We start from the raw sequence: 55272 nt of genomic DNA on the forward strand, positions 1-55272 counted from the left end.
TTGCTGCATGTTTTTGTCCTTGAATCGGGTACGATTTAAGGAGACATGCAATAGCGCCTGCGAGCCGACCGTGAAGAGGTATGTCAACAAAGCTGACATACTTTATGATATGTTGCGCAAATCGCAATTCGATCGAAAGGAAATAACCGCGTGGCGGGCCAATCCAACAAGAGCCAAGAGGTTAGCGAAGGCGCCGGAGAGGACGAAGACACGATCGACTTCGAGATCATCGAATTGCTCTTCTTCGCCTATCGCGACTTCACCAGCGATCCGGACGCCATTCTCGAAAAGAGCGGATTCGGCCGCGCGCACCATCGTGTCGTGCATTTCGTCGACCGCGAACCCGGCATGACCGTCGCCGACCTGCTCGACACGCTGAAAATCACCAAGCAGAGCCTCGCCCGTGTCCTCAAGCAACTGATCGATTCCGGCTACATCCGCCAGGTTACCGGGCCGGAAGACAGGCGGCAGCGCATGCTTTACACAACGAAGGAGGGCAAGGCGTTGGCGCGGGCGCTTGCCGAGCCACAGTCCCGCCGCATAGCCGATGCATTGGCAAAGGCTGGTCCGGGCGCGCGTGACACGGTGAAGCGGTTTCTTGCCAATATGAGGAACAGCACCGCGGAATGACGGCAGGAATGAATCACGCTTATGATGGGGACCGTGTCGATCCGGATTTATCGTGATCGCGTGGGGGACGGATTCGGGCTTTGCCCGCTATGAGGATTGTCGAGCGATGATAGCAAAAGCGAGAGTCTCCGATGATGCTGCGCATCTTCTGATCGTCGACGACGACCGGCGAATTCGCGACCTGCTCAACCGCTATCTGGTCGAACAGGGCTTTCGCGTGACGACTGCGGCGGATGCAGACGAGGCGCGGCGAAAGCTCACAGGACTCGATTTCGACCTGCTGATTGTCGACGTCATGATGCCGGGGGAAAGCGGCATCGCCTTGACGCAAAGCCTCCGGCAGATCAAGACGGTTCCGATCATCATGCTGACGGCCCTGGCCGAGACGAATTCGCGCATCGAGGGCCTAGAAGCGGGGGCAGACGACTACCTGCCGAAGCCTTTTGAACCGCGCGAGCTCGTGCTCAGGATCAACAACATCCTGCGCCGCAACCAGCCGACGCAGGCGCCGAAGGTCGACCAGGTCATCTTCGGTCCCTACACCTTCTCCGTCGTCCGCAAGGAGCTCCGCCGGGGAGCCGACCATATCCGGCTGACCGACCGCGAACAGGAGATCATGACGCTGTTTTCGCAGCGCGCCGGCGAGACCATTCCACGCCACGAGCTGATCGGCGACGATGCCGAGGTGGGCGAGCGGACGATCGACGTGCAGATCAACCGGCTGAGACGCAAGATCGAGGACGATCCCTCCAATCCGGTCTGGCTCCAGACGGTTCGCGGCATCGGGTACCGGCTGAGCGTCGACTGAGCAAGGAGTGCAGCGATCGCCGGCATCGATTAGAGCTTGACGGGAGACGGCCGGAAAACCGCTTCACAGCTTCCGTCATGGCGCTCTAAAGCGCGCCGCGTTCAATCGAATTCGTGCGTCGCGCTCTAGGTCTTTGTTTTTGTGCATGTCGTCATCCCAAAACCGCTGCACACTTTTGGGCGACATGCACTAACATACGGAACTCTTTCGACAGACGACGCAGGACCAATGGCAAGCTTTGACAGCCTCAGGCGCGAAGGAACGAGTGCCGCGGACGGTGCCTGGAGAAGGGTGATCCGCTGGCTGCGACGCCGCCTGCCTATGGGGCTTTACGCGCGCTCGCTGCTGATCGTCGTCATCCCGATGGTTCTGCTGCAGTCGGTCGTCGCCTTCGTCTTCATGGAGCGGCACTGGCAGCTCGTGACGCAACGCCTCTCGTCCGCGGTGACCAACGACATCGCTGCGATCGTCGACCTGATCACCACCTTCCCGCGGGAAGGCGACATCGACCAGATCGTCCGCATCGCCCGCGAGCAGCTGGACCTCAATATCAGCGTCGAGCCCGGCGGCGAACTGCCGCCGCCGCGTCCGAAACCGTTCTTCGAAATTCTCGACCAGATCCTCAGCGAGGAGATTTCGAACCAGATCCGTCGTCCGTTCTGGATCGACACCGTCGGCCAGTCGAAGATCGTCGAGATCCGCATCAAGCTCGAGGACGGCCGCATACTCAGGGTCTATGCCCGACGCAATCAGGCCTATGCCTCGAACACCCACATTTTCCTCGTCTGGATGGTCGGCGCCTCGCTGGTTCTGCTGACTATCGCGATCCTCTTCCTGCGCGGACAGATCAGGCCGATCCTGGCGCTGGCGAGTGCGGCCGAGAGCTTCGGCAAGGGCCAGAAGATCGATGATTTCGCACCGCGGGGCGCGGACGAGATCCGTCGCGCCGGTCTCGCCTTTATCCTGATGCGCGAGCGCATCGAGCGCCAGATCGAGCAGCGTACCGCGATGCTGACAGGCGTCAGCCATGATCTGAGAACGATCCTCACCCGCTTCAAGCTGCAGCTTGCGCTCTCCGGCAACAATCCGGACCTCGAAAACCTCAATCAGGATGTCGAGGATATGCAGAACATGCTGGAAGGCTATCTCGCCTTCGCTCGCGGCGAGGCGGAAGAGGATGTCGGCCGGCTGAAGCTCAGCGACCTGATGGCACGGCTTGCGGCAGAGGCCGAGCTCTACGGCAAGACCCTGACCACCTCTATCGAGGGCGAGGACGAGATTCACGTGCGGCCGAACGCCTTCACCCGGCTGATCTCCAACCTGGCATCAAATGCCTATCGCTATGCGAATACCGTACGGATCGAAGCCCGGCATAGCGCGAAATGGCTGATCATCACGGTCGATGACGACGGGCCGGGCATTCCGGAGCGGTCGCGCGAGGACGTATTCAAGCCGTTCTTCCGCCTCGATGAAGCGCGCAATCTCGACAGCTCCGGCACCGGCCTCGGTCTCGCGGTCGCCCGCGATATCGCCCGCAGCCACGGCGGCAATGTCACGCTCGGAGACAGCCCGCTCGGCGGCCTGCGCGCGACGGTGCGCGTTCCGACGTGATGAGCAAGCTGGGCCGAAGCGCGTCAGATCGATTCATGCGGCGCTTTCCCAAAGCCACTGCGCACTCTGGCCGATATGCGTCAACGCGAATAGGTCGAGATGAAGCCGCGCTGTTTATTGAAACGGTGCCAGGCATCGATCCTGCGCGGATGGCGGGCGCGCATCGCATCGAGCGGCACAAGCAGCCGGCCCTGCCGGCCAAGCGCCTCGTCGAGGATCTCGACGATGCGACGGTTCGGCCAAGGCTTGCGAGTGATGGTGAGAAGCGCCGCGAAAGCTTCCTCCTCACTGCCGGCGCCCAACTGATGCGCGATCAGGCAATATGCAAAGGCAGTCGACCGGCTGACGCCCGCGTGGCAGTGCACGAGGATTCGGCTCGAGCGATCGTCGGCGACGGGCCTCAGCGCCTCGAAAGTCTCCAAGACGAGGTCGGGGAAATGCGGCGTCGCGACGGCATTTTCCTGATCGCGTATGCGCACGACGCGGTGGTTCGCATCGATGATGACGGGCACGTCGTCATCCGACAGTTCCGGGTCGAGAAGGGAAAGGACGTGGCTCGCCCGCCACTCGCGCGCGGCCTCGGCGGCTCGGTAGCGGCACGAGACCTTGACACGTTCGGAAATCGGATCACCGCTTGAGGTCATGGCGTTTCACATCAGCTTCCTGCCGTTCGGAACCGGCTTTTCGGCGGCAGCCAGCACGATCGCGCCGGCCTCGTCTTCAAAGCCGAGCGTCAGCACCTCGGAGCGGACTGGGCCGATCTGGCGCGGCGGGAAATTGACGACGCCCAGCACCTGTCTGCCGACGAGATCCTCCGGCTTGTAATGCACAGTGATCTGGGCGGATGACTTTTTTATGCCGATCTCCGGGCCGAAATCGATCTTCAGCTTGTAGGCAGGCTTGCGCGCTTCCGGAAAGACCTCGGCCTCGATGATCGTGCCGACGCGAATATCGACGCGTGCGAAATCAGCGAAATCAATGACTTCCGACATGGCTATTCCTCGCTGAGAACCTCTGAGCGCGTCTGACTTAACGCATCGCGCCGGATTCCGGAAGACTGCCGGCTGTGACCTCCTCCTCCATGCCGGCACTGTTCCACCACGGACGCGCAAACTGTTCGACGAGGAAATCGACGAAGACGCGCACGCGCGGCGAAAGAAACCGCCGGTGCGGATAGACCACGCTGATCGGCTCGGCTTCGGCACGGTTGCACTCGGTGAGCACTGGCTTCAAGCGTCCGGCTCTGATGTCCGGCCCGACGAGCATGTCCGAAAGCCGCACGATCCCCATCCCGGCGAGCGCAAGCCGGCGCAGGGCTTCGGTGCTACTGGCCTCGATGGAGCTACGGATGCGCATCGCCCGATGACCACTGGCTTCGTCGAACTCCCACACGTTGAGGCCGCCGCGAGAGGTAATGCCGAGGCAAACATGCTTCAGGAGGTCGTCGGGCTTCTCAGGGGTGCCATGACGCTCAAGATAGTCCGGGGCTGCGCAAATGATCCGCCGATTAGGGGCAAGGCGGCGCGTGACGAGCGTGGAATCTCCTTGCGCGGCCACACGCACCGCCACGTCCGCATCGCCATTCACAAGATCGACGATCGCATCGGTGAAATCCAGTTCGAGCTCGATTGCTGGATAGCGCCCGATGAACACCGGCAGCATCGGCACGATCAGCCGATGGCCGAAAGCACTTGGAAGGCTGACACGCAATCGGCCGCGCGGCTCGGCGCCCGGCTGAATCGCCAGTTCGGCCTCCTCCATATCGCCGAGAATACGCCGGACCGACTCGGCATAAGAATTGCCTTCGGTTGTGAGGCTGATGCTGCGGGTCGAGCGTTGCAACAGCCGTACGCCGAGCCGGGCCTCGAGCCGGCCGATGATTTTGCTGACGGCCGACGGCGTCATTCTCAATCGTCGGGCAGCCGCCGAGAAGTCCCCCTCTTCGACGACAGCAAGAAACACCGTCATCGCCTCCTGTCGATCCATGCCATCTATTCCGTTTCGTCACAGATAAAAGGAAAGCAATACGGATTATCGCGATGAAAGATAAGCTCTACCGTCCGCTGGAATCGTCAGCCAAGGTGAGAGCAATGACCGAACAAGGCCCTGAAATTCCGGACAGCCAACAGCTTCATGCGCTGGCACGGCGCCAGCGCAACGCTGCCATCGGCCACTTCTGTCGTCTGGCGATGCGCAAGGCGCTCCAGCTCTTGTTCAGACGCGAACCGTCCCACCGGCGCGATCCGCCGGGCCAAAGACGGACCGCGGCGGCTGACCAGCGAGCAAGACCAGTTCATCGGCCACCTGCGGAATCCTATTCGGAGCCGGCCAATTCCTCGGCGCGCTTGCGCGCAGCCGCAATGGCCTTGTCGAAGAGTGGCTGCATGCCGTCGTCCGCCATCAATATCGCCAGCGCGGCAGCCGTGGTTCCGCCCGGTGAGGTGACGTTCTGGCGTAGGCGCGCGGCATCGTCGGGGGACTGATGGAGGAGTTCACCAGCCCCCGCGACGGTTTCCCGAGCAAGTCGCATGGCAAGGTCCGCCTCGAGGCCGAGCTTGCGCCCTGCCTCGGCCATGCACTCGACGAGATAAAAGACATAAGCCGGGCCGCTGCCGGAAACGGCGGTCACCGCATCGATATCCGCTTCGGTTTGAACCCACTCGACAGGGCCGCTGACCTTCAGGAGGTCATGCACGAGCCCGCGCTGCGCCTCAGTCACCCGAGCGTTGGCAAAGGCGCCCGTAACACCACGGCCGATCATTGCCGGGGTATTTGGCATGGCGCGCACGATTGACGCCGCGCCAAGATGGCGCTCGATGAAGCCGAGCGTCTTGCCTGCGGCAACGGAGACGATCACGGTCCCGGGACCGACGAGGCCCTTGAGCGGCGGCAGCGCCGCCTCCATGATCTGGGGCTTCACGGCAAGAAAGATGACCCCCGCCTCGATTCCTTCGGGAGCGGATGCCGCGTGGCGCACGCCCTTATCGGCAATCAGCTTCGCCATCACCGGCGATGGAGCCGGGTCGACGACGAGGACATCGCTACTCGGGACGCCGCTCTTCAGCCAGCCGCCGAGCATCGCTCCGCCCATATTGCCAGCGCCGACGAGAACGATCGGACCCGATAGGGACACGCTCATCTCATGCTTCCCCCATAGTCTCGAACAGCACCGCGTCCACGGCGCGCTGCGCATCCATGCCGGACCAGACGACGAACTGAAATGCCTGGAAATAGGATTCACAGGCATCGAGCGCATTCGACAACAAGACCTCGACCTGCTGGTTCGTGGGCTCGGCGCCGCCGGCAAGCAGCAGAGATTGACGGAAAATGATGACCTCTTCTTGGCGCCAGAGGTCGAAATGTCCCATCAGCACCTGGCCGTTGATGTGTGACAGGAGGCGGATCACCTCGTTGACGCGGCTGTCGGGCACTTTGATATCGAAGGCGCAAGCGAGATGCAGCGCCTCGAACTCCTCCATCCAGGAGAAGGAAACATGATAGTCCGCCCACTTGCCCTCGACGGTCATGGCAATCTCGTCTTCGCCGGATCGTTCGAAAGACCAATCGTTGTTGGCGGCGACGAACTCGATCATATCGACCGGGTTGGACTGGCGCTCGACTTCCATTTCCAAGAGGCTCATGCATCACCCTAAAGGCGCGGCATAGGCGCGCATAGTCACGCTCACAGGACGCAACGCTGCAAACCCAATACCGGATACGGACACTATGATTTCTGGACCCGCCACTATCCTGACTTACTTACCCTGCCCGGAGCTTGCGTGATCCGTTTCGAATCATCATTTAAAATCAGTCTATAACGGCAGAGTCAGCGTGCCAGCCCCTGCGCCAAAAAATTGCGAGCGAAGAAGGCAGGACGCCCTGCGATTTTGATTCAGGACGGGTGCTTAAACGACTCTGCCGTAAGGATTTTTTGGCAGTGTCCACAGGTGGAAAACTTTTGAAGTTTACTAGGCGTCAAAGCAAAAGAGGAAAGCGCGGCGGGATCTCGGCCGAAGGAGTCGCTTAGCCGCCGAGATCGCTATATCCGCATGCGCCGGAACCGCGCGTAGCGCGGCCCGGATTCAGATTGTCGCCGCCGCAGGGGACGACCTCTACACTGCTACTTGCCGGTGGTGCCGGCTATCGGCCCTGCCGTAGCAAGGCGCGCCTCCAGTGCCTCGATACGGGCAAGCAGAGCATCGTTTTCGTCCCGCGCCTTCGCGGCCATCTCCTTGACGGCCTCGAACTCCTCGCGCTTGACAACATCGAGAGAGTTCAGCCAGTTTTCGGCCTGGGCGCGAAATGCCGCCTCGACCTCGCGCCGCACGCCCTGGGCCGCGCCCGCGGCATCCGTCATCAGTCTTGCGAGATCGTCGAGAATGCGGTTGGCCCCTGTGCTCATCGTTCCGGTCTCCATTTCAGTCCCGCCACCCGCGGCGGGCCTCATGTTTTCAGGTAGGATTCTCGAACAAAGGATGCAAGGGAAATAAGAGCGCCATGCCATTGCGGGTTCGTCGAATCGCTCCTGATTCAAGGGACAAAAACGTTCAGCAATCAAAAGTGCTGCAGCGAACCCCTATGCGTCCGAAAAGACGCATAAGCTTGTAAGAGCCGGGGGCGGCTTGACCCGGTCGGATTCGATCGCCATGTTCCGCCGAAACAATCGGCCCGGCACGAGACAAGACCTTGGAAACGATCGCGACCCGCCTTTCCATTCTCCCCTTCCCCGACATCGACCCGGTGATCTTCACGATCGGGCCGCTTGCCGTCCATTGGTACGGCCTAGCCTATGTCGCGGGCATCCTCCTAGGCTGGTTCTATGCACGGCGCATCGTTCAGAACGCTTCGCTCTGGCACAAGGGCACGCCCGCCTTCACTCCGGAGCAGCTCGATGATTTCCTGCTCTGGGCAGCCGGCGGCATCGTGCTTGGCGGGCGCATCGGCTATATCCTCTTTTATGATCTTGGCTCGGTTATCGAGAATCCGATCCGCGCGGTCGAGATCTGGAATGGCGGCATGTCCTTCCATGGCGGCTTGCTCGGCACCACACTGGCGATCATCGTCTTCGCCCGCAAAAACGCGATACCCCTCTGGAGCCTGTTCGATGTCGTGGCCGCCGTCGTGCCTATCGGCCTCTTCTTCGGCCGCATCGCGAATTTCATCAACGGCGAACTCTGGGGGCGCCTGTCGTCGATGCCCTGGGCGATTGTCTTTCCGACCGGAGGGCCCTTTGCCCGCCACCCGAGTCAGCTCTACGAGGCGGCACTCGAGGGTCTGTTGCTCCTCTCCCTGCTCGCCTATTTCGTCTATCGCCGCAAAGCCTTGAAAACGCCTGGCCTTGTCACCGGCATCTTCGTCTGCGGCTATGCCGCAAGCCGCATTTTCGTCGAATTCTTCCGCGAACCGGATGCGCAGATCGGCTATCTTGCCGGCGGCTGGCTGACCATGGGCATGGTGCTTTCGCTGCCGATGGCCTTGGCAGGAATCTGGGCCATTGCGCGGGCGCGCCGGGCGGCAGCCGCCGCGGCATAATTGGACGGATGCATGACGAATCCTCTCGCCGACAAGATCAAAGCGTTGATCAGGACCAACGGTCCGATCAGCGTTACCGATTATTTTTCCCTTTGCCTCGCCGATCCCGAGCACGGCTATTATCGCGTTCGCGAACCCTTCGGGCGGGCGGGAGACTTCACGACCGCGCCGGAGATCAGCCAGCTCTTCGGTGAAATGATCGGCATATTCCTGGTCCACGCTTGGCAGCAACACGGCTCGCCGGCAAACGCCATCCTCGCCGAGATCGGCCCGGGTCGCGGCACGATGATGTCCGACATGCTGCGCGTCGTCCGCCGGCTTGCGCCCGCCCTCTACCAGTCCGCAAGCATCCACCTGGTCGAGACCAGCGACCGGCTGCGCGAGGTGCAGGCCGAAACGCTCGCAGCGCATGAAGGTAAGGTCCGGTGGCATCAGAGCTTCGACACGCTGCCCGCCGGCTTCCTGCTGCTGGCAGCGAACGAGCTCTTCGACGCCATTCCGATCCGGCAATTCGTGCGGACCGCGCAGGGCTTCCGCGAACGCATGGTCGGGCTCGACGCCGACGATCGATTGACCTTTGCCGCCGGCGTCGCGGGCATCGACCCCTCACTGCTGCCGTCGCCACCGCAATCGGCTGCCGAAGGCACGATCTTCGAGATCGCGCCGGCCCGCGACGCGGTGATGGCCGCGATGTGTGAACGCCTTCGCACCGGAGGCGGTACAGCGGTCATCATCGACTACGGCCACCTCTCGACCGGCTATGGCGACACGCTGCAGGCCGTCCGCAACCACCGGTACGATCCGCCGCTTGCCAACCCAGGGCGGGCGGACCTGACCAGCCACGTCGATTTCGAGCAGTTGGTGAGCCGTGCGAAAGCAGAAGGAGTGCATGTCAACGGGCTTGCCCACCAGGGCGACTTCCTTGTCGCGCTCGGCCTTCTGGAACGTGCAGCCGCTCTCGGCCGCGACAAGGACGCCGCAACGCAAGAACGCATTCGCGACGATGTCGAGCGACTTGCGGGCTCCGGCGCCGGCAAGATGGGCGAACTGTTCAAGGTGCTGGCGGTCAGCAGCCCCGAAGTGGCCTTGGCTCCCTTCCGGAAAAAGGCGCCGTAACGCGCGTCGAGCCTCGATTCTCCAAGGGGCCGGCAGGGCCGATCCTGAACCGGTTCCACAGCCTCCTACTTGTTCGGCAATTGACACGCCCGGCATGCCGGGCCAACATCGCCGGTAAATCAGCCGCATGTCGCCGGGCCGAAACGCGCCCTGAAATCCAACGAAGTCAAGACGTTAGCAAAGGTGAGAACGCCGGATGCAGGACGATGCCTCGCTTTCCCCTGTGCAGAGCCCGCTCTTCCGCGCCAAAGCGGGCTCAGGGATCAGGCATGGCTATTTCACGCGTCAGGGCGGCGTTTCGGAGGGCATCTATCGCGGCCTCAACGTCGGTCTTGGTTCCAACGACGATCGGGCGCGAGTCGGCGAGAACCGTGCCCGAGTCGCCCGCTGGTTCAAGGCCGTTCCACAACGCCTTGCCACGGTACACCAGATCCACTCGTCGGATGCGATCATCGTCGACGGCAATTATGACGGAGCGCGGCCGGATGCGGATGCGCTGGCGACGGCAACACCCGGCATAGTGCTCGGCGTTCTTTCCGCCGACTGCGGGCCCGTTCTCTTCGCCGACCCGGAATCGGGCGTGATCGGCGCGGCGCATGCCGGATGGAAGGGAACGCTCGGCGGCATCCTCGAAAGCACGATCGAGGCGATGATTTCGCTCGGCGCGCGCCGCGAACGTATCATCGCCTGCCTCGGTCCCTCGATCAGCCGGCAGCATTACGAGGTCGGCCCCGAATTCGTCGAACGCTTCCTTGCAGCCGAAGCGAGCTATGCATCCTTCTTCAGCCCATCCGGGCGGAACGGCCACGCGATGTTCGACCTTCCCGGCCTTACCATAAGACGGTTGAACGAGGCCGGAGTGACCGCGGAAAACCTCGACATCTGCACCTATGCGGACGAGGACCGGTTCTTCTCTTATCGCCGTACGACGCACAGGCAGGAGCCTGACTACGGGCGGCAGATATCCGCGATTTGCATAGGGGAGGATTGAGATGGCGCTCCACTTCGCCGAAGAGGAATACGCAGCCCGCCTGGCGCGGCTCACCGCCAAGATGCAGGAAGAGAGACTCGACGCGCTGCTTCTCTTCGCGCAGGAGAGCATGTATTGGCTGACCGGCTACGACACCTTCGGCTACTGTTTTTTCCAGACGCTGGTCGTCAAGAAGGACGGCGAGATGGTGCTGCTCACGCGCTCGGCCGACCTGCGCCAGGCGCGGCACACGTCCAACATCGAGCGCATCGAGATCTGGGTGGACCGCGTCAATGCCGATCCTGCCATGGACCTCAAGAACCTCCTGAGCGAGCTCGATCTGCTCGGTTGCCGCATCGGCGTCGAATATGACACGCATGGCATGACGGGTAAGACGGCGCGGCTTCTCGACAATCAGCTCTCCACCTTCGGCGAGCTGGTCGACGCCTCGCTGCTCGTAAGCCGTCTGCGCCTCGTCAAGAGCCCCGCGGAAATAGTCTATGTCGAAAAGGCCGCGAGCCTTGCCGACGCCGCGCTCGACGCCGCGCTGCCGCTGATCCGCCCGGGTGGCAGCGAGGCCGATATTCTCGCCGCCATGCAGGGCGCGATCTTCGCCGGCGGCGGCGATTATCCGGCCAACGAGTTCATCATCGGCTCCGGCGCCGATGCACTCCTTTGCCGCTACAAGGCGGGCCGGCGCACCCTCGATGCGAATGACCAGCTCACGCTCGAATGGGCCGGTGTCAGCGCCCACTACCATGCGGCGATGATGCGCACGATCGTGATCGGCGAGCCGAGCAACCGCCATCGCGAGCTCTACAGCGCCTGCCGGGAGGCGATCCAGGCGATCGAGATGGTGCTCAGACCCGGCAACACCTTCGGCACCGTCTTCGACGTCCATGCGAGGATCATGGACGAGCGCGGCCTTGCCCGCCATCGCTTGAACGCCTGTGGTTACTCGCTCGGCGCGCGCTTCTCGCCCTCCTGGATGGAGCACCAGATGTTTCACGTCGGCAATCCGCAGGAAATCGAGCCGGACATGTCGCTCTTCGTCCATATGATCATTATGGATTCGGATAGCGGAACGGCCATGACACTTGGGCAGACCTATCTGACGACGACCGATACGCCACGGCCCCTGTCGCGTTACGGGCTGGACTTCATTTCTGCGTAAGGAAATCGTCCTATGCTTTCCGCGAGAAAGTGAACAACGCGGGTGCGGCTGGTCCTAACGGCCGCATTTCGCGCTCACATGTTCGAGCGGAAACGGTGGGAACGATGCGAAAGCAGATCATGCCGATCGCAAGCCTTGGTCTTGCCGCAGCCTTGGCCGGCTGCAACACGACGGATGCCCTGATACCGCAGGTCGACGTGGGCGAAGGCACCTTCCGCTCCCCACCGGTGACGCAGTCTGATCTAGACGCCATGTCGGCACAGACCGCCGTGATGCCGGTTGAAAGCATACCGCCGAGCCGCACCGCGGCCTTCTCGGCGCAGCCGAATATTTCAGGCCCGCCGACGCAATACGCCACGGGCGATACCGATTACACCGATCCGGCCGGCACCCTCGAAGGTCAGGCCAGTCGCCTCGCCGAGGGCGAGGCACCGATCCAGGCGAGACAAGTTGAAGCCGCGCGCGTACAGAGCCCGCCGCCGCAGGAAGACCCGGCCCCGGAGGAGGACACGGCCCCGCGGCAGCCCTCGCCTGCAGAGACAACGGCGGCGCCGGCAAAAGAACCGGAGCAAGCCGCAGTCGCGCCTCCAGCCACCGCGAGCGGCTCCGGCGGCATCCGCTTCCTGCCGATCATCGGCGCGCCGGTCGAGGCCGTCACCCCGCTCTCGAAACAGCTCGGCGCCTCCGCGCGCGCCGAGGGCCTCGCAATTAAAAGCTCCGCCGACACGACGAGCGACCATATCCTTAAAGGCTATTTCTCGGCGCTGAACGACGGCGGCAAGACGACCGTCGTCTATGTCTGGGACATTCTCGACGGCAGCGGCAACCGCCTGCACCGCATCCAGGGGCAGGACACTGTTGCGGGAACCGCAGCCGAACCCTGGAGCGCCGTTCCGCCCGAAACGATGCAGACGATCGCCAACAAGACCATCGAGGCTTATCTCGAATGGCGGCGGGCCGGAGCGGGATAAGAAAAAGAACGCGGTGAGGAAAACTACGCACGGTTTTCCGCTCGCGTCCCCGCTCTAACGTACTAGAATCGATCACGTTCTATGATTTCGGGTCGATTCGGCGTCAAAATCATCGTGATCTGAGGCCGGTCGGCGCAAAGTTTTTCGGATAATCGCCGCTGCGTCGCAGCAATCCCCTTGCATTCACCTTCAAGGACGCTAAAAAGCGGCCGATCAGCTCTGACAGCGGCCATCCGCAACGATTGCCCGCGATCGGAATGGCTCACGGATTATGCGCGCAGGATCCCGCCCCACCGGACGTGACCGCGCCAGCTCAAGGCGGACCGTCAATGAAGGTTTTCGCAGGCAATTCGAACCGGCTGCTGGCCGAAGCGATCTGCAACTATCTCAACCTGCCGCTCGGCAAAGCCACAGTCAGGCGCTTCGCCGATCAGGAAATCTTCGTCGAGATCGGCGAGAACGTGCGCGGCGAGGACGTCTTCATCGTTCAGTCCACCTCTTTCCCCACCAACGATCATCTGATGGAACTGCTCATCATGATCGACGCGGTACGCCGCTCCTCCGCCCGCCGCATCACCGCCGTGCTCCCCTATTTCGGCTACGCCCGGCAGGACCGCAAACCCGGCCCCCGCACCCCGATCTCCGCCAAGCTGGTCGCCAATCTCATCACCGAAGCCGGCGCGGACCGCGTTCTGACCCTCGACCTGCACGCCGGCCAGATCCAGGGCTTTTTCGACATCCCGACCGACAATCTCTATGCGGTTCCGATCCTCGCGCGCGATGTCAAGGAGAACTACAACCTCAACAACGTCATGGTCGTCTCGCCGGACGTCGGCGGCGTCGTGCGTGCCCGGGCGCTTGCCAAGCGGCTCGACTGTCTGCTGGCGATCGTCGACAAACGTCGCGATCGCCCCGGTGAATCGGAGGTCATGAACGTCATCGGCGACGTGAAAGGCAAGGACTGCATCCTGATCGACGACATCGTCGATTCCGGCGGTACGCTCTGCAACGCCGCCGAAGCGCTGCTGAAGAACGGCGCCACCAGCGTTACGGCCTATATCACCCATGGTGTTCTCTCCGGCGGCGCGGTCGCCCGCGTCACCTCGTCGATGCTGAAGGAACTGGTCATCACCGACTCCATCCAGCCGACCACCGCCGTTCAATCCGCCCACAATATCCGGGTGATCTCGACTGCCGGGCTGATTGGCGAGGCGATCAGCCGCACCAGCCAGGAAGAATCGGTTTCGAGCCTGTTCGACTGAGGTCGTTCCGCCGAGAATGGGAATGTTGACGCCGGCGCTTGCAGCGCCGGCGGTCTGTTTTCGGCTTATCCGTTCTTCCCGAGGACCTGGGCCACCGGCTGGTCGGCGAGATTGTCGATGAACCAGTTCGGATAGACCGGCGCCGGCACGGTCTCGGCGTCGAGCGCCGAAATTTCACCCTCCGTCAAAGCAAGCTTTGCCGCACCGAGATTGTCTTCAAGCTGGTGTGACTTGGAGGCCCCCAACAATACGCTCGTCACCGCTTTCTTCGCCAGGAGCCAGGCGATCGCCACCTGCGCCACGCTTGCTCCATGGCTGTCGGCGATCGCGCGCATGCGCTCGACGAGGCGGAAGGCCTGTTCCTTGTCGAAGGGCAGAATGTCGAAACCGGAATAGCGGTTGTCCGGGTCATCGAGATTTTCCCGCGTGTACTTGCCGGAAAGGAACCCCGAGGCAAGCGGGCTCCAGACGGTGAGGCCCAGACCGTAGCGCTGCATCATCGGGATGACGTCTCGCTCCACGTCGCGGCCGAGCAGCGAATAATGCATCTGTCCATGGGTGAAGGGGGCTAGCCCGTTGGCCTTTTGGATCTCGACCGCCGCCGCCGCTTTCCAGGCCGACCAATTCGAGAACCCGATGTAGCGCACCTTGCCGGCGCGTACGACCGCATCCAACGCCCTCAACGTCTCCTCGAGCGGCGTCTGCGGGTCTTCCTTATGCGCGATGTAGACGTCGATCCAATCCGTGCCGAGGCGCTTCAGGCTTTGATCGACCGACCAGAGAATGTGGCGGCGGGAAAGCCCGGCCTGGGTCAACGGCGTGCCGCTGCGAAAGCCGACCTTCGTGGCGATCACCACCTCGTCGCGGCGGGTTCTCAGCGCCTCGCCGAGGATTCGTTCGGACTGACCGGACGCGTAGGCATCGGCAGTGTCGAAGAAATTGATGCCCGCATCGAGCGCGCGCCCGACAAGAGCTTCGGCAGCCTCGGCGTCCGTCTTGTAGACGGCGCCGAGACTACGGTCTCCGGCGGTGAACGTCATCGCGCCAAAGGCAAGGCGTGAAACGACGAGGCCAGTATTGCCGAGCGTCGTATACTGCATGTCATCCTCCATTGTTGTCTGATAGCTAGCGCGGGATGAGGAAAAGTGTGCGCGGCTTTCCGCCGCGTTGTCGTCCCTTCGACCGAGACAGCAGGCCGAGCCCCGGCCATCTTTCGAACACTGGCACGGATCGTTTTACCGGGAGTTCAAGTCATCTTTTTGCGTCCAGCATATAGGACGCCGCTTCGGCGGCAGACATTGCATGCTGCGAATACGTGAAGGTGCCACGCTCCTTGACTTCCCGCGCGGCGCTCATGAGCCCTGCAAGGGCCGCTCGCGCAAACGAGCCACCGACACTGATGCGTTTTACGCCGGCGTGCTCCAATTCTTTCACTGAAAAAGTCTGCCCGGCGAGACCCATGACGACGTTGACCGGCCGATTGACGGAAGAGCAAACCGTCTGGATCGCCTCGAGATTCGGCAGGCCCGGGGCGTAAAGAACATCCGCACCGGCCTTCTCGAATGCGACAAGACGCCGGATCGTGTCATCCAGATCGGGCCTGCCGTGCAGGAAGTTTTCCGCTCTCGCGGTCAAAACGAATGGGTGCTTACGGGCCTCCTCCGCGGCGGCAGCAACGCGTTCGACAGCCAAGCCGAAGTCGAAGATGGGATTGGCGGGGTCGCCCGTGGCGTCCTCAATCGAGCCGCCGACAAGCCCAACATCCGCCGCCAGGGAAACTGTAGCGGCGCAACACCCGGGATCCGCACCGAAGCCGTCCTCTAGGTCGGCCGAGACAGGCAGATCGGTCGCTTCGACGATATTGCGCGCATTCTCCAAAAGAGCCTCGCGCGAAAGAGCGGCTGCCGAATCTTTCCTGCCGATGGAAAAGGCAAATCCGGCACTCGTGGTAGCGAGGGCCTCGAAACCAAGCGCGGTGAGAATGCGCGCAGAGCCGGCATCCCAAGGGTTGGGAACGACGAAAGCGCCCGGCCGATCGTGCAAAGCGCGGAATGCCTGATATTTGCTCAGTTGATTCGCCATATCCGCCTCCCATCGTTGAAGACGACAAGCGATAGCATCAAACGAACAAAAAGGGGAACGCGGGTCTTGCCGCCGCTCAATTCCGGGTCGGCAAAGGGCAAGCCTCGCCACCGAAGAGGCGCGAGCGCGTGAAGAAGCGCTTTTCCCGGCCGTTGTCGAGCGAGAACATCCCTCCCCTGCCGGGCACGACATCGATGATGAGCTGCGTGTGTTTCCAGATCTCGTACTGGCTGGCGCTGATATAGACCGGCACTCCGTCGACTTCGCCGAGTTTCACGTCGTTGTCGCCGACGATGTAATCGTCGGCGGGATAGCACATGGGCGAAGAACCGTCGCAGCAGCCTCCGGACTGATGAAAAAGTATATCGGGATGGTCGCGCCGGATTTCGCAGATGAGTTCGATCGCCGCATCCGTCGCGAGCACTCGCGCCTCCTGCTCTTCATGCGTCATCGCAATCTCCTCCTTCGTACATAGCCCAGCGGGCCCCGATGAAACATCGGGGGCCCTGAGAGAATTGCCGACGAGAACGGGATCAGAAGAAGCCGAGCGCCTTCGGGCTGTAGCTTACCAGCATGTTCTTCGTCTGCTGATAATGATCGAGCATCATCTTGTGCGTCTCGCGGCCGATGCCGGACTGCTTATAGCCGCCGAAGGCGGCGTGCGCGGGATAGGCATGGTAGCAGTTCGTCCAGACACGACCGGCCTGGATGGAGCGTCCGAAGTGATAGCAGCGGTTGGCATCGCGGCTCCACACGCCGGCCCCGAGTCCATAGAGCGTGTCGTTGGCGATTTCCAGCGCCTCGGCTTCCGTCTGGAAGGTCGTGACCGACACGACCGGCCCAAAAATCTCCTCCTGGAAAATGCGCATCCGGTTATGCCCGTGGAGCACGGTCGGCTTGACGTAATAGCCGCCGGAAAGATCGCCTTCCAGCACATTGCGCCCACCGCCCGTCAGGACTTCGGCGCCTTCCTCCTTGCCGATCTCGATATAGGCAAGGATCTTCTCGAGCTGCTCGCTCGACGCCTGCGCGCCGATCATCGTGGCCGTGTCGAGCGGGTTGCCCTGACGGATTGCCTCAACCCGCTTCAGCGCCCGCTCCATGAACCGGTCGTAGATGCTTTCCTGGACAAGCGCGCGGCTCGGGCAGGTGCAGACCTCACCCTGGTTCAGCGCGAACATGGCGAAGCCTTCGAGCGCCTTGTCGAAAAAGTCGTCATCCTCGCTGGCGACGTCGGCGAAAAAGATGTTCGGCGATTTGCCGCCGAGTTCGAGCGTGACCGGAATGAGATTCTGGCTGGCATATTGCATGATCAGCCGTCCGGTCGTCGTCTCGCCGGTAAAGGCGATCTTTGCGATGCGCGGGCTGGTGGCGAGCGGCTTGCCCGCTTCGAGGCCGAAGCCGTTCACGATGTTGAGGACGCCCGGCGGCAGCAGGTCGGCGACGAGCTCCGCCCAGACGAGAATGGAGGCGGGCGTCTGCTCGGCCGGTTTCAAGACGACGCAGTTCCCGGCGGCAAGAGCCGGCGCAAGCTTCCAGGCGGCCATCAGGATCGGGAAGTTCCACGGAATGATCTGGCCGACGACGCCGAGCGGCTCGTGGAAATGATAGGCGACGGTGTCGTGATCGATCTCGCCGATCGTACCCTCCTGCGCACGGATGCAGGCGGCGAAGTAACGGAAGTGATCGATCGCCAGCGGAATGTCGGCGGCCATCGTCTCGCGGATCGGTTTGCCGTTGTCCCATGTCTCCGCCCGCGCCAGGAGCTCGAGATTATCCTCCATGCGGGCGGCGATCTTCATAAGGATGTTGGAGCGTTCCGTGGTCGAGGTCCGCCCCCATTTCTCCTTGGCCGCATGCGCCGCATCGAGCGCGATCTCGATATCGGCGGCGTCGGAACGGGCAATCTGGCAGAGCGTGCCGCCGGTGATCGGCGTCATGTTGTCGAAATAGCGGCCGGCAACGGGTTCACGCCATTCACCGCCGATGAAGTTTCCATATTTGTGCTTGAACGGGCTCTCGATGATTTTCTGATGCAGCATGGCTTCCTCCCTTGAAGAAAACAGCACTCCAATTGCTGTGGGAGATAGGGTGAAGCCGAATGCGGATCTCCGATAGACGCCCTCGGCAGCCCGCAGCAGCATCTGTCTCAGAATTGCGACAGGTCGGCTTCACGTGCCATGCTGCGGCGCAGCAACGGTCCAGATTGTGAGTGTTCTTCGGGCCTGTCCGCCCCTCGCCCGCCTAATGGTACTTCTCCTCGCAGAAGAGGCGAAGCGGGAGACACCCCGCTTGCTCTTCCCGCATGCCGGGCCGGAGCTAAGGCATTTCTCGCGCCGCACCGCTCAGTTCAATGAAAGCCGCTTCATCTTGCGGTACAGCGTGGCGCGGCTGATGCCGAGAAGGTCGGCGGCCATCGAGACATTGCCGTTGGTGCGCGACAGCACACGGCGGAGCGCCGCCCTCTCGGCATCCGGCAATTCCGCGCCCTCGCGCGGCGAATCTTCCTGAAGCAGGTCGGAGGCGGGCACGCCGGCGGCAATGCGCTTGTCGTCGAGCCCGAGGCATAGCCGGGCCGCCCGTGTCGCGCCGAGCACCAGGTCATCGCGGTCAACCGCAAGAAGCGCCGGTCCGGCGCGGTCGACCGGGACCAGCACGATGCGGGCACCGGCAAAGGCCCGGCGGAACAGGTTGGCCTCGATGCGGGCCGCCGCGTCGCGCACCGCCTGTGAAAGGATCGACACGATCGCCTCCGAGGCATCGTCACGGCACGTGGAGATATCGATCGCTGCCGCAAGGCGCCCGACTTCGTCGCGGATCGGCGCGGTCGCGCAACTCAAGCCGATATTGCGGCTGAGAAAATGCTGGTCGCGCTGGATCACGACCGCGCGCTCGTCGGCGATAGCGGTACCGATGCCGTTGGTTCCGACACTCGCCTCGCTCCAGATGGTGCCCGACCAGAGCCCGACGCCGCGGAAATCCGCATCGTCACCGCCGGCGCCGCGGCGTTCGAGGGCGACACCCTTCTCATCCGTCAGCAGAAGGCAGCAGCCGGCCTTGCCGACGATGGCGAACAGCCGGTCAAGCTCGCCGGCTGCCTCGGCGATCAACACCCCGGAGCGCTCGCGCGCCCCCAGCAATTCGCTCTCGCTCAGGCGCCAAGGCAATCGCGCTTCCTCAGGAGCGAGACCATGAAGGGTCATGCAGCGGCGCCACGAGGCGGCAACGGGCGAACTGGCAGCCAGCGAAGACTGATGCGCGATCTTATAGACGCGTTCGGTATGATCCCTGGCTGACGGCATTCGCTCCCTCCCTGAAGCGTCCCCTTCCGCGGCACAGGCGTCGACCTTCCGCTCGGCGCACTGCTTCGAACGACACTATACGCATTGCTCGTGCGACAGGTCCACCTAGACAAAGGTCACGCACAGGCCCGACGGTATCGACAGAGCGAGCGGATGTGCTACTCGATCGACACACCTCCCGCGACTCACCCGCGAGATCCGCTCCAAACATCGAAACTGTCCGCTATGCTTCGCGACTTTTCCGCTCAAAGCCTCTTCATGGGCGCCCTGATTGCCTTCGTCGGCTTTGCCAGCTCTTTCGCCGTCGTTCTTCACGGCCTCACCGGCGTCGGCGCGAGCGAGGCGCAGGCGGCGTCGGGCTTGATGGCACTATCGATCTCCATGGGCCTCTGCGCCATCGTCATCAGCGCCGTCACGCGGCTCCCCGTCAGCATTGCCTGGTCGACGCCGGGTGCGGCCTTGCTGGCGAGTTCGGGCAGCGTCGAAGGCGGCTTCAACGCCGCCGTCGGCGCGTTCCTCGTCTGCGGCGTGCTCATCATCGTCGCCGGCCTCTGGAAGCCGCTCGGCAGGACGGTCTCTTCCATTCCCCCGGCCCTTGCCAATGCGATGCTTGCCGGTGTGCTCCTGAGCCTCTGCTTCGCGCCGGTGAAGGCGATCGCTTTCAATCCGCTCTTCGGCCTGCCCATCGTTCTGGCCTGGGCCGTCATCGGCAGCATCAACAGGCTTTATGCAGTGCCGGCGGCGCTGCTTACCTTCGGCCTCGTCATCGCGCTCGGCGTCGAAATGCCGGAGGGCGCCCTTGCGGGCCTCTCCGCCGCGCTTGTTCCCAGGATCGAGTTCGTCCCGCCCGTCTTCGACGCCGCTGCGATGGTGAGCATCGCGCTGCCGCTTTTCATCGTGACCATGGCGTCGCAGAACATTCCCGGAATCGCGGTGCTCAAGGTCAACGACTACCATCCGGATCCGGGACCGCTCTTCGCCACGACCGGTCTCTTCTCGATGCTGAGCGCTCCTTTCGGCGGGCATGCCGTCAATCTTGCGGCGATCACCGCGGCCATGTGCGCCGGCTCCGACTCCCATCCTGACCGCACACGCCGCTATTGGTCTGCGATCAACGCCGGCATTGCCTACATCATCCTCGGCCTGCTTGCCGGCGTCGTGACGACCTTCGTCAGCCTCGCGCCGCCGGTGCTGATCCAGGCGGTTGCCGGTCTTGCGCTGATCGGCGCATTTTCGAGCTCGGCCATGGCCGCCTTCGCGGAGGCCGAGACGCGCGAGGCGGCCGCCATCACCTTCCTCGTCACGGCATCGGGCGTCAGTTTCGCCGGCGTCTCCGGCGCCTTCTGGGGGCTCGTCGCCGGCGGCCTCATGCTTGGGCTTGCCCGCGTCGCCAAACGGAAGGCATGATCGGCCGCGCCTTGCATTTACGCTCGTTCTCGGCTATGGACCCCGCGTCCGCGCAGACACCCTTGGAGGCACCGCGGATGAAGCCGCCTCGCGGCTTCAGGTTTTTCCGCCCTTTGGCGGACGAACTCTCCAAATAACTAGAAAGGTCTACCCATGAGCCAATCTTACGAGCTCAAGGCCGAGACGCGCGAACGGGTTGGTAAGGGGTCCTCCCGCGAACTTCGCCGCAACGGTCTTATCCCGGCTGTCATCTATGGTGACAGGCAGCCCCCGCTTTCCATCGCGCTGTCCACCAAGGAAGTGACGATGAAGATCCACGCCGGCGGTTTCATGACCACCGTTGCGACGATCGACGTCAACGGCGAGAAGATTCGCGTCCTTCCGAAGGACTATCAGCTCGATCCGGTCCGTGACTTCACGATGCATGTCGACTTCCTGCGCGTCTCGAAGGGCAGCCAGGTTTCCGTCCAGGTTCCGGTTCACTTCGAAAACGAAGAGAAGTCCCCGGGCCTCAAGCGGGGCGGCGCGCTGAACATCGTTCGCCATGAAGTCGAGCTTAACGTCTCCGCCGACAGCATTCCGGAATTCCTGACCGTCGACCTAACCGGTCTCAACATCGGCGACACGGTCCACATCTCGGATATCAAGCTTCCGGCAGGCGCGACCCCGGTCATCGCCGATCGCGACTTCACAGTCGCGACGATCACCGGCCGCGCGCAGGAAGCCGAAGAGACCGAAGAAACCGAGGGCGAAGCGGAGGCTTGATGCCCGCTTTCCCGCGGCTACAGTAGCGTGCCGCTTCTCAATGAAAATAACCCGTCCCACGTCCCGTGGGACGGGTTTTCTTTTGCTCGCGGCGTCCAAGAATTCTGGCCGGAGCACAATCACTGGTAGCACACGGGCCCTCGTGAAAACTCGCGATGCAACTTCAACAACATTTAAGGTTTTGATGATGTTCTGCACTGGGGAGAAACCGGTGGCAGTCCAAGAGCATGCGAAACGAACAAGACGATAACGCCCGCCGACGGAAGCGTCCGGTGATGCATTCGGTGGAGAATCGTTTCATTGCGATCATCTGCTGCGCGATGCTCGTATTCGTCGCGCCGCTGCTCGCTCTTTTCCTGACCATATCGAGCGAACGCGTCGCCCGCGAGCGACTGCACAACGTCGAGCTTTTGACTGAGGCGAGCGGCGAGGCTCTCGCCAAGCCGATCTGGGACTTCGACGAGGAGGCTATCGCAAGGATCGCCCGCTCGCTGATGAACGCGACAGACATCGAGGCCGTCGTCATCCGCGACCCGGCGGGCAGCATACTCGCCCGCTTGCCGGCGGAGCCCAGCGCCGGGACGGCCGCATACCACTCCCTGAAGACCGTCATCTCTCACGACGGCGTCGATGGTCCCAAGTCGGTCGGCACGCTCGAAGTCCTCGTTCCCGCGTTGGGTCCCCTCTCGCGCTTCAGCAAGGACGAGTGGGCGATCCTCGGCATTCTTCTGTTCGCCGTGGCGACCGTCTTTGCGGCGGCCCTGGTCGGCAACCGTCTAACCGTGATCCGTCCGCTGATGCGGCTGACGGCCGCGATCGAGGCAACGGGGCGGCTCGGATCACGACACCGGGTCGACTGGAGCTCGGATGACGAGATGGGTGCGCTTGCCGCCAACTTCAACGCGATGCAGGATCGGCTTGAACGCGAGGAGAAGGAGCTGAAGATCGCACACCGGCGGGCGACCGAGATCTACGATCTGACGCCGGCCATGCTCTTTTCGCTCGACGCCGAAAATCGACTGATCGCCGTCAGCGACTATTGGCTGCTGGCGACGGGCTACGCTCGGGACGAGGTCATCGGCCGAGGCTTCGCCGATTTCGTCGACCCGAGTTGGCACGAAGCCTACCGCTTGCGTGCAAAGGCAATCGCCTCGGGCAGCGACACGATCAGCGAAGTCACGCTCCCCTTCCGCAAGGCCAACGGCGAATTCATGACCGCGCTGATCCTCGAAACGGAAACCGGCCGCGATGGGCTCTCGCTTTCCGTAATGACCGACGTGACGGCCTTGAAGCAGGCGGAAAGCCGCAACCATGCCCAGGCGATCACCGACCATCTGACCGGTCTCCTCAACCGTCAGGGTTTCGAAAGCGCGCTTGATGAGGCGATCCGCAGCGCCGACGAATGTGGCATGCAACTCGCCTGCCTGTTCATCGATCTCGATCGGTTCAAATGGATCAACGACAATTTCGGCCATGCCGCCGGTGATGCCGTGCTGCGCCAGACGGTAGAACTGATCCGCGCGAAACTCGGGCCTGCGGACGTGATGGCGCGTCTCGGCGGCGACGAATTCGCCATCCTTATTGCGGCAACGGACGTTATCGCCCTTGCGAGCGAGATCGGCGAGCGCGTCGGCGAGGCCCTGCGCGAGCCGATGCCGGTGGAGAGCAACGAGTTGTCGGTCAGCGCGAGCATCGGCCTCGCCGTCTACCCGACGCATGCCGCCAGCGCCTCGGACCTCCTGCTCAAGGCCGACATGGCCATGTATGCGCGCAAGCGCGACGGCAAGAACGGCCTGCAGATTTTCGACACGGGCATGCTCGACACGGCGCGCGAGCGCCACGAGATCGAGCAGTGCATCGAGGCGGGCCTGAAGGAGGACTGGTTCGAGGCTTGGCTGCAGCCGATCGTTAGTCTGGCCGACGGCCGCATCATCGGCTTCGAGGCGCTCGTAAGGCTGGACCATCCGGAAAAGGGCCTCATGCCGCCCGGCAAGATCATCGGCATCGCAGAGGAGACGGGCACTATCAGTCGCATCGGCGACCGGGTGTTGGAGAAGGCCATTCGTCACCTTGCAGCGATCTCCGCGCTCGATGGGACGCAGGACACCTATCTGGCCGTGAACTTCTCGCCGCTGCAGTTCGAGCTCACGCTCGCCCACAGGCTCGCAGCACTCCTGCTCAAGCATCATATTTCCCCCCGCCGGATCGTCATCGAGATCACCGAGGCGGTGCTGATGCTCGACAATCCCGAAGTCCATGCGGTGCTGAAGCAGCTCAGCGAATTCGGCTGCCGTATCGCACTTGACGACTTCGGCACCGGTTATTCGTCGCTCAGCTACCTCAACCGTTTCCCCGTTGACATCGTCAAGATCGACCAGTCTTTCACGCGCTCGCTGAACTCCAATGCCGCCGACGTTCGGCGTAAGAGCAGGATGCTCATCAAGGGCATCCGCACCATCTCGCACCAGATGGGCTGCACCGTCGTCGCCGAAGGTATCGAAACGGAGGATCAATGGCAGCTTTTGCGCAAGCTTGGCGTGGATAATGGCCAAGGCTACCTCTTCAGCCGGCCCATGCCGGTCGATGGCATGCTGGCCATGCTGGAGAGCGAATCGGAAGCCAAGGCGAGCAATCAGGGATAGGGCCGGATGAAGAGCGGCCCGGAAGGAGAATGGCGTGAAGCATTGGATCCTGGCACTCTTCCTTGCTCTTTCCTCCGCCGCCGATGCCGAGACGATCCATTTCCTCACCGAGGAATATCCTCCCTATAATTTCTCCGGCGAAAACGGTCCGAGCGGAGCCTCGGTCGACCAGGTCGCGCTAATCATGAACACGCTCGACCTGCCCTACGAGATCAACATCCTGCCGTGGGCGCGCGCCTTCGCGCTGGCTGAGAACCAACCTCACCATTGCGTCTTCACCGCCGGCCACGACGCCGCGCGGGACGGCAAGTTCAAATGGGTCGAGCCGCTTCTCGTCGATCACATGATCATGGTGCGCCACAAGGAATCCGCTGTCGCGCCGCAATCGCTTCAGGAGGCGAAGCAGTTCGTGATCGGAACACAGCGCGAGGATTTCTCCGCCGGATACCTGAAGGAACGCGGCTTTCAGAGGATCGACTATGCCGCCAGTCTCGACTCCACATTGAAGAAGCTGATCGCCGGCCGCATCGATTTGATGATGACCTCAGAAAAGACCTTCGAGAGCATGCGGACCGACGGAAAGCCGATCGAGGCGGCGCTGGTGCTTGAAGGCAAGCAGTACGGAATTGCCTGCCACAAGGACATGGCAGGCGAGACCATCGCCCGTATGCAGACCGAACTCGACCGTCTCATTGCCGACGGAACGCAGGACCGGATCTTCGAGCGCTACGGCCTGCGCCCGAACCGGATCGAACAGGCGGCGAAATAGCCATTGACTTTGGCTGGGCGGCGATGATTTTGGGGTGAATAGCGGATGTGGTGGAATTGCCCCTCTCCTCGGGTTTAACCCGAGGACTAACCTCTCCCCCGCGCGCGGGAGAGAGGGGACTGGGAGAGCGCGGCGTGCCCCTTCTCCCCGCCTGGGGGGAGAAGGTCGCGGCAGCGGGATGAGGGGCAACGGGCCTCCCCGCCACATCTCGCCTCATGGAGCAAAGCGCATCAGGAGCTTGCCGATATGCTGATCATCGCGGGACTTGGCAATCCGGGTCCGAAATACGCCGGCAATCGCCACAATATCGGTTTCATGGCGATCGATGCCATCCAGCGGCGTCACGGCTTCTCCTCCTGGTCGAAGAAGTTCAAGTCGGAGATTGCCGAAGGCGAGATCGGCGGCGAGCGCGTCCTGCTGATGAAGCCGCAGACCTTCATGAATCTTTCCGGCGAAGCCGTGGGCGACGCCATGCGCTTCTACAAGCTTCACCCCCAGAACATCATCGTCATCTATGACGAGCTGGACCTGCCCGCCGGCAAGGCGCGGATCAAGACCGGCGGCGGACACGGCGGACACAACGGCATCAAGTCGATCGACGCCCATTGCGGCAAGGATTACCGCCGCCTGCGGCTCGGCATCGGCCATCCGGGCGTCAAGGACCTCGTGCATGCGCATGTGCTCGGCGATTTCGCCAAAGCCGATCAGGCGTGGCTTTCGCCCCTCCTGGACACGCTTGCCGACAATGCCGGCATGCTGGTCAAGGGTGAGGACTCGCAGCTCATGAACAAGATCGCGCTGGCGACCGGCGGCAAGCCGGAGGCGGAAAAGCCTGAGGCTCCGAAGAAACAGCCGGCGCAGTCCCATATCCACCAGGCGCGCGCAGCGGCCCAGCCGAAGAAACTCCCGGCAACCGGCCCCATGGCCGACATGCTGAAGAAGATGTTCGGCTCGAAAGGGGATTAGCGCTGGATGATAAACGTGCGCGGTCTTCCACCCGCCATATCGCGATAGGATGTAGGAACTCCCGCAGCTTCGTGGAACCGGGCAAGCCGATCGAGCCAGAGAGCCAGATCCTCCGGGATTTCCGCGTGGCCGCTCTCGAGCGCTTCAACCCAGGAGAGCTGGCATTGAAGCGCGGATGTGAGGTCGATTGTCGTCCACCGCAAAAGGGCGAGGCATTCAGCAAAACGTTCGGGTGTCATCGGTGCAGTTTTCAGCATTGATGAGGGACTGTGCACTGAACAGTGCATATGTCCTTTTTATCGCTCCGCGACTTTGCCAGGCGTTCCGCCGGTAACAGTCACATCGCTCGACGGGCCCGGTCTTGAGGCAGTGATCTTAGCCCAGCCCAAAGCGAGAATTGTCATTCCTCCGGCTCTGTCGTGAACAAGAGCGGGAAGCCCGCTTCCTTGCCGAGGTCGGTCGCCTCCTTGGCCTTGGTTTCGGCCACGTCCTTGGCGCAGATCACGACGACCGAGGTGCCGAGCTTGTGCGCCGTCATCATCACCCGGTAACCGGTTTCCTCGCTCATCCGGAAGACGGCCTTCAGCACCATCACGACGAATTCGCGCGGCGTGTAATCGTCATTGACGAGGATGACCTTATAGAGCTTCGGCCGTTCGAGCTTCGGCTTCGCCCTCGTTTTGCGCTTTGCGGCAACGTCATTGTCACTCATCGGAAATCCGCCGTTGATGACATGAACAGGCAACCAATATTGCGCTCCGATCAAAGGCATTCAAGGGAAACCCAGCGGCCAACGGGATGTGAACACATTGCGATATGCGGGAAGAGCTTGACCGCTCCTCTCCTTTATCCCATAGCCACGCCCAAGCGATTTCAGGAACGACAGGTTTAGCCATGGGCTTCAAATGCGGTATCGTCGGGCTGCCGAATGTCGGCAAGTCCACACTCTTCAATGCGCTGACCAAGACGGCAGCGGCACAGGCGGCGAATTATCCCTTCTGCACGATCGAGCCGAACACGGGTGAAGTCGCCGTTCCCGATCCGCGCATGCGCAGGCTCGCCGATATCGCGAAATCGAAGGAGATCATTCCAACGCGCATCTCCTTCGTCGATATCGCCGGGCTGGTGCGCGGCGCTTCCAAGGGCGAAGGCCTCGGCAACCAGTTCCTCGCCAATATCCGTGAGGTGGATGCCGTCGTGCACGTGCTGCGCTGCTTCGAGGACGACGATATCACCCATGTCGAGGGGCGCATCCACCCGGTCGAGGACGCCGAGACGATCGAGACCGAACTGATGCTCGCCGATCTCGAAAGCCTCGAGCGGCGGACGGAGCAGACGCGCAAGCGCGCGACCGGCAAGGACAAGGAGTCGATGGCGCAGCTCCCGGTGATGGAAGCCTCGCTGAAACTGTTGCAAGAAGGCAGGCCGGTGCGCACCCTGCTTCCGAAGCTCGACGGTGACGAGCTGCGCATCCTGCAAGGCCTCAACCTGCTCACGGCCCATCCGGTCCTCTATGTCTGTAACGTCGCCGAAGCCGACGCGGCAACCGGTAACGAGCACACCCGTGCCGTCGAGGAGATGGCCAAGGCTCAGGGCGCGGAAACCGTTGTGATCTCGGCCGCGATCGAATCGGAAGTCGCCCAATTGCCGGACGAGGAAGCGAAAGAATTTCTCTCGGCTCTCGGTCTGGAAGAGGCAGGCCTCGACCGCCTGATCCGCGCCGGCTATAAGCTGCTCGACCTCATCACCTATTTCACGGTGGGCCCGAAGGAGACGCGTGCCTGGACGATCCCGCGCGGTACAAAGGCACCGCAGGCGGCGGGCGTCATCCATTCGGATTTCGAGCGCGGTTTCATTCGCGCCAACACCATCGCCTATGACGACTTCATCGCCTATGGCGGAGAAAACGGTGCCAAGGAAGCCGGCAAGGCGCGCGACGAAGGCAAGGATTACGTCGTGCAGGACGGCGACGTCATCCACTTCCGCTTCAACACGTGACATCGGGCGGATGCGTCCCCATATAGGGGCCCGCATCTTTTCCGGCGACGATGGAGGGGCGGCATGCTCTATTTCGAGGATTTCACAGAAGGACGGCGTTTCGACTATCGCCCGGTCCTGATGCAAGCCCCCGACATGATTGCCTTCGCCAGCAAATTCGATCCACAGCCGATGCATCTCGATGAAGAGGCCGGCAAGCGCAGCATTCTCGGCGGCCTCTCCGCCTCCGGTTGGCACACCAGTGCCATCGGCATGCGGATGATGATCGACGCCTTCCTCGGCAATTCCTCCTCGCAAGGCTCGCCGGGCATTGACTTCATGGAGTGGAAGAGACCCGTCCTTGCTGGAGATTCGCTCGGCGGCTTCAGCCTGGTCCTGGAATCGCGCGAGTTGAAATCGAAGCCCATGATCGGCATCGTCAGGTTCCGCAACGAAATCAGCAACCAGGAGGGAGAGGCTGTCGCAATTTCGGAATGCTCGATCATGTTCCGGCGCCGAGAGAAGGAGCAGCGCCCATGATGACGTTGGCGGAACTTTACGAAGCCGGCCGAAAGGTCGTCATCGGCAGCCTGACCTTCGCCGCGGAGGACATCATCCGTTTTGCTCGCGATTTCGATCCGCAGCCGTTCCACCTCGACGAGGAAGGGGCGAAACAATCGCTGTTCGGCGGCCTTTGCGCTTCCGGCTGGCATACCAGCGCCGGCTGGATGCAGTGCTTTGTACGCTTCTGGGCGGACGAAGCCCGGCGCCTCGCGGCCGAGGGGCTGCATGCGCCGAAACTCGGTCCCTCCCCTGGTTTTCGCGAACTCAAATGGCTGAAGCCGGTCTATGCCGGCGACACGATAACTTACGCGGTAACCCTGCTCGAGGCCCGCATCGTCGCATCACGGCCCGGCTGGCGGATCAATACCATTCTGTGCGAGGGCGAGAACCAGCATGGCGAGGCGGTGATCCGTTTCGAAAGCAAGGTCATCGAATTCGCCTGAAACGGGCCGCCAAGCACCGAAGGCCGTAGCGCGGGATGAGGAAAAGTGTGCGCGGTTTTCCGCCCGCATCCCGCGCCAACTTATTAATGCCCCTCGAACTCGATGAGCGTGCGGACGTTGACGCCGAGCGCCTCGAGCTTCTTGCGGCCGCCGAGCTCCGGCAGATCGATAATGAAGCAGGCGGCGACGATCTCTGCGCCCATCTGCTGCAGGAGCTTCGTTGCCCCTTCGGCGGTGCCGCCGGTCGCGATCAGATCGTCGACAAGGATCACCTTTTCGCCCGGGACAATCGCGTCCCTGTGCATCTCCATCTCGTCGACCCCGTATTCGAGGCTGTAGGCGATCCTCACCGTGTCGTGCGGCAGCTTGCCTTTCTTGCGGATCGGCACGAAGCCGGCAGAGAGCTGATGCGCGATCGCACCGCCCAGAATGAAGCCGCGCGCCTCGATTCCGGCGATCTTCTCGACCTTGGTTCCGGCATAGGGATGCACGAGCTCGTCGATCGCCCGACGGAACGTTCTCGGATTGCCGAGCAGGGTCGTGATGTCGCGAAAGATGATGCCCGGCTTCGGGTAGTCCGGAATGCTTCGTATGGCGGCAATCAGTTCCGATTGAACAGCGATCATGTCTGGAAACGGCCTTTGCGAGTCTGGAGGTCGGCAAAGCCATAGCACCAACCAACTACGTGTTGACAGGGATTTCTTCGCGCAACGGCAGGCGGAACAATTTGGCCGACCCTCTGGTTGATGTTAGGCTTCCCTCGGCAGGTCGCATCGGCCTACCAGTTGCAAAGGCGATCAGAGCGGAAGATGTCGGTGGTTCTGCGCCCTCGTCCCGCTCCACTTCTTGGAATCGGTCACTTCATGCTTTCGGTCGCGAAAGGGCCGAGTGATCTGGAGGAAGGAGGAACACCATGCGCTTGTTCGAATGCGGTACGCTCGTTCCGGGTTGCCCCTGGCACACCCGCGCCGATAACGATGCCGAAGTCGTACGCCGGGCCGTTGAGCACATGCGCGACACCCATGGCGAGACGGTCATCCGCGAAAACATGGTCGACAACATCAAGGCGCGCATCGTCGACGAGACCCAGGCAGCTTGACGGCGCAGTGCCGGCACTCCCGCTCAGCCAGACCGCGCCAGGGATTCGAGCCGGGCGACCAGCGTCGCCCGGTCGACATTGAAATTTCGCTCGATCCAGAAGTTCTCAAGCTCCGCCAACAGCTCACCAATCTTCGGGCCCGCCGGAACGCCCGCCTTCAAGACGTCGACTCCACTCAGCGGAAAGACCGGGCGCTGCCATTTCTCCGCCCGCGCCAGCAGCCGCTGGAACGAGGCGGTCTCGGCGAGGAACGCCGGATCTGTCTCGGATTTGCGGCGGGCGGCGGCGAGCGAGAGCTTCAGCCTGGCGATGATCCCGTCCTTACCATGTCGGTAGAGTTCCCGGTCGAATGCTGCGTCCGGCAGAGTGGCAGCGATCGCCGGCGCTCTGGCAAACCGCTCGAAATAAGCACTTTCCGCCTTCGACAGCCGCAATCGCGACGCCATAGCTTCGAGCCGCTCGGCGTCCGGGGGAACGATCGCCGCCAGCCTCAAGAGCGGCTCGGGCCGCCAGGAGAAGCTCCGCTCCGCGGCGACGAGGCCGGGTATGGCGTCGATGCCCCATTTCTCGGTTTCCGGAAGGATCTCGCCGAGCACACCCGCCTGGCGCATCCACAGAAGCGCGCGGCCCGGATCCTCGGCGGAAAGCAGCTTTTTCGTCTCTCCCCAGACGCGTTCGGCGGAAAGCGTCGAAAGCTTCGCGCGCGCCTGCGCACAGGCTCTGAGGCCCTCCGCATCCGGACGGCCGCTGCCGTAATGCGCGAAGAAGCGGAAGAAGCGCAGGATGCGCAGATAATCTTCCGCGACGCGCTCGGCGGCGTTGCCGATAAAGCGCAAGGTCCGGCTCTCGATATCGGCCAGACCACCAACATAGTCGAAGACCTCGCCTTCGCTATTCGCGTAAAGCGCATTGATCGTGAAGTCGCGGCGTTCCGCGTCCTCTTTCCAACCGGACCCGAAGGCCACTTCGGCGCGCCGCCCATCCGTCGCCACATCGCGGCGCAAGGTCGTCACCTCGTAAGGTATGCCGTCGATCACCAGCGTCACGGTGCCGTGGTCGATGCCGGTCGGCACCACCTTGATGCCGGCCGCCTTCGCGCGCCCAGCGACCTCCTCCGGATGCCAGGTGGTCGCCAGATCGACGTCACCAGCGGGCAGGCCGAGCAGGCTGTTGCGGACCGCGCCGCCGACGATCCGCACCTCGCCGCCGTCGCCATTCAGCAATTCGAAGACGCGGCGCAGCGGGGGATCCTGGAACCAGGGCTCGGCAGCAATGGAGGTCATGCATAAAGCCTTTCGTAGAGCATGCGGACAATCCCCGCCGTGATGCCCCAAATGTTCCGCTCACCATAGGGCATCCGGTAATAATACCGCTCGGCGCCTTGCCAATGGCCGCTCCCACGTCCGTGATTCTCCGGATTCATCAGGAACGATAGCGGCACCTCGAACACGCTTTCGACTTCCACGGGGTTCGGGGTCAGTTCGAAGCCCGGCTGCACCACCGCGAGCACCGGCGTGATGCGGAAGCCGGACATTGCCATATAATGCGGCAGCCGGGCGATCGTCTCGACGAAGCGCGGATCGAGCCCGATCTCCTCCTCAGCCTCGCGCAGCGCCGCGATTTCGACGGACGGGTCCTCCGGATCGACGGCACCGCCCGGAAAGGCGACCTGGCCGGAATGCTTGCGCAGCGTCGAGGTGCGTTGCGTGAAGATCACGCTCGCATCCTCGCCGCTGTCGACGACCGGCACGAGCACCGCGGCATCCTTCAGATGCAGGGATTCGAGATAAGGCACGATGCCGGGATTGAGCAGGAAGTCGCCGTGGTCGCGCCAGGCGGTCTCGACCGGCCCGCCCGCCTGGGCACGCGCGCGGCGGCGGAACTCGTCGGCGGAGAAGAGATGACGGCTCATCTGGACAGCGCTTCCAGCTCCGCCGCCGGCATGATCGGGAAAACCGCCCCCGCCGATTTGACGCAGAACATCTCGACACCGTCGACGTCAATGCTCTCACCGAGCTCGACGATGTCGTACATCACCGGCCTGGAGGCAAGCGCCTCCAGGCCTCCGCGCACGTGGAGATAGGGCTTCAGCTCGCGATTGTCGCCATGGATGACGAAACGCAGGGGATGCTCCGGCCCGGCCTCAATGACATCGCCGACATTGGTGCGGAAGGTCAGCACATTCTCGTCGTCCTTCACCGTAACGCTCATTTCGACGGCGATGAACGGGGCATCGGCAACGCGGATGCCGACCTTTTCCACCGGCGTCACGAGATAGGTCTTGCCATCCCCGTCCCTGCGCAGGACTGTCGAGAACAGCCTCACCAGCGGCTGGCGACCGATCGGCGTGCCCATGTAGAACCAGGTTCCGTCAGCACGAATTTCCATGTCGATGTCGCCGCAGAACGGCGGATTCCAGCGCTCGACCGGTGGCAATCCCCTTGCTTCGCCATCCGTCTGACCAGCAGCGCGCGCAATGAGTGCAGCAAGCCCCGCCGCATCGCCCGTCCGCTGAATCTTCGTTTCTGCCATCGTTCTGTCCCGTTTGGCCCCAATCTTGCCTGAGAAGAATAGCGCGTCCATGAGACGAGCGAGATGTTCGCCCCTGGTTGCGAGCATCTTGACCGCACTTCGCGCTTAGCGGAGAAGCCGGAATGCTTCAGGGCGTTCTGAAGCTCACGAGATAGTGCGTTGGCGGCGGCTTGTCAGCCGTCTGCGAGGGTCTAAATTGAAAAAACGAACCGAAAGCAGGGTGATGCCGAATCGGTTCGACACGCACGAGCGGGAGACTGGCAATGAGTGTTATGAAGAGCGCGATCGAACTGGCCGATGAGAAGGCGATCGTCGCGGCAGCGGAAGCGGCCCTTGGCGAGATCGCGCTCATCCGCGCGGAGATCGGCAAGGTCATCTTCGGCCAGGAAAGCGTGGTGGAGCAGACCCTGCTCGCGGTTCTTTCCGGCGGCCACGCGCTGCTTGTCGGTGTGCCCGGTCTCGCCAAGACGAAGCTTGTAGCGACCCTCGGCACCGTTCTCGGCCTCGACAACAGTCGCATTCAATTCACGCCGGACCTGATGCCGTCCGACATTCTGGGCTCGGAGGTGATGGATCAGGACGCGGCGGGCCATCGCTCCTTCCGCTTCATCGCCGGCCCCATCTTCACGCAGCTCCTGATGGCCGACGAGATCAACCGTGCCTCGCCGCGCACTCAATCGGCGCTGTTGCAGGCGATGCAGGAATACCACATCACCGTCGCCGGTGCCCGTAAGGACCTGCCGCAGCCTTTCCATGTGCTCGCGACGCAGAACCCTCTCGAACAGGAGGGCACCTACCCTCTCCCGGAAGCTCAGCTCGACCGATTCCTGATGCAGGTCGATGTCGGTTACCCGGAGCTTTCCGCCGAACGGCAAATCCTCCTCGAAACGACCGGAGTGGTAGAGGCCGAGGCCCGTCCGGTGATCAATGCCGAGCGCCTGCAGCAGCTCCAGAGCCTGATCCGTCAGATGCCGGTCGGCGAGAAGGTTGTCGACGCCATTCTGGCGCTCGTGCGCTCGGCCCGTCCCGGCAACGGCAATGCCGCCACCGACAAGAACGTTGCGTGGGGTCCGGGCCCGCGCGCCGGTCAGGCCCTAATGCTCTCGGCCCGCGCACGGGCGCTCTACGATGGCCGGCTCGCGCCCTCCATCGACGATATCCTGGCGCTCGCCGAGCCCGTCCTGCAGCACCGGATGGCGCTGACCTTTGCGGCGCGTGCCGAGGGCATGACGGTGCGTGACGTCATCGCCGACCTGGTGAAACGGGCCAAGGCATAACGCATGGCCTCCATCGGGCACATCGTCGCGCGTACTCCCTCCGGCGAGGTTCTTTCACGTGCGCAGCAGCGCGCGATGCTCGTTCCTGACTGCCTTGTCGAGGCACGCCGGATCGCCAATACCGTCATCTCCGGCTGGCACGGCCGACGCAAGCGCGGCATCGGCGAGAACTTCTGGCAGTTCCGGCCCTACAGCGAAGGTGAGAGCCTGTCGCGCATCGACTGGCGCCGCTCAGCCAAGGACGACCATACCTATGTCCGCGATCGCGAATGGGAAGCCGCGCATACAATTTGGCTCTGGGCCGACCTTTCGCCTTCGATGATGTACAAATCGACGCTCGGCGCCGTCTCAAAGGAGAGCCGTGCCCTGGTTCTGATGCTGGCGCTCGCCGAGATTCTCGCCCGCTCCGGCGAACGGATCGGCTGTCCCGGCGTGATGGAGCCGGTCTCGGCGCGCAACGCCGCGGAGCGGCTCGCGACCGCTATCATGCTGAGCCCGCTTGCCGAGGGCCTGCCCGAGACCGGCATGATCCGCGGCGCCAGCGATCTGGTCCTGATCGGCGATTTCCTCGACCCCGCCGACAAGGTGATGGGACGGCTCGGTCCCCTCGCCCGCCGGGGGCTGCGCGGGCACGTCGTCGAGATCGCCGACCCCGCCGAGGAGGTCTTCCCCTACGCCGGCCGGACCGAATTCACCGATCCGGAAACGGGCGAGAAGCTGACCGCCGGCCGCGCCGAGATCCTACGCGAGGATTATCAGCGCGCCTATCGCGCCCGCCGTGACAGCCTCGGAGATAGCCTTCGCCATCTCGGTTGGACCTTCATTCCACATAGGACGGATCGCCCGGCGTCGGAGGCGCTGGTCGCAGTACACATGTATCTATCCGGAATGCCGGGCCGGGCGACGCATGGAGGGCAGCTATGATAGGCGGCCTCTCCTTCGTCTTCGCCAATCCGGCCATGCTCGCAGCCCTCGTCGCGCTGCCGGTGATCTGGTGGCTGCTGCGCATGACGCCGCCCAGACCCGCAGCCGAGGTTTTTCCGCCGCTGCGCATCCTCGCCTCGGTTATCAAGCGCGAGGAAACGCCGTCGAAGAGTCCCTGGTGGCTGACGCTTCTCAGGATGCTGATGGCGGCCGCCGTCATTTTTGCAATCGCCGATCCGGTCTTCAACCCGCGCAGCAACACACTCGCCACATCCGGCCCGCTGGCGTTGCTGATCGACAATAGCTGGGCGGCGGCACCAGACTGGGAGCGGCGCGTCGAGGCTGCCTCGGCTTTGATCGATGACGCCGAAGCGAAGGACCTTGCCGTGTCCATCGTCTTTACCGGCGAGCGCCAGCATGACGCGACGCCGGGATCGGCCGGCACTGCGCGCAATCGGCTCGCAGCGGTGGGCCCCGAACCGCTGCCGGCCGACCGGCGGTCCGCAATCGCTGCCATGCAAACGGCCTTCAGGGATACACCGCCCGGAACGATAGCCTTCATCACCGACGGCATCGAGGCCGAGGACGGCAAGACCATGGAGACGCTGGCAGGCATCGGCGCGGCCGACCTCAAGGTGATCGAAGCGGACGGGAGCCAGGCCGTGGCGCTCACCGACAGCAGCAACGAGTCGAACGGCATGGCGGTGATGGCGAGCCGACTGAAGACCGACGACAGCCGCTCTCTCCCGATCGTCGCTTTCGACGCGCGCGGCCGTGCGATTGCGAACGGAACGATCGATTTCGCGCCCGGTGCGGCGACCGCGAAGGGAACGATCGAGGCTCCCTTCGAACTGCGCAACGACTTCGCCCGCATCGGCATCGAAGGCGCCGCAACCGCCGGCGCGACGCATCTCCTCGACGACGGTTTCCGCCGCCGCCGTGTGGCGTTGTTGAGCGGCGAGGCGCGCGACCTTTCACAGCCGCTGCTGTCTCCCCTCTACTACATCAATCGGGCGCTCGCCCCCTATGCCGACCTCGTCGAGCCGCGCGAAACCGATCTCGCGGTCGCCATTCCGGAACTCTTGCAGCAGCGGCCCTCGGTCCTGATCATGGCCGATATCGGCCGCCTGCCGGAAGAGACCTATCCGCTGCTTGCGAAATGGATCGACAACGGCGGCACACTGATCCGTTTCGCCGGCCCGCGGCTTGCCGCCGCGCCCGCCGACGATCCGCTTGTGCCCGTGACGCTTCGGCAGGGTGAGCGGGCGCTTGGCGGCGCGCTCTCCTGGTCTGAGCCGCAGCCGCTCGCCGATTATCCGTTGAACAGCCCGTTTGCGGGCATGCCTCGCCCCACCGATATCCTCGTCAAGAGGCAGGTCCTGGCCGAACCGACCGCCGATCTCGTCGAGCGGACCTGGGCAAACCTCGCCGACGGCACGCCGCTGGTGACGACGGCGGCACGCGGCACAGGCCGCATCATTCTCTTCCATGTCAGCGCCGAGGCCACCTGGTCGAACCTGCCGATCTCCGGACATTTCGTCGAAATGCTCCGCCGCAGCGTCCAGCTTTCGCGCAGCGGCGGCATCGCCGCTGAAGACAGGGCGGCGCAGCCACAGACGCTGCCGCCGTATCGGCTGCTGAACGCCGACGGCCTGCTTGTCGCCGAAACCGCCAATGCCCGCCCGCTCGACATCGTGCCGGGTAAGGCGCCGTTGGCGACGCCGGAGAATCCGCCTGGCCTCTATGGTTCCGAGGACGGATTCACCGCGCTGAACCTGCTGCCGCGCGACGCTCAGCTCAAGCGCATCGACATGGCGGCCGCCGGCCCGTACACATCCGAGCGGCTCACAGCGGCGGAGAGCTGGTCGCTGAAACCGGCGCTGCTGACGCTCGCATTGCTGCTGCTGCTCGCCGATGCAGCGATTGTCCTGTTCATGGGCGGCGCCTTTTCGCGCTCCCGCATGGCGAAAGCAGCAACAGCATTGTTCCTCGTGATGGCCGCGGCCGCTCTTCTTCCCCCTCCGCAAGCCCTTGCGGACGACGCGCGGCCGGATGACGCGCGCATTCTGGAACGGCTCGACACCACCCATCTCGCCTATGTCGTCACCGGCGAGGAAGACGTGGACCGTCTCTCCGAGAGCGGACTTCGCGGTCTCACCGATTTCCTCACCTATCGCACGACGCTCGAGCCGGGCGCCCCGGTCGGCCTCGACATCGCCAAGGACGAGCTCAGCTTCTACCCGATCATCTATTGGCCTATCTCGGCCAGCGCACCGATGCCGAGCCCGCAGACCGTCAGCCGCATCGATGCCTATATGCGCGCCGGCGGCACGGTGTTGTTCGACACGCGCGATCAGTTCTCCTCGCTCGGCGCCTCCTCCGGCGGCACGAGTCCGAATGCCGAACGCCTGCAGGCGATCCTTGCCAATCTCGACATACCGCCGCTGGAGCCCGTTCCGGCCGACCATGTTCTGACAAAGGCCTTCTATCTGCTGACGAACTTTCCCGGCCGCTACACGGGCAGCCCGCTCTGGATCGAGGCCCAGCTCGACAATCGCGAGGAGCTGAGCGACCGTCCGGCGCGTTCGGGCGACGGCGTGACGCCGATCATGATCACCGGCAACGACTTTGCCGGCGCGTGGGCGGTGGATTCCAACGGTGTCGCGGTGCTGCCGACGGTTCCGCCAGACGAGATGCAGCGCGAATATGCCTTCCGCTCCGGCGTCAACATCATGATGTATATGTTGACCGGCAACTACAAAGCCGACCAGGTGCACGTGCCCGCCCTGCTCGAGCGGCTCGGACAGTGAGGCAGCGATGACCGTCGACTTTTCGCCACTTCTTGCCTGGCCCTATCTCGCGGCATTGTCGCTCATCGCAGCCGCGCTGGCGGCGCTCGGGCTCTGGCGCGGCGTTCGCGGTGCCTGGATCAGGACGGCCGCTCTCGTCGCGTTCTGCCTCGCCCTTGCAAATCCGGTTCTCTTCCAGGAGGAGCGCCAGCCGCTCTCGACCATCGTCGCTGTGGTTGTCGACCGCAGCCAGAGCCAGGAGAATGGCGACCGCCGCGAACAGACCGACCGGGCGCTCGCCGATCTCAAGGAACGTCTTGCCCGCTTTCCCCAGATCGAGACGCGCATCGTCGAGGCCGCCGACGGCGAGGAGAGCGAAGCTCCCTCGACGAAGCTCTTCGGCGCTCTCACAACGGCACTGGCCGATGTGCCGCCCGCCCGCGTCGGCGGCGCCGTCTTCATCACCGACGGTCAGATCCACGATGTGCCGGACGTGAACCAGAAGCTCGGCTTCGATGCGCCCATTCATGGACTGATCACCGGGCGGCCGGACGAGTTCGACCGGCGCATCGAAATCGTGAGCGCGCCCCGCTTCGGCATTGTCGGCGAACAGCAGAAACTGACGTTCCGGGTTGTGGACGAAGGAGCGGCGCCCGGTGGCAGCGCCGAGGTCACGATGCGTCTCAACGGCAACGAGATCGCCACCGAGCTCGCGGAACCGGGGACGGACGTACCGTTCAGTTTCACCGTCCCGCGCGGCGGCAACAACATCCTTGAATTCGCCGTCAATCCTGTCGCCGGCGAAGTGACGGAGGCGAACAACCGCGCCGTCCACGTGCTCGACGGCATTCGCGAGAACCTGCGCGTGCTGCTCGTTTCCGGCGAGCCGCATGCCGGCGAGCGAGCCTGGCGCAATCTCCTCAAATCCGACGCCGCGGTCGATCTCGTGCACTTCACCATCTTGCGGCCGCCGGAAAAGCAGGACGGCACGCCGATCAACGAGCTCTCGCTCATCGCCTTTCCGACGCGCGAGCTTTTCGTCGACAAGATCAGCGAGTTCGATCTCATCATCTTCGACCGCTACCAGCACCGCGGCGTGCTGCCGATCCTCTACTACGACAACATCGCGCAGTACGTTCAGAACGGCGGCGCCTTGCTGATTGCCGCGGGACCGGAGCACGCCGGCAATGATTCGATCGCTGCCACTCCGCTTTCGGCCGTGTTGCCCGCGACCCCCACCGGCGTTATGACCGAAACGGCCTTCTTCCCGCGGCTTTCCGAGGAGGGAAAGAAGCATCCGGTCACGCGCGGCCTCGAAGGCGCATCGAGCGAGCCGCCGGCCTGGGGCCGCTGGTTCCGCACCGTCGACGTCGACCGGCCTCTCGGCCAGACGGTAATGGAAGCGGCGGACGGAAAGCCGCTGCTCGTCCTCAACCGCGTCGGCAAGGGGCGTGTTGCGATGCTGCTCTCCGACCAGGGCTGGCTCTGGGCACGCGGCTTCGAAGGCGGCGGACCGCACATTTCGCTCTATCGCCGCACCGCCCACTGGCTGATGCAGGAGCCGGCGCTCGAAGAGGAGGCGCTCACCGCACGCGCCCTCGGCCGGACACTGGAGATCACCCGTCAAACGATCGAGGGAGACCCCGGCCAGGCGACGCTCACCTATCCGTCCGGAAGGACCCAGGAGGTCACCCTTACCGAACGCGAGCCGGGCCTCTATAAGGCAGAGGTCAAGAGCGATGAAATCGGCCTCTTCGAGGTGGCCAACGACGAGCTGACGACGCTCGTCCATGTCGGCAATGTCGACGCGCCGGAGTTCAAGGCGGCGATCTCGACGGAGGAAAGGCTGAAGCCCTGGGCGGAAAAGACGAAGGGGCTTGTCCGCCGGCTGGCGGACGCCGACGGACCGGTCGATCTCCCTTCGATCCTGCCGGTTCGCGGCGCGGTGCGCGTCGCTGATGATGAGCGCCTGTCGCTGCGCATGACCGACGAGACGGTGCTGAAGGGCGTCAATTCGCTGTCGCTCTTCGCGGGTCTCTTCGGCCTCGCCGCGCTGCTCTTCCTCATCTCCACGACCTGGTATCGCGAGGGCCGGTGAGCGGCAGCGAGATAACGATCTCCGATCTGCGCGTCGTGCCGCATCTTGCGGCGGAGGTGGCCGATCGCGTCTGGCGGGCGTGGTGGAAGCCGAATGGATATCCGCTGGAGCACATCACAGGGCTGGTCCAGAATAATTTCAACAGCGCCCCGCTGCCCTTCGCGCTCGTCGCTCACCACGGCTCGACCTTCGTCGGCACCGCTTCCGTTATCGTTTCCGACATGGAAGAGCGGCCGCAGTATACGCCCTGGGTCGCCGCCGTCTGGGTCGATCCGCCATTTCGACGGCTCGGCATCGGCGGCGCGATCGTCCGCCATGCCGCACTGGCCGCGTTCGCCACCGGCGCCGAGACTGCCTATCTCTGCGCGCTACCTGCAAGAAGGCGTTTTTATGAGGGGCTCGGCTGGTCGCTGCAGGAGCAGAACGTGGGAGATCACCTTCTGGACGTGTTCACGCTCAAAACTGTCTGATCCCACGGCTCGCTGTTCGTCACGGTTTCGAACCTCGTCGGTACAACCTCCACGGTCGTCATCCTCGGGCTTAACCGAGGATGACGAGGGGAGAAAAACCCTTGGTTCCAATCAGACCCGGTCATCCGTGGTCATGGACGCCGACTAGGCTGATGTGAGCGGTTTACCTTCAGGCTGCGGCGCCTGTCGCGGTTTGCGCGACGAATTCAGCAGCAGGCGCCACGCCGTCATCCCGCCAGGCGATCACGCCTTCGAGCCGCGTGTGAACGTCCGCCGCGATCGGCACGACCAGCACCCGGGCCGGATCGACCGGACCGGGGAATTCGAGCGCTCCGTAGCGCACCTTCTCGAAGCCGAGCGGCTGGTAGTAGGGCGGATCGCCGACGAGGATCACCGCCTCGGACCCCCTCCGCCGCGCGGCCTCGACTGCGATGCGCACCAGTTCGCGGCCGATGCCCTTGTTCTTGTGCGACGGCCGCACGGCAAGAGGACCGAGAAGGTGTCCCCGGACGGACCCGGCGATCACCGGCGTCATCCGCACGGAAGCGATCGTCTCGCCGTCGTCGGCGCAGATGAAGGAAAGCGACCGGTCATGCGGCCCCTGCTCGCGAATCCGCGCGGCAGCACGGGCGAAGCGGCCTGGGCCGAAGGCTTCTTCATTGATGATTTCGATGGCTGCGTCGTGGGACGCGTCTTCAGTCAGATAGACGAGATCGTGCTTTTTCATGGATATCGAGAACCGGCATGCGAACGAACACAAGGATGGCTTCACCCGAAAGGGTATTTCAGCATCAGCGTCGTCGCGGGCTTCCCGACAGGATCATGGTTAAGGTCGTTTCCGAACGTGAAAAAGCTAACGGATCGCCGATACCAGAAAATCGCCATCTGTCAAAGCCGAAAACGCACTGTTCGGAATTTCGCCCCTATCGGCGGCGCCTCGGCGCGCTATCTTCGGTTAAGGAAACGAGTGAAGGAGTTCGCCCATGGGCAGGCTGGTGGATGGCGTCTGGCAGGACGTCTGGTACGACACGCGTGCAACCAACGGCCATTTCAAGCGCAGCGAATCGCAGTTCCGTAACTGGGTCACCGCCGATGGATCGCCCGGCCCTTCCGGCAAGGGCGGCTTCAAGGCGGAAGCGGGCCGTTATCATCTCTACGTCTCGCTCGCCTGTCCCTGGGCCCATCGCACGCTGATCTTCCGCAAGCTCAAGAAACTCGAAGACATCATCTCGCTCTCGATCGTCGATCCGCTGATGCAGGCGAACGGCTGGGAATTCAAGGGCGATGAACGTGGGGGCGAGAACGGCGGTACCGCCGACCACCTCTTCGGCTCGCGCACCCTTTGGGAGATCTATGTGCGCGCCGATCCCATCTACTCCGGCCGGGTGACCGTGCCGGTTCTCTGGGACAAGCAGAAGAACACGATCGTCTCCAACGAGTCCGCCGAAATCATCCGGATGTTCAACTCGGCCTTCGACTATCTCACCGGCTCGACCGAGGATTTCTGTCCGAAAGAACTGCGGGCGGAAATCGATGCGTTGAACGCGCGCATCTACGACGCCGTCAATAACGGCGTCTACAAGGCCGGTTTCGCGACGAGCCAGGCGGCCTATGAGGAGAGCGTGACTGCCCTCTTCGCCATCCTGGATGAGCTCGAAGGCCGTCTCGCCTCACGGCGCTATCTGCTCGGCAACAACAGAACCGAGGCCGACTGGCGCCTGTTCACGACGCTCCTCCGCTTCGATCCGGTCTATGTCGGTCACTTCAAATGCAACATCCGTCGCCTCGCCGACTATCCGAATCTTCATGGCTATCTGCGCGATCTCTATCAGGTGCCGGGCGTCGCCGAGACGGTGAACATGCACCACATCAAGCAGCACTATTACCGGAGCCACACCATGATCAATCCGACCGGCATCGTGCCGGTGGGGCCGGTCGTCGACCTCGGCGCTCCGCACGGGCGAGATGATCTTTAGACTGGAAGTAGGAACTGCCTACCAGAATGTATCCGGTGTCGCCGCTCCCGCAAGTTCGGTGAGGCGGCGCCGGGTCGCCGGCGTCGTCTCCGCTGGGAGTTCGTCAAGCGAAAAGAAGTCCGCCGCGGCGATTTCGAAATCGGGGAGCTTCGGCTGCTCTTGGCGAACATTGTCGCAACGGAAAAAGATGACGTGATCGCGCCTGCTGGTGCGCCGGTTGTAGTAGACCTGGAAGAGCAGCGGCCCTGTCGTCAGCATGAGATTGCCCTCCTCCCTGAGCTCGCGAACGATCCCCTCCACCGCCGTTTCGTTACGGTCGAGGCCGCCGCCGGGGAAATGCCAGCCGGGAAGGTAGGAGTGCCTGACGAGGAAGACACGACCCTCGTCATCGAAACACGCGGCCCGAACCCCGAGCGTCATGCCGCGTGCGAAAGCAAAGTAGACATGGGCGAACCGCGTCAACAGGCGGAGCCGCCAGTTAAGCAACTCCTGCCGGCGGTTCTCGTCCATGTGCTTCTCTCCTGCTACCCTACGATCCCTTACATCGGAGCGCGGCGCTTTAGGCCATCCGGGATAATCCGTTCAAGTGATTCCCCTGACCTGGAATATGCGCTAGACGGAGTTGATGTTCAAACTTGCGCATATATCGGACGTCCATCTCGGGCCCCTGCCGGACCTCACTCTCCGTGAACTTGCCTCCAAGCGGATCACCGGCTTCGTCAACTGGCACAGGAACCGGGTGCGTCATCTCTTCCCCGGCACGCTCGACTGCCTGATGGAGGACATCGAAAAGCGCCAGCCGGATCACCTGACAATCACCGGGGACCTCGTCAATCTAGCCTCGTCCTTGGAGATCGAGGCGGTGACCGCTTGGCTCGCGGAGGCCGGCGACCCGCGCGACATCTCCGTCGTGCCGGGCAATCACGACGCCTATGTGCCAGGCGCCTATGAAAAGATAACGCGCGCCTGGTATCCCTACATGCGCAGCGACGATAGCCCATCCGGGTGGCTGAAGAACCATGCCTGTTTCCCCTATATGCGGGTGCGCGGGCCGGTGGCGCTTATCGGCTGCTCGACGGCCGTTGCCACCCCGCCTTTCGCCGCCAGCGGTTACTTCGGTCCGCGGCAGGCGCGAGCGACCGTCAATCTCCTGCGTGCCGCAGGCGAGGCCGGGCTCTTCCGCATCGTCATGATCCATCACCCGCCGATCCGCGGCGCAACCTCGATGCACAAGCGCATGATCGGCATCCGCCGTTTCGCCGCGACCATCTCTTCCGGCGGCGCCGAACTGGTCCTGCACGGTCACACCCATCTCAATACGGTCTATTGGCTCAAGGGGCATGCGGCACCCGTGCCGGTCGTTGGCATCGCGTCGGCATCGCAGGGGCCCGGCGGCAGCAAGCCCGTCGCCGCCTACAACCTCTTCTCGGTGACCGGCGGACCGGGGGACTGGCATCTGACCCGGGAACGCTACGCACTCGGTGCCGACGCCAAGGGCGTGACGCTGGCCGAAACGACGCGCTTCTAAAGCGGCTCGTGAAGTGACCACATAGGTCTTCGTCGACGGAAATTCAGGTCCGAGCGAATAATCAGCGAGACTGATGCGTCTTAATCGCGTTCGGGGGCAATCGACCTACGGTGGAACTGGGTTCGCCAACGCCCGCGCGATGTTCACAGGAGACAGGCAGATGAACCGAAAAGCGATTCTCTTCACCCTTGCAGCCTTCTTGGCCTCGGCAATGGGCCAGGCCGCGCTGGCCGTCGGCGAAGACAACAGCGAGCCGCCGAAGAAAACGAAGACGACCACCCAATGCAAGAACGGCCAGGTCTGGGACGCCAAAAGAAACAGATGCGTCGAAGCGAAGAGAAGCGATCTCGGCGACGATATCCTGTTCGATGCTGCCCGCGAATTCGCCTATGCCGGCCAATATGAGAACGCGATCAAGGTGCTCGGCGCGATGAAGGAGCAGCAGAGCGCCCGCGTCTTGAACTATCTCGGCTACGCCAACCGCAAGGCCGGCCGCATGGAACTCGGCATGCAATTTTATCGGCGTGCGCTGCAGGCAGACGAGAACTATATCCTCGCGCGCTCCTATATGGGGCAAGCCTTCGTCGAGCAGGGGCGGATCGAGGAAGCAAAGGTTCAGCTCATCGAAATCCGCGATCGCGGCGGCGAAAACACCTGGGCTTACCAGGCACTGTTGCAGTCCCTCGGAGGTGTTCGCGCCTATTGACGCGTTGGCGCATAGCGCCGTCGGGGATTTGAATGCGGGGCGGTGGGAAACCGGCGCCGGAACGGAAAAACCTCTTTCCGTTCCGGCTCTTCCCTTGCAGACTTCGGATCAAATGTTTCATATCATGCTGATGCGTCCGCATCGCGAATAGACGCATGATCCGGTACGTCTCACTGGAAGAACAATGCGCCCAGCGGCAGAAATGAAGGATTTCCGACGCGATTTGGTCAGCCTGCTGCCCAAGTTGCGCCGCTTCGCGATGACGCTGACGCGCAATGCCGCCGATGCCGACGACCTCGTCCAGGAGGCTTGCGAGCGCGCTATCGCGCGCAGCCACCTGTGGAATGGCGAGGGGCGGCTCGAAAGCTGGATTTACGCGATGACGCGCAATCTCTGGGTCGACGAGGTCCGCAAACGCAAGGTCCGCGGTGGTGGCGGGCTTATCGATATTCTGGAGCAGGACGAGCTGAATATCGAGGCGGCGGCCGAAAAGGCAGTCTACGCCAATCAGGTGCAGAAGATGATCCTCTCCATGCCGGAGGGGCTCGCCAGCGTGTTCCTGCTCGTCAATGTCGAGGGTCACAGCTATCGAGAGACGGCGGCAATCCTCGGCATTCCGATCGGCACGGTGATGAGCAGGTTGTCGACGGCGCGGCTCCGGCTTGCCGCCATGCTGTCCGAGAATACGGAAAGGAGGGCCTGACCGTTGCTGCAGACGAAGGGTCTAGCGCTTGAAGTGCGGTTGTCCGCCTATATCGACGGCGAACTGGGCGAGCCCGAAAAATCCGAACTCGACGCGCTCCTGGCGCGTGACGACGAGGCGAGAGCGCTGCTCGAGAAGCTGAAAGCGGGAAGTGCCTTTGGCAACAATGCCTTCGAGGACTTTCTTCATGACCCGGTTCCACTGGCGCTGGTGCGCCAGATCAAGCAGGGGTCCGGCATCAGCCCGAGGTCGGAGCGCGTCGCTACGGCCAATCTTCCGAGGCGAAGCGCCCACATGTGGCCCCGCATCGCGGCCGCCTCCACTGTCCTCGTTCTGCTTGGCGGCGCCGCAGGCTTCATTCTTGGCAGCACGACCCGCATCGCCGAACCGATGCGCCAGGCCAATGAACGCTCCTGGCTCGACGAGATTGCCGAGTACCATCGCGTCTATTCGCGCCAGAAGGAGCACCTCGTCGAGTTGCCGGCTTCCGAGGCGGACAAGATCAAATCCTGGCTCGTTGCAAGCGTCGGCGTGACCTTCAATATCCCCGACTTGAGCCACAAGGGCTTGACCTTCGAGGGCGCCAGACTTCTGGTCGTCGAGGGCAAGCCCGTCGCGCAGCTCGTCTATCGCGATCGCGATCGCGAGGGCGAGGTCTTCGCCATCTGCTTCCTCAAGCAAGGCGACGGGCAGCAATCCGGCGAATTCGGCGAGACCATCCGCGGAGATTTGGGCTTCGTCTCCTGGCAGCGGAACGGCGCGTCCTTCGTGATGGTCGGGCCGTCTTCGAACGTCGCGCTGCAGGACTTCGCTGAAACGGCGGCGGCCCTTATTTGAATTGAAAGAGGCGCGGACTTTGCCCCTCATCCGGCCTGCGGGCTACCCGCTCCCCATTCTGATGGGGAGAAGGGACTCGCCGCACCCTCTCAGTCCCCTTTCCCCGCCTGCGGGGAGAGGGTTAGTCCTCGGGTTAAACCCGAGGAGAGGGGCAGCCTTGACTCACCGCGGCCATCAGGGCCTCATTTCCCCATCACCTCCAACACGCGGTTGGCGGCCGAGACGATCGCCTCCAATGACGCGGCGACGATGTTGGTGTTGATGCCGACACCGAACAGCGTGCCGCCCGGATACTCGACCTCCACATAGGCGATCGCTGCGGCGTTCGAGCCGTGCTGCAGCGAGTGTTCGGAATAATCCGCCACCGAGAGCTCGATGCCGAGATAGATTGAGAGCGCGTTGATGAAGCCGTCGATCGGGCCGGTACCCTTGCCTTCGATGCGCTTGGTCTCGCCCCTGTCGGTGATCTCGGCGGCGACGACGCGCAGGCCCTTGTGCTCGCCCACCGGGTAGGTGTGGTGATCGACGAACTTGATGCGCGCGCCGGGCTGCTCGACATAGCGCTCGATGAAGCGCTGATGGATGCGTTTCGACGGCAGTTCCTTGCCTTCCTCGTCGGTGATGCGCTGGATGTCCTCGCGGAACTCGATCTGCAGGTTGCGCGGCAGGTTGATGCCGTAGTCCTCCTGCAGGATATAAGCGATGCCGCCCTTTCCCGACTGGGAGTTGATGCGGATGATCGCCTCGTAGCTGCGGCCCACGTCGCGCGGATCGATCGGCAGATAGGGCACCTCCCAGATCGGCTTATTGGCCTGCTTTATCGCCTTCATGCCCTTGTTGATCGCATCCTGATGCGATCCGGAGAAAGCGGTGTAGACCAGCTCGCCGACGTAGGGATGCCGTTCCGGAATGACCATCTGGTTCGAATACTCGTAGACCTCCTTGATCCGCTCGATGTCCGAGCAGTCGAGCTTCGGATCGACGCCCTGGGTGAACATGTTCAGCGCCAGCGTCACGACGTCGACATTGCCCGTACGCTCGCCATTGCCGAAGAGCGTGCCTTCGACGCGATCGGCTCCGGCCATGAGGCCGAGCTCGGTAGCGGCGATACCGGTGCCGCGGTCGTTGTGCGGATGCAGCGAGACCAGGAGGTTTTCGCGATTGTCGAGATTGCGGCACATCCACTCGATCTGGTCGGCATAGACGTTCGGCGTCGCCATCTCCACCGTCGAGGGCAAGTTGATGATCAGCTTGTTGTCCGGCGTCGGCCTGACGATCTCGATAACCGCATTGCAGATCTCCAAGGCCACTTCGAGCTCGGTGCCGGTGAAGCTTTCCGGCGAATATTCGAAGCGATAGCCACCGCCGGCCTTCGCCGCCATATCGGTGATCATCTTGGCTGCATCGGTCGCGATCTGCTTGATGCCGGCCACATCCTTGCCGAACACGACACGGCGCTGCAGCTCGCTGGTCGAATTGTAGAAATGCACGATCGGCCTATGCGCACCCTCAAGCGCCTCGAAGGTGCGCGTGATCAGTTCCGGCCGGCACTGCACCAGTACCTGCAGCGATACGTCGGCGGGCACGTTGCCCTCCTCGACGCACCAGCGGGCGAAGTCGAAGTCCGTCTGGGAGGCAGACGGGAAACCGATCTCGATTTCCTTGAAGCCCATGTCCACGAGCAAATGGAACATGCGCGCCTTGCGGTCGTGTCCCATCGGATCGACAAGCGCCTGGTTGCCGTCGCGCAGATCCACCGAGCACCAGATGGGCGCCTTGGTGATCGTCTTGGACGGCCAGGTACGGTCCGGCAGGGTGATCTGCGGATAGGGCTGATATTTCACAGCCGCCTCGGGCATGCCGACCTTGATGGGATGCGATTTCACAATCATGTGCAGCTTCTCTTCGTCACTGGAGCGTAGCTTGCCGCATGCAATAGCCGATCATGAGGGATATTGCGATGGCCGATGCCGCCGGGAGCCACGCCATTTGTTTAAGCGTTTTTTGGGATTTCGAGGAGCATGTGCCGGCAAGGCTTTTCGGCCGCCGGGCGCTCCTCAGCGAACCCGGCAACCGCGAATAAGGCCGAGAAGAAGAAGCGAGGCGAAGGCGCGCGAAGGGGCACGATTGTCATCGTGTCCGGAGAAGATCGCAGCGATCTTGGGTGCGTTCGCCTGAGTCATGGGGAAAGCCTATACACGGCTTCACATGCCGGGGCAAGGTAGGTGACCCGCGGATATTTGCGCCGCCTCAAGTCAAAGGGCACCGGCGCGACCGGTGCCCTTGAGGCTCGATGTCAGATGTCCGCGATGGACGTGATGATCCGCGAGACAAGGCCGTAGGCCTTGGCCTCTTCTGCTCCGAGCCAGTAGTCGCGATCCGTGTCCTTGGCGATCTTCTCGACGGGCTGGCCGGTCGCTTCGGAGAAAATGCGGTTCAGACGCTCATTCATTTTGATGATCTCGCGCGCCTGGATCTCGATGTCGGATGCCATGCCGCGCGTGCCGCCCGACGGTTGGTGCAGCAGGAAACGGGTATTCGGCAGGCAGACGCGCCGCTCCTTCGGCGGTGCGACATAGATGAGCGCGCCCGCGGACGCAACCCAACCGGTGCCGATCGTCCAGACCTTCGGCTTCACGAACTTGATCATGTCGTGGATGCTGTCGCCGGATTCGACATGGCCTCCGGGCGAGTTGACGAAGATGCGGATATCGTCGTCGCTGGCCGCGGAAAGTGCCACGAGCTGCGAGCAGACCTTCTGCGCCAGTTCCTGGTTGATCGTTCCGTAGATGAAGATCGAACGCGACTTGAAAAGATTCGCCTCCGTTTCCTTGCCGAGCGGCAATTCGGCCTTTTTTTCTTCCTGTTCGTCGTCGTTCCGCATTCTCGGACTCCTCATCAAATGCCTTCGAAGTCAGATAATGCGACTCGGCAGCGAAAACAATGCAAACGGAAGGCGAAGAAAGGTTCGAACGGCCGGCGCTTTCGCCATGGTAAATGCGAAAGACCGCCAAATGCCGTATGGACAGACCAGCAAAGCTCAATAAGATCAACGGGTCATCGAAGCGAAAGCGCAAGCTGCAAACGCCTGCGAACCGCTTTTGACCGCGAGAAATAGTTCACGAACCGGCATGATCCCGAACCGTGATCCAGAAGGCAGCCCGCCTCCCGGGCCTTCCGACCAGTGGGGACCAGAATGAAGAAACAGATCCTTATCACCGCAACGGCACTCGGCGCGTCCGCCGCACCCGCCTTCGCCCATATCAGTCCCGCCGAACACGGCTCCCTGATGGCTGGCCTTTCCCATCCGCTTTTCGGCGCCGACCACGTGCTGGCGATGATTGCCGTTGGGCTCTGGGCCGCCCAGATCGGCGGGCGGTCGCTGTGGACCGTGCCGGCTGCCTTTATCGCAATTATGGCGCTCGGCTTCGCCCTTGCCGTCGCGGGCGCTCCCCTGCCCTTCGTCGAGCCGGCGATCCTCGCCTCGGTGGTCGTGCTCGGGCTTGTCGTCGCGATGGCCGCCCGGCTCGACGGGACGGCGGCCACGGCCGTGGTCGCGGTCTTCGCGCTCTTTCATGGCCATGCCCATGGCGGGGAGCTGGGAACGGCTGGCGCCTGGTCCTTTGCCGCAGGCTTCATGACCGCGACCGCTCTTCTGCACATTGCGGGTGTCAGCCTTGGCGTCGGCCTCGCCCGATTTTCGGGCCGAGACATCTTCGCTCGCATTCTCGGTGCTGCGACCGCGGTGGCCGGCGCGGCGTTGATCTTCGGCTGATCACGCGGAAGCTAATCGAAGGGGCGGTGGCAAGCCCCTGCCCCTTCACAAAGGAAATCCCGATGATACTGGTCCGTTCCGCCCTTCCGGATGAGGCGGACGCTCTCGCTCAAATCGGTCTTGCGGCATGGCGCAAGGGCATAAAGCCGCTTGTACCGGTGCATGTTGCGGTGAAGATCGGACAAAGCAATCCGTTCCTGCCGTTCGTGCAAGAACTGAGTTCTCGCGTTCTGGTCGCTGAAATCGACGGAGAACCCGCCGGCCTCGGCGCCTGCGAGCATGCTGACGACACCATCAGCGACGTCTGGGTGGCTCCCGCCTTCGAAGGACGGGGCGCCGCGTCGGCCCTCATAAGGGCGCTCGAATCTCAAATCGCCGATCGGGGATACACGGAAGCTCGAATTCACGTGGCGGCAGCGAATGAACGGGCGCTTCGGCTCTATCAGCATCTCGGCTACCGAATGCTCTGGAGGAAGGTCGCCTTTGATCCCATACTCGAAACCGACCTCGAAAAGATCGGCCTGTCCAAAGCACTTTTAGCCTGATGGTGAGACACCGCCTTGCTCATCATCCCCAGGTCAGCGGATCCAGCCGCAGATAGAAGGCGAGCCGGCCTTCGTCCGGATTGGAGATGCCGTGAATGTCGAAAAGGCAGTCCCGAGCCGCCTGCGCGTCGCCCGGTGCGGTCCAGCTTTCCCGGGCATTTCCCAGAAGAAGCGAAAAATCGACATAGCGATCCGCGGTTCCGAGGCGGCCAAGATCGATGATCCCCGTGCAGCGATGTGTTTCCGGATCGATCATGAAGTTTGGCAGACACGCATCGCCATGGCAGATCGCGAGGTCGCCGGGCTCCTCCGCCAGGCGCTTCGGCAACTCGGTCCTGAGCGCCGCAAGCAGCTCGCTCGCCCGAACGTTCAGATCTCGGGGGCGAGGAAGTCCAGGTTGACTGCATCGCGGGCGACAACGTCGGCGGCACGGTCGAACATCGAAGCGAGGCGCCGCTCGAAGGGGCACGCTTCCGCTGGCAATTCGTGCAGCGCCTTCAACTGCCGCGCGATCGACGGCCATGCTTTCTTGAGGTCGGGGGCGGCGAGCTCGCTTGCCGGCACGCCCGGAATGGCCCTGAGCACGAGACATGCCGCATGCTCTGCCGCGATCCAGTCGTAAACGACTGGCGAGACTATGCGGAACGCCGCAAGCCACGCAATACGATCACGCTCCCCCTCGAGCAGTGCCGCGGCCTTGCCGCTCGCAATTTTGGCATAGGCGGCACCGTCGCTACGGCGATAAACGCGATCGCCGGATTCGCCATGGCGAATCGGCGTCCACTCCCTACCCACGGGTGGCGTCGGGAGCAGCCTTTCGGCGGCAAGATCTCGCTCGCTCATGAAAGCGGCCTAGGCAAGCGCCATCACCCGCGGCCGCGATAGGTCGGCACACCTTGGTCCGGCAACCAGACGCCTTCGGGCGGATTGCCCGTCTGCCAGAAGACGTCGATAGGGATGCCGCCGCGCGGATACCAATAGGCACCGATCCGCAGCCACTTCGGCGAAAGCAGCGACACCAGCCGCTTGGCGATTTCGATCGTGCAATCCTCGTGGAAAGCGCCGTGGTTGCGGAAGGAATGCAGAAACAGCTTGAGCGACTTCGATTCGACCAACCAACCATCCGGCACATAGTCGATGACGATGTGGGCGAAGTCCGGCTGTCCGGTCATCGGGCAGAGAGAAGTGAATTCCGGGGCGGTGAAGCGGACGACGAAACCCGTGCCGGCGTGGCTGCTCGGAACCCTTTCGAGCACCGCCTCCTCCGGGCTTTGCGGCAGATCGACCTTTGCCCCGAGCTGTGAAAGTCCTGATACGTCTGTCTTCGTCATTTCCGTGATGCTCCACTGCTGACCTTGACGCGCACACCGTGCGCCTTTTCGCCTTCCGGCTCGACATGGATGGCGATCCTCGCGCCCGGATGAACGGCGCGGATGGCGTCCTCTATGCGGTCGCATATATCATGCGCATCGCCCACCGGCATCGCCTCCGGCACGACCATGTGAAAGTCCACGAAAGTCGCAGGCCCCGCCTGCCGCGTCTTGAGGTCATGAACGCCCAGCGATCCGCCGGCATTAGCGGCGATCGCCTGCTTGATCGCCTCTTCCTCCTCCGCCGGGACGGCCTTGTCCATCAGCCCGTCGATCGAACGCGAGATCACTTTCCAGCCCTGCAACAGGATATTGCCGGCGACGACAATCGCGAGCAGAGGGTCAAGCACTGCGTAGCCGGTGGCGATGGCAAGAAGAAGGCCGACGAGCACGCCAGCGGAGGTTACGACGTCAGAGAGAATATGATGCCCATCGGCGCTCAGGGCCGGAGAGCGATGCACCCTTCCCGACCGGATCAGCACATAGGCCCAGATCGCGTTGACAATGCCGGCGCCGAAATTGATCGCAAGACCGAGGGCCGGTGCGTTCAAGAGCCGCGGCGCCATCATCTCGGGTATCGCCTCACTTAGGATCAGCAGTGCGGCCACAACAATCAGCACGCCTTCGATGACGGCGGAAAAATACTCCGCCTTGTGATGCCCGAACGGGTGACCGGCATCGGCAGGCTTCGCCGCGTAGCCGATCATCGCATAAGCGATTACCGCGGCAATCACATTGACGATCGACTCCAGCCCATCCGACAACAGCGCCACGGAACCGGTCACCCACCAGGCGAGCATCTTCAGCGCCATCACACCGAGCGATAGCGGTATGCCCCAGAAGGCGAGCCTCAGGACTGTTCGATTGTCGGACGCGGTCATCTTCATTCCTCGTGCAGATGCAAACGAGTTGCAAATGCATGCCCATTCAAACGCAAAACCGCCCGCGCGGGTTTTCGCGCAGGCGGATTTTCGTGAACCATATGGGCAATAACGACCGTCTTGTCAAAGGGGCTTGTCGCCGATCTGCATTCTCGTTCCCGCAAGCAGCCGTGAAGCCAGGTGTCAGGCCGCCTTGACTTTCGCTCGCTTGGCAAGATGCGCCACCACGTTCTCGATCATCCGCATGCCGGCGTCGCCGCCAAGCGTCATGATCGATTCCGGATGGAACTGCACGGCCGCCACCGGCTCCTTCATGTGCTCGATGCCCATGATCGTGCCGTCCTCGCTTTCGGCCGTGATCATGAACTCGCGCGGCAGGCTGGAAGGATCGGCAAAGATCGAGTGGTAACGCCCGACCGTCACTTCCCTGCCGAGGCCCGAGAAGACGATGCCGGGCTCTAGCACGCGGATGCGCGAGGGCTTCCCGTGCATCGGGATCGCGAGCTGACGAAGATCGCCGCCATATGCTTCCGCGAGCGCCTGCAGGCCGAGGCAGACGCCGAAGATCGGCAGGTCGCGCGTCCGCGCCTTCTTGATCGTCGCCTTGCAGTCGAAGTCCTTCGGGGTACCGGGGCCGGGCGAAAGCACGACGAGGTCCGGCTTGACCCGGTCGAAGATGTCCTCGGCGACGGGCGTGCGCACCGTGGTGACCGTCGCTCCCGTCTGGCGGAAATAGTTCGCAAGCGTGTGGACGAAGCTGTCCTCGTGGTCGACAAGCAGGATGTTGACACCGGCGCCGACGGCGGCGACGTCGCGCGCCGGCTTGGCGCTGTTGGCGGATTTCGCGTCGCGGATGGCTGCGATCATGGCGGAGGCCTTCAGTTCGGTTTCGGCTTCTTCTTCTTCCGGACTGGAATCATAGAGAAGCGTCGCGCCCGCCCTCACCTCGGCGATCCCGTCCTTGATGCGGATCGTGCGCAGCGTCAGCCCGGTGTTCATGTCGCCGTTGAAGCCGACCATGCCGATCGCGCCACCGTACCAGGCACGCGGGCTCTTCTCGTGGTTCTCGATGAAGCGCATCGCCCAGAGCTTCGGCGCGCCGGTCACCGTGACTGCCCAAGCGTGACTCAGGAATCCGTCGAAGGCGTCCATGTCGTCGCGCAGCCGCCCTTCGATATGGTCGACTGTGTGGATCAGCCGCGAATACATCTCGATCTGGCGCCGGCCGATCACCTTCACCGAACCCGGCACGCAGACGCGGCTCTTGTCGTTGCGGTCGACGTCCGAACACATGGTGAGCTCGGACTCGTCCTTCTTCGAGTTCAGAAGCTTTAGGATCTGTTCGCTGTCGGCGATCGGATCGTCGCCGCGCTTGATCGTGCCGGAGATCGGGCAGGTCTCGATGCGGCGGCCGGAAACGCGCACGAACATTTCGGGCGAGGCGCCGACGAGATATTCCTGGTTGCCGAGATTAATGAAAAAGGAATAGGGCGACGGGTTGATGGCCTTCAGCCGGTTCGATATCTCCGAAGGCCGGCTCTCGCAGCGCTCATAGAACTTCTGGCCCGGCACGACTTCGAAGAGATCGCCGCGGCGGAAGCTCTCCTTGGCCTTGACGACGAGTTCGGCATATTCGCCTGGACGGTGGTCGCCATGCGGCGGGATACTGTCGCCCATCCGGAACGGCCCGGGAGCTATATCCGCCGCCTTGCCCTCGGTCGAAAGCCCTTCCTTGCCGAAATCGTAACGGTCGATCCAGGCCTTGGCCGCATAGTGATCGACGACCAGGATTTCGTCCGGCAGGAAGAGGACCATATCGCGCTGATCGTCGGGGCGCTTCAGCTTCAGTTCGATCGCGTCGAACTGAAAGGCGAGATCGTAGCCGAAGGCGCCGTAGAGACCGAGGCTCGAATCCTCCTCCGAGTGGAAGAGGTTCGTCACTGCGCGCAGAACCGTGAAGACCGTCGGCATCTTCGACCGCTCTTCCTCGGTGAAAACACGATCGGGCTCGTTGACAGTGAGGTCGAGCCGGCGGGCAGTGATGGTGCCGAGGGTAATGTCGGCAACGGTCTTCAGATGCTCGGCAATCAGCGCCAGCAGCACCTCGCCGCGGCCGTTATAAGCTTCGATCCAGAGCGAGCGACCGAAGGAGGAGATGGCAAGCGGCGGGTCGACGACGGCTGTGTCCCAGCGGGTGTAGCGGCCGGGATATTCGTAATTGGAGGAGAAGACCGCGCCACGCCGCTCGTCGAGCTTGTCGACATAACCGGCGATCGCGTCGGCGTAGGAGGCGTCGCGCCGCCTGCGGGTAACGACGATGCCGCCCTTCGTGGTGTAACTCTCCGAGCCGTCTTCCAGAATTACCGTTGCCATTCATCTCGCTCCGTAAAAGCCCAGTCTTTCCGCGCGGCCAGAATACGAAAAAAGCCGCCTCGAAATCTCCGGGCGGCTTCATGTCTCAATCACGCATGACTGGTCAAGGCCGCCTCAGCGAGCCCACCACCAGATCGAAATGTTCTGCGTGTTTGCCATGGGCGAAAGTGTTAGCGTGCCTTGCGGGTCTTAGCAAGCGGGAAAAGACGGTGGAAGCGGCGGCTGGCGAGAGCCGCCCTTTCGCTTGATGGGATGTACCGAACCGCTCAGAAGCGCTGCGTCAGCGAGATCTTGAAGGTCCGGCCCGGCTCGGAATAATAGTCCCGCGGCTGGGTGAACGCGTTCTGCGTGTTCACCGCATCCCAATAGGTCTTGTCGAAGACGTTGTAGACGCCGGC

At 63.0% G+C, this 55272-nt stretch carries 57 protein-coding genes and 1 pseudogene (1 of these 58 running past the window's edge); 31 read left to right on the top strand and 27 right to left on the bottom strand.

Annotated features, from left to right (window positions below; translation table 11 throughout):
* Positions 1-150 precede the first annotated feature (150 nt).
* From AYK65_RS11380 to AYK65_RS11390, 3 genes are all read left to right on the top strand, one after another.
* Positions 151-630: a MarR family winged helix-turn-helix transcriptional regulator gene (locus tag AYK65_RS11380; RefSeq protein ID WP_026617921.1), complete on the top strand. Its 480-nt coding sequence runs from the start codon at positions 151-153 to the stop codon at positions 628-630.
* Between the two features lie 106 nt (positions 631-736).
* Positions 737-1438 carry a response regulator gene (locus tag AYK65_RS11385; RefSeq protein WP_026617922.1) on the top strand — a complete coding sequence of 234 codons (702 nt, stop codon included), beginning with the start codon at positions 737-739 and terminating at the stop codon, positions 1436-1438.
* 228 nt (positions 1439-1666) lie between these two features.
* Positions 1667-3049 carry an ATP-binding protein gene (locus AYK65_RS11390; protein WP_046118631.1) on the top strand — a complete coding sequence of 461 codons (1383 nt, stop codon included), beginning with the start codon at positions 1667-1669 and terminating at the stop codon, positions 3047-3049.
* 80 nt (positions 3050-3129) lie between these two features.
* Here the strand turns inward: AYK65_RS11390 and AYK65_RS11395 are convergent, their stop codons facing one another.
* The 6 genes from AYK65_RS11395 to AYK65_RS11420 form a co-directional block, all read right to left on the bottom strand.
* Complete coding sequence (locus AYK65_RS11395) at positions 3130-3693, bottom strand: protein-tyrosine phosphatase family protein (RefSeq protein WP_081158381.1); 564 nt, start codon at positions 3691-3693, stop codon at positions 3130-3132.
* A 6-nt stretch (positions 3694-3699) separates the two neighbouring features.
* The gene (locus tag AYK65_RS11400) at positions 3700-4041 is read right to left on the bottom strand and encodes a tRNA-binding protein (protein WP_026617925.1); all 342 of its coding nucleotides are present in this window, start codon (positions 4039-4041) and stop codon (positions 3700-3702) included.
* 37 nt (positions 4042-4078) lie between these two features.
* Positions 4079-5035, bottom strand: a complete 957-nt coding sequence (locus AYK65_RS11405) for a LysR family transcriptional regulator (protein WP_081158383.1) — start codon at positions 5033-5035, stop codon at positions 4079-4081.
* A 328-nt stretch (positions 5036-5363) separates the two neighbouring features.
* Positions 5364-6188, bottom strand: a complete 825-nt coding sequence (gene proC, locus AYK65_RS11410) for a pyrroline-5-carboxylate reductase (protein WP_081158385.1) — start codon at positions 6186-6188, stop codon at positions 5364-5366.
* A gap of 1 nt (position 6189) precedes the next feature.
* Positions 6190-6690 (bottom strand): type III secretion system chaperone family protein, encoded by a 501-nt coding sequence (locus AYK65_RS11415; RefSeq protein WP_026617929.1) that lies wholly within the window; start codon positions 6688-6690, stop codon positions 6190-6192.
* Between the two features lie 479 nt (positions 6691-7169).
* A complete protein-coding gene (locus AYK65_RS11420) occupies positions 7170-7451 on the bottom strand; it encodes an accessory factor UbiK family protein (protein WP_026617930.1) in 282 nt (93 codons plus the stop codon).
* Between the two features lie 284 nt (positions 7452-7735).
* On the opposite strand from AYK65_RS11420, the gene lgt reads away from it, so the two are divergent.
* The 6 genes from lgt to AYK65_RS11450 all read left to right on the top strand — a co-directional run bounded on the left by lgt (position 7736) and on the right by AYK65_RS11450 (position 14074).
* Positions 7736-8581 (top strand): prolipoprotein diacylglyceryl transferase, encoded by an 846-nt coding sequence (gene lgt, locus AYK65_RS11425; RefSeq protein ID WP_081158387.1) that lies wholly within the window; start codon positions 7736-7738, stop codon positions 8579-8581.
* A 12-nt stretch (positions 8582-8593) separates the two neighbouring features.
* The gene (locus AYK65_RS11430; protein ID WP_081158390.1) at positions 8594-9697 is read left to right on the top strand and encodes a class I SAM-dependent methyltransferase; all 1104 of its coding nucleotides are present in this window, start codon (positions 8594-8596) and stop codon (positions 9695-9697) included.
* Between the two features lie 196 nt (positions 9698-9893).
* Positions 9894-10688 carry a peptidoglycan editing factor PgeF gene (gene pgeF, locus AYK65_RS11435; protein ID WP_026617933.1) on the top strand — a complete coding sequence of 265 codons (795 nt, stop codon included), beginning with the start codon at positions 9894-9896 and terminating at the stop codon, positions 10686-10688.
* A 1-nt stretch (position 10689) separates the two neighbouring features.
* The gene (locus AYK65_RS11440; protein WP_081158392.1) at positions 10690-11841 is read left to right on the top strand and encodes a M24 family metallopeptidase; all 1152 of its coding nucleotides are present in this window, start codon (positions 10690-10692) and stop codon (positions 11839-11841) included.
* Positions 11842-11945: 104 nt separating this feature from the next.
* Positions 11946-12812 (top strand): flagellar biosynthesis protein FlhF, encoded by an 867-nt coding sequence (locus AYK65_RS11445; RefSeq protein WP_081158394.1) that lies wholly within the window; start codon positions 11946-11948, stop codon positions 12810-12812.
* Between the two features lie 329 nt (positions 12813-13141).
* Complete coding sequence (locus AYK65_RS11450) at positions 13142-14074, top strand: ribose-phosphate pyrophosphokinase (RefSeq protein ID WP_026617936.1); 933 nt, start codon at positions 13142-13144, stop codon at positions 14072-14074.
* A gap of 65 nt (positions 14075-14139) precedes the next feature.
* Here the strand turns inward: AYK65_RS11450 and AYK65_RS11455 are convergent, their stop codons facing one another.
* From AYK65_RS11455 to AYK65_RS11475, 5 genes are all read right to left on the bottom strand, one after another.
* Positions 14140-15174, bottom strand: coding sequence for an aldo/keto reductase (locus tag AYK65_RS11455; RefSeq protein ID WP_081158396.1), 1035 nt, complete (start codon positions 15172-15174; stop codon positions 14140-14142).
* Positions 15175-15325: 151 nt separating this feature from the next.
* The gene (locus tag AYK65_RS11460; RefSeq protein ID WP_081158398.1) at positions 15326-16156 is read right to left on the bottom strand and encodes an isocitrate lyase/PEP mutase family protein; all 831 of its coding nucleotides are present in this window, start codon (positions 16154-16156) and stop codon (positions 15326-15328) included.
* A 76-nt stretch (positions 16157-16232) separates the two neighbouring features.
* Positions 16233-16607: a DUF779 domain-containing protein gene (locus AYK65_RS11465; RefSeq protein WP_081158400.1), complete on the bottom strand. Its 375-nt coding sequence runs from the start codon at positions 16605-16607 to the stop codon at positions 16233-16235.
* 82 nt (positions 16608-16689) lie between these two features.
* Positions 16690-18198 (bottom strand): aldehyde dehydrogenase, encoded by a 1509-nt coding sequence (gene adh, locus AYK65_RS11470; protein WP_081158402.1) that lies wholly within the window; start codon positions 18196-18198, stop codon positions 16690-16692.
* Positions 18199-18501: 303 nt separating this feature from the next.
* Positions 18502-19458 (bottom strand): helix-turn-helix domain-containing protein, encoded by a 957-nt coding sequence (locus AYK65_RS11475; protein ID WP_026617941.1) that lies wholly within the window; start codon positions 19456-19458, stop codon positions 18502-18504.
* 225 nt (positions 19459-19683) lie between these two features.
* Between AYK65_RS11475 and AYK65_RS11480 the strand changes: the two genes are divergently transcribed.
* The 5 genes from AYK65_RS11480 (at position 19684) to pth (ending at position 26007) form a co-directional block, all read left to right on the top strand.
* Positions 19684-20865 (top strand): benzoate/H(+) symporter BenE family transporter, encoded by a 1182-nt coding sequence (locus tag AYK65_RS11480; RefSeq protein ID WP_026617942.1) that lies wholly within the window; start codon positions 19684-19686, stop codon positions 20863-20865.
* A gap of 153 nt (positions 20866-21018) precedes the next feature.
* Positions 21019-21630, top strand: coding sequence for a 50S ribosomal protein L25/general stress protein Ctc (locus tag AYK65_RS11485; protein WP_026617943.1), 612 nt, complete (start codon positions 21019-21021; stop codon positions 21628-21630).
* Between the two features lie 272 nt (positions 21631-21902).
* The gene (locus AYK65_RS11490) at positions 21903-24272 is read left to right on the top strand and encodes an EAL domain-containing protein (RefSeq protein WP_046118649.1); all 2370 of its coding nucleotides are present in this window, start codon (positions 21903-21905) and stop codon (positions 24270-24272) included.
* Positions 24273-24306: 34 nt separating this feature from the next.
* Positions 24307-25041, top strand: coding sequence for a substrate-binding periplasmic protein (locus tag AYK65_RS11495; RefSeq protein ID WP_026617945.1), 735 nt, complete (start codon positions 24307-24309; stop codon positions 25039-25041).
* Between the two features lie 246 nt (positions 25042-25287).
* The gene (gene pth, locus AYK65_RS11500; RefSeq protein WP_026617946.1) at positions 25288-26007 is read left to right on the top strand and encodes an aminoacyl-tRNA hydrolase; all 720 of its coding nucleotides are present in this window, start codon (positions 25288-25290) and stop codon (positions 26005-26007) included.
* Here pth and AYK65_RS11505 read toward each other — a convergent pair.
* Positions 26004-26246, bottom strand: coding sequence for a hypothetical protein (locus AYK65_RS11505; RefSeq protein WP_026617947.1), 243 nt, complete (start codon positions 26244-26246; stop codon positions 26004-26006). The two genes, pth and AYK65_RS11505, sit on opposite strands and share 4 nt — an antisense overlap.
* Positions 26247-26407: 161 nt before the next feature.
* Positions 26408-26719: an ATP-dependent Clp protease adapter ClpS gene (clpS, locus tag AYK65_RS11510; RefSeq protein ID WP_026617948.1), complete on the bottom strand. Its 312-nt coding sequence runs from the start codon at positions 26717-26719 to the stop codon at positions 26408-26410.
* Between the two features lie 182 nt (positions 26720-26901).
* Here clpS and ychF point away from each other — a divergent pair, with 182 nt between their 5' ends.
* From ychF to AYK65_RS11525, 3 genes are all read left to right on the top strand, one after another.
* The gene (gene ychF, locus AYK65_RS11515) at positions 26902-28005 is read left to right on the top strand and encodes a redox-regulated ATPase YchF (protein WP_081158404.1); all 1104 of its coding nucleotides are present in this window, start codon (positions 26902-26904) and stop codon (positions 28003-28005) included.
* A 63-nt stretch (positions 28006-28068) separates the two neighbouring features.
* Positions 28069-28524: a MaoC family dehydratase gene (locus AYK65_RS11520; protein ID WP_081158406.1), complete on the top strand. Its 456-nt coding sequence runs from the start codon at positions 28069-28071 to the stop codon at positions 28522-28524.
* A complete protein-coding gene (locus tag AYK65_RS11525; protein WP_081158408.1) occupies positions 28521-28991 on the top strand; it encodes a MaoC family dehydratase in 471 nt (156 codons plus the stop codon). Before AYK65_RS11520 ends, AYK65_RS11525 begins: the two co-directional genes overlap by 4 nt.
* Positions 28992-29074: 83 nt before the next feature.
* Here AYK65_RS11525 and AYK65_RS11530 read toward each other — a convergent pair whose 3' ends face one another.
* Positions 29075-29617, bottom strand: a complete 543-nt coding sequence (locus AYK65_RS11530) for an adenine phosphoribosyltransferase (RefSeq protein WP_026617952.1) — start codon at positions 29615-29617, stop codon at positions 29075-29077.
* Positions 29618-29904: 287 nt separating this feature from the next.
* Between AYK65_RS11530 and AYK65_RS11535 the strand changes: the two genes are divergently transcribed.
* On the top strand, positions 29905-30090 hold the full coding sequence (locus AYK65_RS11535) for a DUF1059 domain-containing protein (protein WP_026617953.1): 186 nt from the start codon (positions 29905-29907) through the stop codon (positions 30088-30090).
* A 23-nt stretch (positions 30091-30113) separates the two neighbouring features.
* Here the strand turns inward: AYK65_RS11535 and AYK65_RS11540 are convergent, their stop codons facing one another.
* The 3 genes from AYK65_RS11540 to AYK65_RS11550 are packed head-to-tail and all read right to left on the bottom strand — an operon-like array spanning position 30114 to position 32622.
* Positions 30114-31373: a CCA tRNA nucleotidyltransferase gene (locus AYK65_RS11540; protein ID WP_081158410.1), complete on the bottom strand. Its 1260-nt coding sequence runs from the start codon at positions 31371-31373 to the stop codon at positions 30114-30116.
* Positions 31370-32002 (bottom strand): CoA pyrophosphatase, encoded by a 633-nt coding sequence (locus AYK65_RS11545; RefSeq protein ID WP_026617955.1) that lies wholly within the window; start codon positions 32000-32002, stop codon positions 31370-31372. The genes AYK65_RS11540 and AYK65_RS11545 overlap by 4 nt, the downstream gene beginning before the upstream one ends.
* Positions 31999-32622 (bottom strand): DUF1285 domain-containing protein, encoded by a 624-nt coding sequence (locus tag AYK65_RS11550; RefSeq protein ID WP_046118647.1) that lies wholly within the window; start codon positions 32620-32622, stop codon positions 31999-32001. Before AYK65_RS11550 ends, AYK65_RS11545 begins: the two co-directional genes overlap by 4 nt.
* Positions 32623-32885: 263 nt before the next feature.
* Between AYK65_RS11550 and AYK65_RS11555 the strand changes: the two genes are divergently transcribed.
* The 5 genes from AYK65_RS11555 to AYK65_RS11575 are packed head-to-tail and all read left to right on the top strand — an operon-like array spanning position 32886 to position 40180.
* Entirely contained in the window at positions 32886-33899 is a 1014-nt protein-coding gene (locus AYK65_RS11555; protein WP_081158412.1) for an AAA family ATPase, read from the top strand.
* 3 nt (positions 33900-33902) lie between these two features.
* On the top strand, positions 33903-34823 hold the full coding sequence (locus tag AYK65_RS11560) for a DUF58 domain-containing protein (protein WP_046118618.1): 921 nt from the start codon (positions 33903-33905) through the stop codon (positions 34821-34823).
* A complete protein-coding gene (locus tag AYK65_RS11565) occupies positions 34820-37633 on the top strand; it encodes a DUF4159 domain-containing protein (RefSeq protein WP_081158414.1) in 2814 nt (937 codons plus the stop codon). Before AYK65_RS11560 ends, AYK65_RS11565 begins: the two co-directional genes overlap by 4 nt.
* Positions 37634-37640: 7 nt before the next feature.
* Positions 37641-39710, top strand: a complete 2070-nt coding sequence (locus tag AYK65_RS11570) for a hypothetical protein (protein WP_081158416.1) — start codon at positions 37641-37643, stop codon at positions 39708-39710.
* Positions 39689-40180, top strand: coding sequence for a GNAT family N-acetyltransferase (locus tag AYK65_RS11575; protein ID WP_081158418.1), 492 nt, complete (start codon positions 39689-39691; stop codon positions 40178-40180). The genes AYK65_RS11570 and AYK65_RS11575 overlap by 22 nt, the downstream gene beginning before the upstream one ends.
* 169 nt (positions 40181-40349) lie before the next feature.
* On the opposite strand, the gene AYK65_RS11580 is transcribed toward AYK65_RS11575, so the two are convergent.
* The gene (locus AYK65_RS11580) at positions 40350-40907 is read right to left on the bottom strand and encodes a GNAT family N-acetyltransferase (protein WP_046118614.1); all 558 of its coding nucleotides are present in this window, start codon (positions 40905-40907) and stop codon (positions 40350-40352) included.
* A gap of 256 nt (positions 40908-41163) precedes the next feature.
* Here AYK65_RS11580 and AYK65_RS11585 point away from each other — a divergent pair, with 256 nt between their 5' ends.
* The gene (locus AYK65_RS11585; protein WP_081158420.1) at positions 41164-42156 is read left to right on the top strand and encodes a glutathione S-transferase family protein; all 993 of its coding nucleotides are present in this window, start codon (positions 41164-41166) and stop codon (positions 42154-42156) included.
* Between the two features lie 18 nt (positions 42157-42174).
* On the opposite strand, the gene AYK65_RS11590 is transcribed toward AYK65_RS11585, so the two are convergent.
* Positions 42175-42666 carry an NUDIX domain-containing protein gene (locus AYK65_RS11590; protein WP_046118612.1) on the bottom strand — a complete coding sequence of 164 codons (492 nt, stop codon included), beginning with the start codon at positions 42664-42666 and terminating at the stop codon, positions 42175-42177.
* Positions 42667-42781: 115 nt separating this feature from the next.
* On the opposite strand from AYK65_RS11590, the gene AYK65_RS11595 reads away from it, so the two are divergent.
* From AYK65_RS11595 to AYK65_RS11610, 4 genes are all read left to right on the top strand, one after another.
* Complete coding sequence (locus AYK65_RS11595; RefSeq protein WP_046118611.1) at positions 42782-43684, top strand: metallophosphoesterase family protein; 903 nt, start codon at positions 42782-42784, stop codon at positions 43682-43684.
* A 160-nt stretch (positions 43685-43844) separates the two neighbouring features.
* Complete coding sequence (locus AYK65_RS11600) at positions 43845-44390, top strand: tetratricopeptide repeat protein (RefSeq protein WP_081158422.1); 546 nt, start codon at positions 43845-43847, stop codon at positions 44388-44390.
* Between the two features lie 184 nt (positions 44391-44574).
* Positions 44575-45093, top strand: coding sequence for an RNA polymerase sigma factor (locus tag AYK65_RS11605; protein ID WP_081158424.1), 519 nt, complete (start codon positions 44575-44577; stop codon positions 45091-45093).
* A gap of 3 nt (positions 45094-45096) precedes the next feature.
* Complete coding sequence (locus tag AYK65_RS11610; protein ID WP_081158426.1) at positions 45097-45930, top strand: anti-sigma factor family protein; 834 nt, start codon at positions 45097-45099, stop codon at positions 45928-45930.
* Positions 45931-46112: 182 nt separating this feature from the next.
* Here the strand turns inward: AYK65_RS11610 and leuA are convergent, their stop codons facing one another.
* On the bottom strand, positions 46113-47822 hold the full coding sequence (gene leuA / locus AYK65_RS11615) for a 2-isopropylmalate synthase (protein WP_026617969.1): 1710 nt from the start codon (positions 47820-47822) through the stop codon (positions 46113-46115).
* 68 nt (positions 47823-47890) lie between these two features.
* On the opposite strand from leuA, the gene AYK65_RS33465 reads away from it, so the two are divergent.
* Positions 47891-48013 carry a hypothetical protein gene (locus AYK65_RS33465; protein ID WP_267885988.1) on the top strand — a complete coding sequence of 41 codons (123 nt, stop codon included), beginning with the start codon at positions 47891-47893 and terminating at the stop codon, positions 48011-48013.
* A 213-nt stretch (positions 48014-48226) separates the two neighbouring features.
* Here the strand turns inward: AYK65_RS33465 and AYK65_RS11620 are convergent, their stop codons facing one another.
* Positions 48227-48814, bottom strand: coding sequence for an ATP-dependent Clp protease proteolytic subunit (locus AYK65_RS11620; RefSeq protein WP_081158428.1), 588 nt, complete (start codon positions 48812-48814; stop codon positions 48227-48229).
* Positions 48815-49126: 312 nt separating this feature from the next.
* Between AYK65_RS11620 and AYK65_RS11625 the strand changes: the two genes are divergently transcribed.
* Both AYK65_RS11625 and AYK65_RS11630 read left to right on the top strand, forming a co-directional pair.
* Positions 49127-49705, top strand: coding sequence for a HupE/UreJ family protein (locus AYK65_RS11625; RefSeq protein WP_081158430.1), 579 nt, complete (start codon positions 49127-49129; stop codon positions 49703-49705).
* A 62-nt stretch (positions 49706-49767) separates the two neighbouring features.
* Entirely contained in the window at positions 49768-50250 is a 483-nt protein-coding gene (locus AYK65_RS11630) for a GNAT family N-acetyltransferase (RefSeq protein ID WP_026617972.1), read from the top strand.
* A gap of 22 nt (positions 50251-50272) precedes the next feature.
* Here the strand turns inward: AYK65_RS11630 and AYK65_RS33830 are convergent.
* The 6 genes and pseudogenes from AYK65_RS33830 to AYK65_RS11655 form a co-directional block, all read right to left on the bottom strand.
* Positions 50273-51093: pseudogene (locus tag AYK65_RS33830) on the bottom strand (APH(3'') family aminoglycoside O-phosphotransferase).
* A 23-nt stretch (positions 51094-51116) separates the two neighbouring features.
* Positions 51117-51581: a preQ(1) synthase gene (queF, locus tag AYK65_RS11640; protein WP_046118603.1), complete on the bottom strand. Its 465-nt coding sequence runs from the start codon at positions 51579-51581 to the stop codon at positions 51117-51119.
* On the bottom strand, positions 51578-52501 hold the full coding sequence (locus AYK65_RS11645; RefSeq protein WP_026617975.1) for a cation diffusion facilitator family transporter: 924 nt from the start codon (positions 52499-52501) through the stop codon (positions 51578-51580). Before AYK65_RS11645 ends, queF begins: the two co-directional genes overlap by 4 nt.
* A gap of 183 nt (positions 52502-52684) precedes the next feature.
* Entirely contained in the window at positions 52685-54874 is a 2190-nt protein-coding gene (locus AYK65_RS11650) for an anthranilate synthase (RefSeq protein ID WP_081158432.1), read from the bottom strand.
* Positions 54875-54988: 114 nt separating this feature from the next.
* Entirely contained in the window at positions 54989-55033 is a 45-nt protein-coding gene (gene trpLE / locus AYK65_RS32730; protein WP_178385068.1) for a trpE operon leader peptide TrpLE, read from the bottom strand.
* Between the two features lie 107 nt (positions 55034-55140).
* A protein-coding gene (locus tag AYK65_RS11655) for a TonB-dependent hemoglobin/transferrin/lactoferrin family receptor (protein ID WP_081158434.1) crosses the window boundary here: on the bottom strand, positions 55141-55272 show its end. 2070 nt of this gene lie beyond the right edge of the window; only the last 132 of its 2202 coding nucleotides appear in the window; the start codon falls outside the window, past its right edge; it ends in the stop codon at positions 55141-55143.

Origin of the sequence: Ensifer aridi (assembly GCF_002078505.1) — a bacterium.
Lineage (GTDB): Bacteria > Pseudomonadota > Alphaproteobacteria > Rhizobiales > Rhizobiaceae > Sinorhizobium > Sinorhizobium aridi.

What these genes read in the sequence shown, in the direction of transcription:
- AYK65_RS11385 (WP_026617922.1), top strand. Translation starts at nt 737, where the DNA reads ATGATAGCAAAAGCGAGAGTCTCCGATGATGCTGCGCATCTTCTGATC.
- AYK65_RS11390 (WP_046118631.1), top strand. Translation starts at nt 1,667, where the DNA reads ATGGCAAGCTTTGACAGCCTCAGGCGCGAAGGAACGAGTGCCGCGGAC.
- AYK65_RS11395 (WP_081158381.1), bottom strand. Translation starts at nt 3,693, where the DNA reads ATGACCTCAAGCGGTGATCCGATTTCCGAACGTGTCAAGGTCTCGTGC.
- AYK65_RS11400 (WP_026617925.1), bottom strand. Translation starts at nt 4,041, where the DNA reads ATGTCGGAAGTCATTGATTTCGCTGATTTCGCACGCGTCGATATTCGC.
- AYK65_RS11405 (WP_081158383.1), bottom strand. Translation starts at nt 5,035, where the DNA reads ATGGATCGACAGGAGGCGATGACGGTGTTTCTTGCTGTCGTCGAAGAG.
- proC (WP_081158385.1), bottom strand. Translation starts at nt 6,188, where the DNA reads ATGAGCGTGTCCCTATCGGGTCCGATCGTTCTCGTCGGCGCTGGCAAT.
- AYK65_RS11415 (WP_026617929.1), bottom strand. Translation starts at nt 6,690, where the DNA reads ATGAGCCTCTTGGAAATGGAAGTCGAGCGCCAGTCCAACCCGGTCGAT.
- AYK65_RS11420 (WP_026617930.1), bottom strand. Translation starts at nt 7,451, where the DNA reads ATGAGCACAGGGGCCAACCGCATTCTCGACGATCTCGCAAGACTGATG.
- AYK65_RS11430 (WP_081158390.1), top strand. Translation starts at nt 8,594, where the DNA reads ATGACGAATCCTCTCGCCGACAAGATCAAAGCGTTGATCAGGACCAAC.
- pgeF (WP_026617933.1), top strand. Translation starts at nt 9,894, where the DNA reads ATGCAGGACGATGCCTCGCTTTCCCCTGTGCAGAGCCCGCTCTTCCGC.
- AYK65_RS11440 (WP_081158392.1), top strand. Translation starts at nt 10,690, where the DNA reads ATGGCGCTCCACTTCGCCGAAGAGGAATACGCAGCCCGCCTGGCGCGG.
- AYK65_RS11445 (WP_081158394.1), top strand. Translation starts at nt 11,946, where the DNA reads ATGCGAAAGCAGATCATGCCGATCGCAAGCCTTGGTCTTGCCGCAGCC.
- AYK65_RS11450 (WP_026617936.1), top strand. Translation starts at nt 13,142, where the DNA reads ATGAAGGTTTTCGCAGGCAATTCGAACCGGCTGCTGGCCGAAGCGATC.
- AYK65_RS11455 (WP_081158396.1), bottom strand. Translation starts at nt 15,174, where the DNA reads ATGCAGTATACGACGCTCGGCAATACTGGCCTCGTCGTTTCACGCCTT.
- AYK65_RS11460 (WP_081158398.1), bottom strand. Translation starts at nt 16,156, where the DNA reads ATGGCGAATCAACTGAGCAAATATCAGGCATTCCGCGCTTTGCACGAT.
- AYK65_RS11465 (WP_081158400.1), bottom strand. Translation starts at nt 16,607, where the DNA reads ATGACGCATGAAGAGCAGGAGGCGCGAGTGCTCGCGACGGATGCGGCG.
- adh (WP_081158402.1), bottom strand. Translation starts at nt 18,198, where the DNA reads ATGCTGCATCAGAAAATCATCGAGAGCCCGTTCAAGCACAAATATGGA.
- AYK65_RS11475 (WP_026617941.1), bottom strand. Translation starts at nt 19,458, where the DNA reads ATGCCGTCAGCCAGGGATCATACCGAACGCGTCTATAAGATCGCGCAT.
- AYK65_RS11480 (WP_026617942.1), top strand. Translation starts at nt 19,684, where the DNA reads ATGCTTCGCGACTTTTCCGCTCAAAGCCTCTTCATGGGCGCCCTGATT.
- AYK65_RS11485 (WP_026617943.1), top strand. Translation starts at nt 21,019, where the DNA reads ATGAGCCAATCTTACGAGCTCAAGGCCGAGACGCGCGAACGGGTTGGT.
- pth (WP_026617946.1), top strand. Translation starts at nt 25,288, where the DNA reads ATGCTGATCATCGCGGGACTTGGCAATCCGGGTCCGAAATACGCCGGC.
- AYK65_RS11505 (WP_026617947.1), bottom strand. Translation starts at nt 26,246, where the DNA reads ATGACACCCGAACGTTTTGCTGAATGCCTCGCCCTTTTGCGGTGGACG.
- clpS (WP_026617948.1), bottom strand. Translation starts at nt 26,719, where the DNA reads ATGAGTGACAATGACGTTGCCGCAAAGCGCAAAACGAGGGCGAAGCCG.
- ychF (WP_081158404.1), top strand. Translation starts at nt 26,902, where the DNA reads ATGGGCTTCAAATGCGGTATCGTCGGGCTGCCGAATGTCGGCAAGTCC.
- AYK65_RS11520 (WP_081158406.1), top strand. Translation starts at nt 28,069, where the DNA reads ATGCTCTATTTCGAGGATTTCACAGAAGGACGGCGTTTCGACTATCGC.
- AYK65_RS11525 (WP_081158408.1), top strand. Translation starts at nt 28,521, where the DNA reads ATGATGACGTTGGCGGAACTTTACGAAGCCGGCCGAAAGGTCGTCATC.
- AYK65_RS11530 (WP_026617952.1), bottom strand. Translation starts at nt 29,617, where the DNA reads ATGATCGCTGTTCAATCGGAACTGATTGCCGCCATACGAAGCATTCCG.
- AYK65_RS11535 (WP_026617953.1), top strand. Translation starts at nt 29,905, where the DNA reads ATGCGCTTGTTCGAATGCGGTACGCTCGTTCCGGGTTGCCCCTGGCAC.
- AYK65_RS11540 (WP_081158410.1), bottom strand. Translation starts at nt 31,373, where the DNA reads ATGACCTCCATTGCTGCCGAGCCCTGGTTCCAGGATCCCCCGCTGCGC.
- AYK65_RS11545 (WP_026617955.1), bottom strand. Translation starts at nt 32,002, where the DNA reads ATGAGCCGTCATCTCTTCTCCGCCGACGAGTTCCGCCGCCGCGCGCGT.
- AYK65_RS11550 (WP_046118647.1), bottom strand. Translation starts at nt 32,622, where the DNA reads ATGGCAGAAACGAAGATTCAGCGGACGGGCGATGCGGCGGGGCTTGCT.
- AYK65_RS11555 (WP_081158412.1), top strand. Translation starts at nt 32,886, where the DNA reads ATGAGTGTTATGAAGAGCGCGATCGAACTGGCCGATGAGAAGGCGATC.
- AYK65_RS11560 (WP_046118618.1), top strand. Translation starts at nt 33,903, where the DNA reads ATGGCCTCCATCGGGCACATCGTCGCGCGTACTCCCTCCGGCGAGGTT.
- AYK65_RS11565 (WP_081158414.1), top strand. Translation starts at nt 34,820, where the DNA reads ATGATAGGCGGCCTCTCCTTCGTCTTCGCCAATCCGGCCATGCTCGCA.
- AYK65_RS11570 (WP_081158416.1), top strand. Translation starts at nt 37,641, where the DNA reads ATGACCGTCGACTTTTCGCCACTTCTTGCCTGGCCCTATCTCGCGGCA.
- AYK65_RS11580 (WP_046118614.1), bottom strand. Translation starts at nt 40,907, where the DNA reads ATGAAAAAGCACGATCTCGTCTATCTGACTGAAGACGCGTCCCACGAC.
- AYK65_RS11585 (WP_081158420.1), top strand. Translation starts at nt 41,164, where the DNA reads ATGGGCAGGCTGGTGGATGGCGTCTGGCAGGACGTCTGGTACGACACG.
- AYK65_RS11590 (WP_046118612.1), bottom strand. Translation starts at nt 42,666, where the DNA reads ATGGACGAGAACCGCCGGCAGGAGTTGCTTAACTGGCGGCTCCGCCTG.
- AYK65_RS11595 (WP_046118611.1), top strand. Translation starts at nt 42,782, where the DNA reads ATGTTCAAACTTGCGCATATATCGGACGTCCATCTCGGGCCCCTGCCG.
- AYK65_RS11600 (WP_081158422.1), top strand. Translation starts at nt 43,845, where the DNA reads ATGAACCGAAAAGCGATTCTCTTCACCCTTGCAGCCTTCTTGGCCTCG.
- AYK65_RS11605 (WP_081158424.1), top strand. Translation starts at nt 44,575, where the DNA reads ATGCGCCCAGCGGCAGAAATGAAGGATTTCCGACGCGATTTGGTCAGC.
- leuA (WP_026617969.1), bottom strand. Translation starts at nt 47,822, where the DNA reads ATGATTGTGAAATCGCATCCCATCAAGGTCGGCATGCCCGAGGCGGCT.
- AYK65_RS33465 (WP_267885988.1), top strand. Translation starts at nt 47,891, where the DNA reads ATGGCCGATGCCGCCGGGAGCCACGCCATTTGTTTAAGCGTTTTTTGG.
- AYK65_RS11620 (WP_081158428.1), bottom strand. Translation starts at nt 48,814, where the DNA reads ATGCGGAACGACGACGAACAGGAAGAAAAAAAGGCCGAATTGCCGCTC.
- AYK65_RS11625 (WP_081158430.1), top strand. Translation starts at nt 49,127, where the DNA reads ATGAAGAAACAGATCCTTATCACCGCAACGGCACTCGGCGCGTCCGCC.
- AYK65_RS11630 (WP_026617972.1), top strand. Translation starts at nt 49,768, where the DNA reads ATGATACTGGTCCGTTCCGCCCTTCCGGATGAGGCGGACGCTCTCGCT.
- queF (WP_046118603.1), bottom strand. Translation starts at nt 51,581, where the DNA reads ATGACGAAGACAGACGTATCAGGACTTTCACAGCTCGGGGCAAAGGTC.
- AYK65_RS11645 (WP_026617975.1), bottom strand. Translation starts at nt 52,501, where the DNA reads ATGACCGCGTCCGACAATCGAACAGTCCTGAGGCTCGCCTTCTGGGGC.
- AYK65_RS11650 (WP_081158432.1), bottom strand. Translation starts at nt 54,874, where the DNA reads ATGGCAACGGTAATTCTGGAAGACGGCTCGGAGAGTTACACCACGAAG.